Here is a 56,858-nt window from a genome sequence, read left to right as displayed (position 1 = left end):
CGGCTTGGGGTGCAGGTAGCCCGAGACGTAGCGCGCCGGGATGCCCACCGAGCGCAGCGCCCCGAGGACGATGTGCGTGATGTCCTGGCAGACGCCCTCGCGCGCGGTCCACGACTCCGTCGCGGTGGAGTGCACGCCGGTGACGCCCTGCCGGTAGGTCATCGCCCGGCCGATCGTCTCGGCGATCGTGAGCGCGGCCTCGCACGGTCCGGCCGCCTCGTCCGCGAGCGAGCGCGCCATCGCCGAGAGGTCCTCCGGCGGCGCGGTGCGGTGGGTCTGCTTCGACTGCTCCACGTACTCGGTGCGCGTCTCGACCTGCTCGGACAGCTGATCCCACCCGGTCGGGTGGTCGGGGTGCTGCTTCGGCCGGATCTCGACGAGCGAGGTCGCCGTCAGCGAGAGCTCGCGGTGGGCGTCGAGCACGTCGAACGACGAGACGCGGGTGCCCCAGTAGTCGGTGTAGGCGTGCACCGAGGTCACCGGCCGGATGTCGAGGTTCGAGAACAGCACCAGCTGCCCGTCCGAGGAGGCGGGGAGCATCCGCGCCTCGTTGTAGGACGCGACCACGTCCCCCGCGTAGGTGAAGCCCGTGGTGTGCCTGATGCGCAGCCTGCTCACAGCGCCTCCCCGATCCAGCTCGGCATGACGTTGGTGGGGAAGTACCGCTGGCGGATCGCCTCGGAAGCGGCCGAGGTCGCCTCCTGCACGCTGTCCATGTGCCGCGGCAGGTCCTCGAGGATGTCGGTGATCGGCCGGAACTCCAGCTCGCTGCGGATCCGCCCGAGGACGCGCTGCGCGTCGCCGGAGTGGCCGATGCGGCCGGTGCGCGGCTCGATGTCGCGCATGCACGCCTCCGCCCGCGAGACCGAGAAGAGGATCGAGCGCGGGAACAGCCGGTCCAGGAGGAGGAACTCGGCCGCGTTCCGCGCGCTCGGCACGCCCCGGTAGGTGCGCAGGTACGCCTCGTAGGCGCCGCAGGAGCGGAGGATCGTGGTCCAGGAGGGGCCGCTCGCCTCGGTCAGCGAGCGGGTGGCGAGCAGGCGGGCGGTCATGTCGGCGCGCTCGATCGAGCGGCCGAGCGTGAAGAACTGCCAGGCCTCGTCGCGCGAGGTCGCCGACTCGATGATGCCGACGGCGAGGGCGGAGCGCTCCCTCACCCAGCTGAAGAACTCCGACACCCGCTCGCCCGAGACGCGGCGCGGCATCCGGGTGCGCGTGGTGTTGAGGCACTCCCAGAGCTCGGTCGAGACGATCTCGCGCGCCCGGCGGGCGTTCTCGCGGGCCGCGCCGAGCGAGTAGGCGATCGAGGCGGGGTTCGTGCGGTCGATCGCGAGGATCGCCAGCACGTCGGCGCGGGTGATCTCGCGCATGTCGTCGGGCGGGGTCGAGCCCATCACCGACAGGAGCGAGCGGCAGGCCGTGTCCTCGTCGATCCACGGGTCCTCGAGCAGGAGCTGGAGGTGGACGTCGAGGATGCGGGCGGTGCCGTCGGACCGCTCGATGTAGCGGCCGATCCAGAACAGCGACTCGGCGATCCGGGAGAGCATCAGTCGTCCTCCCCCGCCGCGAGCGTCTGCTGCTGCTGCTGGTCCTGGTCGGTGTTCGGTGCGTCCTGCGGTGAGTGGTCGGGCGTGTGGTTGAGCGGGTAGACGATCGGGATGGAGCTGGTGACAGCGGCCTGCTCGGCGACGAGCGCCTGGATGTCGCGCGCCTCGGGCTCGGCGCTGCGCGCCTCCTCGAGGCCGACCACCCAGGTGTCCTTCGATCCGCCGCCCTGCGACGAGTTGACGACGAGCTGCCCCTCCGGGAGCGCGACGCGGGTCAGGCCGCCGGGCAGCACCCAGACGTCGGTGCCGTCGTTCACGGCGAAGGGCCGCAGGTCGGCGTGCCGGGGACGCATCCCGTCGTCGACGAGGGTGGGGATGGTGGAGAGCTGCACGACCGGCTGCGCGATCCAGCCGCGCGGGTCGGCCTGGAGGCGGGAGCGCAGCTCCGCGAGCTCCTTCGCCGAGGCGGCCGGCCCGACGACCAGGCCCTTGCCGCCGGAGCCGTCGACCGGCTTCACGACGAGCTCGTCGAGGCGGTCGAGCACCTCCTCGAGCGCTCCCGGGTCCTCGAGCCGCCACGTGTCGACGTTCTTGATCACCGGCTCCTCCGAGAGGTAGTAGCGGATGAGGTCGGGCAGGTAGGTGTAGACGAGCTTGTCGTCGGCGACGCCGTTGCCGACCGCGTTGGCGATCGTGACGTTCCCGAGCCGGGCCGCGAGCATCAGCCCGGGCGAGCCGAGCATCGAGTCGGCGCGGAACTGCAGCGGATCGAGGAACTCGTCGTCCACGCGGCGGTAGATCACGTCGACGCGGGTCGGGCCGGAGGTGGTGCGCATGAACACCTTGCCGCCCGTGCAGAACAGGTCGCGGCCCTCGACCAGCTCCACGCCCATGAGGCGGGCGAGGAGGGTGTGCTCGAAGTAGGCGGAGTTGTAGACGCCCGGGGTGAGCACGACCACGGTCGGGTCGTCGACGCCCTCGGGGGCGGAGGCGCGGAGGGCCTGCAGCAGCTTGTTCGGGTAGTCGCCGACCGGGCGCACCCGCATCGAGACGAACAGCTCGGGCAGCGTCTGCGCCATCACCCGGCGGTTCGAGATGACGTAGGAGACGCCGGAGGGCACGCGGACGTTGTCCTCGAGGACCCGCCAGCCGCCCTTCTCATCGCGGATCAGGTCGATCCCGGACACCTGGATCCGCACGCCGTTCGCGGGGACGATGCCCGCGGCCTGCCGGTGGAAGTGGCTGGAGCTCGAGATGAGCCCGGCGGGGATGACGCCGTCGGCCACGGCGTTCTGCGGGCCGTAGACGTCGGCGAGGAACGCCTCGAGAGCACGGACCCGCTGCTTGATGCCGGTCTGCACCTCGTTCCACTCGGCGCGCTCGATCACCCGGGGGACGGCGTCGAGCGGGAACGGCCGCTCCTCCCCCGCGAAGTCGAAGGTGACGCCCTGCGCGAGGTAGGAGGAGGCGAGCGCGTCGGTGCGGCCGCGCAGCTCCTCCTGGGTCATCCGCGCGAGCGAGGAGTAGATGTCGCGATAGGCGCCGCGGACCCCGTCGGGGCCTCCGGTCGACGCCACGTCGGCGAACATCTCGTCCCAGGGGGTGGCGCCCGTGTCGGGCCGCTCGACCTTCTGGGACCCGTATCCGTCGAAGAGGTCACCCATGGCACGACTCTAGTGCGGGGCGTATTGCGGGGATGTTTCGGGCGGCCGCGGGGCGAGCGGGGCGGGTCGGCGACGTCCGGGCACGGCACCGGCGCCGTCCTCCGACAGGCCGGCGGAGGCCCGGGGATCCACGGGAATAGATCCGGCCGCACGTGGTTGAATGAGGATGTACATGCAAACGCATGGACCAGGCCCCACCGGGCCGGAGGACAGAAGGAGCGCCTGATGCAGTTCGGCATCTTCACGGTCAGCGACATCACGACCGACCCCACGACCGGACGGACCCCGTCCGAGTCCGAGAAGATCCAGGCGACCCTCGCGATCGCGCTGAAGGCGGAGGAGATCGGCCTCGACGTCTTCGCCCTGGGCGAGCACCACAATCCGCCGTTCTGGTCCTCCTCCCCCACCACCACGCTCGGCTACCTCGCGGCGAAGACCGAGAGGATCACGCTCTCCACCGCGATGGCCCTCATCACCACGAACGACCCCGTGAAGCTCGCCGAGGACTACGCGATGCTCCAGCACCTCGCCGGCGGCCGCGTCGACCTCATGCTCGGCCGCGGCAACACCGGCCCCGTCTACCCGTGGTTCGGCAAGGACATCCGCCGCGGCATCGAGCTGACGATCGAGAACTACGACCTGCTGCACCGCCTGTGGACCGAGGACTTCGTCGACTGGGAGGGCCAGTTCCGCACTCCCCTCCAGGGCTTCCAGTCGACCCCGCGCCCCCTCGACGGTGTCGCGCCGTTCGTGTGGCACGGATCGATCCGCTCCCCGCAGATCGCCGAGCAGGCCGCCTACTACGGCGACGGCTTCTTCGCGAACCACATCTTCTGGCCCGCCTCGCACACCCAGAAGATGGTGCAGCTCTACCGCCAGCGCTTCGAGCACTACGGCCACGGGACCGCCGATCAGGCGATCGTCGGGCTCGGCGGGCAGATCTTCCTGGCGAAGAACTCGCAGGACGCGGTCTCGCAGTTCCGCCCCTACTTCGACAACGCCCCCGTCTACGGCCACGGCCCCTCGCTCGAGGACTTCACGGAGCAGACCCCGCTCACCGTCGGCTCCCCGCAGCAGATCATCGACCGCACTCTCGGCTTCCGCGAGTACGTCGGCGACTACCAGCGCCAGCTCTTCCTGATGGACCACGCGGGACTCCCGCTGAAGACCGTCCTGGAGCAGATGGACATGCTCGGCGAGATCCTCCCCGCTCTCCGCGCCGGCTTCGCCGAGGGCCGCCCCGCGCACGTGCCCGACGCCCCCACCCATGCCTCCCTCGTGGCCGCGCGCGACGCGCAGCCCGCGGCCGAGCCCGTCACCGTCTAGTCAGGAGCTCTCCATGGACACCCGCAGGATCACCGTCCTCTCGGCCGGCCTCAGCCAGCCGTCCTCGACCCGGCTGCTCGCCGACCGCCTGGCCGACGCCGCCGAGTCCTCCCTCACCGAGCAGGGCTTCGCCGTCGAGCGGAGCGTCGTGGAGCTGCGCGACCTCGCGCACGACGTCACGAACAACCTCCTCACCGGCTTCGCGAGCCCCGCTCTGCAGACCGCGCTCGACGCGGTCGCCGGCGCCGACGGCCTGATCGCCGTGACGCCGATCTTCACCACCAGCTACAGCGGGCTCTTCAAGTCGTTCGTCGACGTGCTCGACACGGAGGCGCTGCGCGGCCTGCCCGTGCTGCTGGCGGCCACGGGCGGGTCCCCCCGCCACTCCCTGGCCGTCGACTACGCGATGCGCCCGCTCTTCACCTACCTGCACGCGGCGCCCCTCGCGACCACCGTGTTCGCGGCGACGGACGACTGGGGCGGCGCGACCGAGGACGGACGGGCGCTGCCCTCGCGCATCGAGCGCGCCGGACGCGAGCTGGCCGATCAAGCCGCCCGCTCCTCCCGCTCGGGCTCCACGCCCGACCCGTGGGCGCTCGACGGCTCGTTCGAGGGGATGCTCGGCCGCCGCGGCTGAACGCCCGCCGCGCGGATCGGCCGCTCCTCTCATGGATCGGCCGATCCGTCCAGCCGCGATTCCCGCGGCCCTGCCGGAATAGCCTGCCCCCGGGAGCCTGCCGCTGGCCCCCGGAAGGAGGCCGTCATGGGCCTGACCAGCAAGGGGCTCCCCGCGGGGGCTCTCGACCTCTCGCAGCTCGGACGCGCGGTCCTCGACCGCCGCCGCTTCCTCGGAGCGCTCGGCGTCGCCGCCTCCGTCCCGGTCCTCTCCGGCTGCGGCTTCGCCCCCGCGGGCCCCGCGGCGAGCGCCGGCAGCGACACCCTCACCTTCACCACCTGGGGCACCGACGCCGAGCTGGCCGGCTTCCAGCGCGCGATCGACGCGTTCCAGACGGCGAACGCCGGCGCCACCGTGACCCTCAACGCGGTCCCGTACGAGCAGATGTTCACCAACATCGACGCGCAGCTGCAGGCGGGCAACCCGCCGGACGTCTTCCGGGTCCCGTACTACACGTTCGGCAGCTACGCCGGCCGCGACCAGCTCCTGGACCTGTCGGGCATCCTCGACTCCGACGTCGCCGAGCGGTTCACCGATCCGGCCTGGGCCGCGGTGCAGAGCGGCGGGAGCCCCTTCGGCGTCCCCCACCACACCGACACCTCGCTGATCCTCTACAACACCCAGGTGCTGGCCGACGCGGGCGTCACCTCCTTCCCCTCCTCGCCCGAGGAGGCGTGGACCTGGGAGGAGTTCACCGAGGTCGGGCGGAAGCTGCGCGCCTCGCTCCCCGCCGAGCGCTACCCCTTCGCCTACAACTGGCAGGGCAACGGCGTCACGCGCTGGCTGAGCCTGCTGTTCCAGGCCGACGGCCGCTTCCTCACCGAGGACCTGTCCGGGCCCGCGATCGACTCCGCCGCCGGCCGCGCCGCGATCGACTTCAGCCGCAGCTTCTTCACCGACGGCCTCGTGCCGCCGAGCAGCTCCGTGCAGGCGACCACCTACGCCAGCGACCTCTGGTACTCGCAGACCACCGCGATGACCTTCGCCGGCGCGTTCCTCATCCCCGACGCCGACTCCACCCTCGACTTCGAGTGGGGCGCCACCTACTCCCCGCGCAACGTGCGCGGAGGCGGCGACTTCGGCGGCAACGCCCTCGTCGCGACCAAGGCCGCGAAGAACCCGGAGCTGGCCGCCTCCTTCCTCGCGTTCGTGACGGAGGAGGAGGCGATGCGCGACTTCTGCGCCGGCGCCTCGCTCCTCCCCACTCGCCGCGACCTCACGGAGTCGGGCATCGAGTTCGCCGTGCGCCCCGAGCTCGCCGAGGTGTTCCTCGGCCAGGCGGGCACCGTCCAGGCGTCCGACTCGGCGCAGGTCGCCTCGCCCGACATGGCCGCGATCATCACGGTGCTCAAGGAGCAGCTGGAGCAGGCCTTCGTCGGCGGGCGCAGCACCGAGGACACCATCGCCGGCCTCACCTCCGGCATCGCGGCCGCGACGCAGTGAGCCGGTCGGTCCTCGCGCCGGAGGCGGGCGGTCACCGCCCCCGGCGCACCTCCCGCGCCCCCGCCCGCGAGACGGCGGCCGCCTACGCGTTCCTCGCGCCGAACCTGCTGATGCTCGGCCTGTTCGTGTTCGTCCCCCTGGGCGGCGCGTTCCTGATCGGCTTCCAGCGCACGAACGGCTTCGGCGACGGCGTCTTCGTCGGGCTCGACAACTACGCGCGGCTGCTCGGCGACGGCCTCTTCTGGCGCTCGACGCTGAACACGGCGCTGTTCACCCTGATCGTGACCCCGCTCTCGATGGCGCTGGGCCTCGGCGCGGCGGTGCTGATGAACTCGGTGCTGCCCGCGCGTCCGGTGTTCCGCAGCATCCTCATCCTGCCGATGGCGGTCTCCGGCGTGGCGACGGCGCTGATGGGCGTGCTGATCTTCGACGAGAACAGCGGCGTGCTCGACGGCATGCTCCAGACGATCGGCCTCCCCCGCATCGCCTGGCAGTCCGGCGGAGCGGCCGCCTTCGCCTCCGTGGTGCTCGTCACCCTGTGGTGGCGCACCGGCTTCAACATGCTGATCTACCTGGCGGGGCTGCAGGGGGTGAACCCGGCGCTCTACGAGGCGGCCCGGCTCGACGGAGCGAACGCGTGGCAGCAGTTCCGCCACGTGACGCTGCCGCTGGTCGGCCCGTCGTCGTTCTTCCTGCTCATCCTCAACGTCATCTACTCGTTCCAGGTGTTCGACATCGTCTTCGTGCTCACCGGCGGCGGACCCCAGAACGCGACCTCGGTGCTCGTGACCTACGCCTACGACACCGGGTTCGTCACCCGCGACCAGGGCTACGCCGCGGCCATCGGCATCGTGCTGCTGATACTGACCATGATCTTCACCGCGGTGCAGTGGCGCACCAACCGCTCGAGGGACCTCGTCGAATGATCCGCACGTCGCGCACCTCGCGCCTGCTCCGCCTCGCCCTCGCCCTCGCCGTCTCGGTGGTCATCGTCTTCCCGCTGTACTGGATGGTCGTCGTCGCGTTCTCCTCGCGGTCCGAGCTGCTCGGAGGCACCCTCCGCCTCTGGCCCCGCGAGCTGACGCTGGTGAACTTCGAGCGCGTGTTCTCGTCGTTCCCCGTGGCGACCTGGTTCGGCAACTCCCTCGCAATCAGCCTGGTCACCGCCCTGATCACCGTGACGATCAACCTGCTCGGCGGCTACGCCTTCGCGCAGCTGCGGTTCCGCGGATCCGGAGTGCTCTTCCTCCTGGCCCTGTCGACGCTCACCCTGCCCGTGCAGGTGATCATGGTGGCGCTGTTCCGGCTCGTCACCGACCTCGGCCTCTACGGAAGCTACTGGGCGGTGATCCTGCCGACGGCGGCGTCGGCGTTCGGGCTGTTCCTGGCGCGGCAGTTCATCCTCGCGATCCCGCGGGACCTGATCGAGGCGGCCCGGATCGACGGCGCCGGGCACTTCCGCGTGTTCACGGCCATCGTCCTCCCCCTCTCGAAGCCGCTCATCGCCGTGCTCTTCTTCATGTCGCTGCTCGGCTCCTGGAACGACTTCGCCTGGCCGCTCATCGCCCTGAAGGAGAACGCGCTGTTCACGCTCCCGATCGGGCTGCTCTTCCTCCAGGGGCAGTTCGGCAGCGACTACGGAGCGACCATGGCGTTCGCCCTGGTGAACGTCGTGCCGATGGTGGTGCTGTTCCTGGTGTTCCAGCGCTACTTCGTGCAGGGCTTCGCGCGCAGCGGCCTCCGCTGACCCCGCGGCGGGGGGGGTGCGGATCGATGCGCTGAGCGGCCATTCGTCCCCCCGTCCGGGGCCGGGAGTGTCAATCCCCCCGTTCCGCCGACCCGGCCGGCGCCGCCCCGGGGTACCGTCGTCGCAGGCGCTCACCTCGTGCGCTCCGGAGCGCACCGTTCGAGCGGAAGGCGGGATCGCCATGAGTACCGTCGCCGCGAACGCCGCCCAGCAGAAGGTGGCCGGCCGCTACTACCTGATCGAGCGCATCGGCTCCGGCGGGATGGGTTCGGTCTACCGGGCCCGCGACGAGACCGTGCAGCGCGAGGTCGCCGTGAAGGTGTTCCGCGCGGAGGCCTCGAACCCCGAGGACGTCGCCCGCCAGGAGCGCGAGGTGCGGATGCTGAGCTCCTTCGCCCACCCCGGCATCGTCAACCTCTTCGACGCGGGCCTGCACAATTTCGGCGGCGAGGTCCGCCGCTACGTCGTGATGGAGCTCGTCGCCGACCCCACGATGGAGGCGCGGCTCGAGTCCGGCCCCCTCCCGGCGGCGGAGGTCGCGGCGATCGGCACACAGCTCGCGGAGGCCCTGGCCTACCTGCACGAGCGCGGCGTCGTGCACCGCGACGTGAAGCCCGCGAACATCCTGGTCAGCGAGGTCGCCTCCAGCGGCTACGCCCGCACCGCCAAGCTCACCGACTTCGGCGTGGCGCACTTCATGGACGGCTCCCGCCTCACCAGCGACGGCGTCGTGATCGGCACCGCGAGCTTCGTCAGCCCGGAGCAGGTCGCGGGCGAGCCGATCAGCGGAGCGAGCGACGTCTTCTCCCTCGGCCTGGTCCTCCTCGAGGCGATCACCGGTCACCGGGAGTACTCGGGCACCGTCCTCGAGGCGGCGATCGCCCGCCTCCACCGCAGCCCCTCCGTGCCCGACACCCTGCCGGCGGAGTGGCGGGCGCTGCTGACCTCGATGACGCAGCGGGACCCGGAGAAGCGGCCGACCGCCGACGAGGTCGCGCACCGGCTCCGCGGCGGGATGACGACGGGCTCGGCTTCGGGCGCGCCGACCGCCTCGGACTCGCGCGCGGCACGGATCCGGCGCTCCGTGATCATCGGCTCGAGCGCGGTCGGCGTCGGCGCGATCGCGGCGCTGTCGTGGATGCTCGGAGCGCTCGCCGGTCGCTGACCGACCGGGCGCGGAGCCCTAGGCCTCGCCCGGGAACGCGGGACGGAGCACGATCCGCGTCCAGGCGCCCACGTAGATCCGATCGCCCTCCTCGACCTCGCGGCGCTGACCGGCGGCGATCGGCGACTGCGGGAGCGGCGCCCCGGCCGGGGCGAGGTACGTGCCGTTCGCCGACTGCAGATCCTCGACCCACCAGCGGTAGCCGTCGGTGCTCAGCTGGCAGTGGCGCCGCGAGACACCGGAGTCGGAGCCGCAGTCCACCTGCGGCGAGATGCCGCGGGAGACGGACGGGCGGCCGACGAGCAGGGTGCGCTCGCGGAGGACGACGGTCGCGGGCGGGCCGGGCGAGGGCATCGGGTCGTCGGCGCGCTGCTCGGCGTACCACTCCGGGTCGACCCAGAGCTCGGCGATCCACGGGCGGTCCGGGTCCGCGGAGGCGGCGGCGGGGCGGGCGGAGCCGGTGGCCGGCGCGGACGCGGACTCCTCCTCCGACGCTGAGGCCTCGGGTGCCGCGTCGGGGACGGCGGCCTCGGGTGCAGGGGCCTCCGGGATCACCTCGGTCGGCGGAGCGGCGGGCGGCGCGGTCGCGACGGGGGTGTCGAAGCCGGCCTCCTGCTCCGGGACCAGCTCGGTGGGAGCCGCGGGATCGGCCTGCGGCGCGGGCGCCTCGCCCAGGTGCTGGGCCGGGTCCCCCGACGGCGTCGCGGAGCCGCCGACCTCGCCCGGAGCGCGGACGGCACCGGAGGAGGTGAACGGATCGGCCTCGGGGAGGGAGCCGGTCGTGAAGTCGTAGCCGCAGTTCTCGCAGAACAGGGCGCCGGGCTCGTTCGGGAACGAGCAGTGCGGGCAGACCGAGGGGCCGGTCGGGATCGCGGTGGTCGGCGCGGCGGGAGCGGGCGACGGGGCCGCAGCGGCACCGATGGGCGCCCCGCAGACGTCGCAGTAGTCGCCGGACTGGGAGGTGTGCCCCTCGGGACAGCGGAAGCTCACTTGCGCACCCGCGTGGTCTTGGTCGACGCGGTGTCCAGCGCCATCTCGTCGAGGCGGTCCACGCCGCGCTTGAGCCGCACGGTGCCCTCGTTCGGGTCGTCGATCTCGACGACCTTCCGCAGCTTCGCGGTCGCCTCGTCGTTCCCGGTGACGGAGGCGAGCTGCACCGCCCGCCCGAGCTTGACCGTGGCGGTCGCCTCGTCGCCCCGCGCCTTGGCCGCGAGCCCGTCCTGGATCGCGGAGGCGAGCTCGGTCTGGCCGGTGTAGTGGGCGACGGCGGGGTCGATGCGGGCGGTCAGGGCGGAGTCGTCCGTCCAGCGCGCCTTCACCAGGGCGGAGGCGACCACCTCGTCGCGCACGCTGAGCTGCACCCGCGCGGCGAGCTGCTCCGAGCCGACCGGCTTCGACGCGACCCGGACCGCCACGTGGTACTCCCGCGACTCGTCGCCCCAGGCGCCGGTCGGGTAGGCGCCGGTGAGCGGGTTCACGGCGTTCCGCCGGGAGCTGAGGTCCTCGAGGTTCGGCGCGACCTGGCGGACGAAGAGCAGCTGCGCGCCCTGCGGAGTCCAGACGCGGAGCTCGCCGTTGGCGACTCCCCGGCCCATCGACGCCCGCATCAGCGACTCGAAGTCGGCGGCCATGTCGGCCGGGTTCGCGATCAGGCCCACGGTGCCCAGCAGGGCGCTCGCGATGGTGCGCGCCTCCTCGACGATCCAGCGGGAGCCGACGCCGCGCACGTCGCACTGGAAGTCCCCCGACGCCGCGCGGATCGCCGCGTCCAGCTGCATCCGCGACTCGTGCTCGTTCTTGCCGTCGGTGAGGAGGATCGCGTGCCTCTGCGTCGCCTCCGGCACGGTCGCGAACAGCTGGCGGGCGAGGGTCAGCCAGGTGCCCATCGCGGTGCCGCCGTCGGCCTGGAGGTAGCCGATCGCCTCCTTCGCCGCGGCTCGCGCCCCCGGCTCCATCCGCACCATCGAGACGGTGGCGTTGGGGTACGGGAAGGCGCGGTCGGCGCGCTCGGACCCGGCCACGACGGCGAAGAAGGTGCCGTCCAGGATCTGGTCGACGGCCACGGCGGCGGCGCGCTTGGCGGCCGTCATGTTCTCGCCGGTCATCGATCCGGAGCAGTCCACGATGATGATCTCGGCCGCGGCCCCGTCGGACCCGGCGACCCCCGTGCCGGACGCGGTCACCGTGACGATGGCGTGCACGTCGGTGGCGCCGTCCGAGAGGAACTCGTTCTGGAAAACACTCGCGCTGAACTCCGCCATTCCGGCAGTTTACGGGGACGCCCGGCCCGAGCGGCCCTCCATCGCCGAGGATCGGCCGGGCATCGCGGCCCGACGCCTGCACGACAGCTGTCGGGGCGGGCGGAGGCGGGTCGAGCGCCGCCGGAGCGCCCCCGTCAAGCCCGCCGCGGCCGGACACCGCCGGTGCCAGGGTGGAGCCGTGCCTCCCTGGACCCTCGCCCTCGCCAGCGGCGCCATCGGCGGCGCCACCCTCCTGATCGGCGCCGCGCTCGCCTGGTTCGTGCGCGTGCCCCCGAAGCTCACCGCCGCGATCTCCGCGTTCGGAGCAGGGGTGCTGATCTCGGCGCTCGCCTACGAGCTCGTGCAGGAGGCGGCGGACGACGGAGGACTGCTCCCGACGATCCTCGGCACGCTCGCGGGAGCCGTCGTCTTCGTCGGCGCGGACGCGCTGCTCACCCGCGCCGGCGCGGGGAACCGCAAGAGCGCGAAGGGGTCGGGCGGAGGAGGAGGCGCGGCCATCGCGGCCGGCGCCCTGATCGACGGGGTCCCAGAATCGATCGTGCTCGGCCTCTCGGTCGCCCAGGGCGGAGCGGGAGCGGCGATCAGCGTGCCCATCGTCGCCGCGGTCGCGATCTCGAACCTCCCCGAGGGCCTGTCCTCGACGGTCGGAATGAAGGCCGACGGCCGCTCCGCCCGCTACGTCTTCACCGTCTGGGGCGGGATCGCCGCGATCTCGGCCGCCGCAGCGCTGGTCGGCTTCCTGGTCTTCGCCACCGCGCCCGGCGCGGTCGTGGCCTTCGTGACGACCGTCGCCGCCGGCGCGATCCTCGCCATGATCTCGAACACGATGATCCCCGAGGCGTTCGACCGCGACGACGTGCTCACCGGGCTGTACGCGGTGCTCGGGTTCGTGACGGCGTTCGCCTTGCACAGTGCTGCTTAGGACGCCGCTCCCCGCGCGGCGTCCCGCAGTCGGCTCGAGCGCGTGGCCGGGTCCCGAGGAGCGGGATGCGCACGGCGACGCGGATCCGCTGGAACGCGGATCCCCGGATACGCCTCGCGAGGACGCCGCTGGTTAGGACGCCGCTCCCCGCGCGGCGTCCCGCAGTCGGCTCCAGCGCGTGGCCGGGTCCCGAGGAGCGGGATGCGCACGGCGACGGGGATCCGCTGGAACGCGGATCCCCGGATACGCCTCGCGAGGGCGCCGCTCCCCGCGCGGCGTCCCGCAGTCGGCTCCAGCGCGGGGCCGAGTCCCGAGGAGCGGGATGCGCATGGCGACGCGGATCCGCTGGAACGCGGATCCCCGGATACGCCTCGCGACGGCGCCGCTGGTTAGGACGCCGCTCCCCGCGCGGCGTCCCGCAGTCGGCTCCAGCGCGGGGCCGGGTCCCGAGGAGCGGGACGCGCACGGCGACGCGGATCCGCTGGAACGCGGATCCCCGGACACGCCTCGCGAAGACGCCGCTCCCCGCGGAACGGAGTGCGGTCAGCCGCTGAAGGCGGTGAGGGCGTCGTCGAGGATGCCGAGGCCGCGGGCGACCTCGGCGGAAGTGATGACGGCCGGCGGGACCACGTGGATCCGGTTGTCTGCGGTGAAGGGCAGGAGACCGCGCGACAGCAGGTCGGTCTTGAGGCGGGCGACGGAGGCCGCCGGCAGCGGGGTGCGCGCGGCCCGGTCGGTGACCAGCTCCAGCGCCCAGAACACTCCGGAGCCCCGGACCTCGCCGATCAGGTCGTGCTTCGCCTCGAGCGCCGCCAGGCCGGGGGCCAGGTGCTCCGAGCCGATGGTGCGCGCGTTGTCGACGATCCCCTCCTCCTCCATGGCCTCGAGCGTCGCGACGACGCTGGCCGCGGCGAGCGGGTGGCCCGAGTAGGTGAGACCGCCGGGGAAGACGCGCTCATCGAAGTGGTGGGCGATCGGATCCGAGATGACGACGCCGCCGATCGGGACGTAGCCGGAGTTGACGCCCTTCGCGAAGGTGATCAGGTCGGGGCGCACGTCGAAGGCGTCGAAGGCGAACCACTCCCCCGTGCGGCCGAAGCCCGCCATGACCTCGTCGAGGATCAGCTGGATGCCGTACCGGTCGGCGATCTCGCGCACACCCGCGAGGTAGCCGGGCGGCGGCGTGAGCACGCCGGCGGTGCCGGGGATGGTCTCGAGGAGGAACGCGGCGATCGACTCCGGCCCCTCCGCCTGCACGACGCGCTCGAGGTGGTGGAGGGCGCGCTCGCACTCCTGCTCGAAGGTCTCGGCCCAGAACTCGCTGCGGTACAGGTAGGGCCCGAAGGCGTGCACGTGCCCGCGGGAGTACTCGTTCGGAATGCGGCGCCAGTCGCCGGTCGAGACGATCGCCGCTCCCGTGTTGCCGTGGTACGAGCGGTACAGCGAGACGACCTTGTCGCGGCCGGTGAACAGCCGCGCCATGCGGATCGCGTTCTCGTTCGCGTCCGCGCCGCCGTTGGTGAAGAAGACCTTCTCCATGCCCTCGGGCGCCCGCTCGGTGATCAGGCGGGCCGCCTCGGCGCGGGTCTCGTTCGCGTAGGCCGGGCCGACGGTGGTGAGGACGCCCGCCTGCTCCTGGATCGCGGCGACGACCTTCGGGTGCTGGTAGCCGATGGTGACGTTCACGAGCTGGCTCGAGAAGTCGAGGTAGCGGGTGCCGTCGACGTCCCAGACCTCGGCGCCGAGACCGCCCGCGATCGGCAGCGGATTCAGCGCGCCCTGCGCCGACCAGGAGTGGAACACGCGGGACCGGTCGGCGGCGGTGACCGAGGCGTTGTCGCGGACGGTGGGGGCGGTCGAGGACGTCATGGTCTCCATCGTGCCGCGCGCGCCTCGGAAGCGGGCGTGCGGATCCGTCGATGCGCGGACCCTACGATGGACGGAACGTCGAAGGGAGCCGCGCATGCCCGCGACCGTCCGCGATCTTCTGGCCGAACCGGCCTTCCGCCTCCGCGTGCTCGCCGGCGTCCACGACGAGGCCGACCTCGACGCCCCTCTGGTGTGGGCGCACTCCTCGGACCTCGTCGATCCGACGCCCTGGCTCGAGTCGGGCCAGCTGCTGCTGACCGACGGCGTCCACTTCACCGGGCACGACAGCGCCGAGTTCTCGGAGGAGTACGTCGCCCGGCTGCGCGGCCGCGGCATCCGCGCGCTCGGCTTCGCCACCCGCATCGTGCACGACGAGGTGCCCGCCGCTCTCGTCACGGCGTGCGAGCGCCAGGGCCTGCCGCTGCTGGAGGTGGCGGACCTGACTCCGTTCATGGGGATCATCCGCTTCGTCGCCGACGTGATCTCGCGGGAGCAGCGCGAGCGGCTGGAGTGGTCGCTCGAGGCGCAGCGGCGGGTCGCCCGCGCGGCGCTGCGGCCGGACGGGCTCGCGGCGATCCTCACCGAGCTGGAGCGGCAGCTGGACTGCTGGGTCGCCCTCTACGACGCGGCCGGGCAGAGGGTGCACCTGCCCACCCGGCTCGACGTGCCGGCGGAGGAGGCGGTCGCCGCGGCCGCGAGGCACGCCCTGACCCGCGGCAGCCGAGCGGGACTCCGACTCGACGACGGCGGCGGAGTGACGCTGCAGACGATCGGGCGCCGCGACCACCTGCGCGGGGTGCTCGCCGTGGGCACGGGCACGCCCCTGGACCCGGCGGGCAGCGACCTCGTCGCGAGCGTCATCGCCCTGGCGAGCATCGCGCTGGAGCAGCGGCGCGCGTTGGACTCCTCCCGCCGGCAGCTGCGCTCCGGACTGCTCGAGCTGCTGGCCGCGGGAGCCTTCGACGTCGCCGAGAGCACCGCACGGCGCCTGGGGAGCCCGCTGCCCGCCGAGCCCGTGCGGGTGGTCGTGCTGAGCGCGCCCGTGCACGGCGACTCGCTCCTCGACGAGCTGGAGGTCGTGGCGGAGGAGGACGGCGCGCGCCTGTTCTTCGCCGAGAGGGACGGCTCGCTCGTCGCCGTCGCCGCCGCCGACGGACTCGGGCCGCTGACCGCCGTGCTGGAGCGGCACGGCGCGAGCGCCGGCGCCTCCGCCCCGATCGGCTGGTCGGACCTGGACCGGGGCCTCGAGGAGGCGCGGCGCGCCGCCGAGCGGACGGGAGACGGGACGGTGGTCCGGTTCGAGGACGTCGCCGCCCAGGGGATGATCGGGCTCCTCGCCGCCGCCGGAGCCGCACCGCTCGCCCGCCGGATGCTCGCACCGCTGCTGACCCCCGAGGGAGCCGTGCTGCTCGAGAGCGCCCGCGTCTGGCTCCGCCGCAACGGCGCCTGGGAGCCCGCCGCCCGCGACCTCGGCGTGCACCGTCACACCCTCCGCAACCGCATCACCGCCGTCGAGCGCGCCCTCGGCCTCGACCTCGACGACGTCTCCGCCCGCACCGAGCTCTGGACGGCGCTGCGGCTGCACTCATAGCCGATCTCCTCCTGGCGTCGTCGATCGGCCGCGGTCGGTCTCAGGAGGTGGGGACGCTGGGAAGAGCGGGTCGCGTACCGCGCACGACGATCCGCTCCCACGCGGATCGCCGGTTGCGCGGTGCTGGAAAGCCTCTCTCCTCCTGCGTCGTCGATCGGCCGCGGTCGGCCGGGGAGGGTGGTCCCGCTGGGAAGAGCGGGTCGCGTACCGCGCACGACGATCCGCTCACACGCGGATCGACGGTTGCGCGGTGCTGGAAAGCCTCTCTCCTCCTGCGTCGTCGATCGGCCGCGGTCGGCCGGGGAGGGTGGTCGCGTTCCGCAGAGCGGGTTGCATACCGCGCACGACGATCCGCTCCCACGCGGATCGCCGGTTGCGCGGTGCTCAAGAGCCTCTCTCCTCCTTCGTCGTCGATCGGCCGCGGTCGGCCTCAGAACGCGGGAACGATGGGAAGAGCGGGTCGCGTACCGCGCACGACGATCCGCTCCCACGCGGATCGCCGGTTGCGCGGTGCTCAAGAGCCTCTCTCCTCCTGCGTCGTCGATCGGCCGCGGTCGGCTGGGGAGGGTGGTCGCGCGGGGAAGAGCGGGTCGCGTACCGCGACTGCGGGCGATCGACGACGCCAGGAGGAGAGAGCCTCACGAGCACCGCGGAGCGCAACCGGTGATCCGCGTCTCAGCGGATCGACGTGCGCGGAACGCAGGACGCTCTGCGAGACGCGACCACCCTCCCAGGCCGACTGCGGGCGATCGACGACGAAGGAGGAGAGAGCCTAGGAATGCTGCGGGAACCCGAGGTTGATGCCGCCGTGGGAGGGGTCGAGCCAGCGGCTGGTGATGGCCTTCTGCTGGGTGAAGAAGCGGACGCCTTCGGCTCCGTGGGCCTTGGTGTCGCCGAAGAGGGACGCTTTCCAGCCGCCGAAGGAGAACGTGGCGACGGGGACGGGGATGGGGACGTTGATGCCGATCATGCCGACCTCGACCTCGTTCTGGAAGCGGCGGGCCGCTCCTCCGTCGTTGGTGAAGATGGCCGTGCCGTTGCCGAAGGCGCCGTTGTTGATGAGTGCGACGCCCTCCTCGTAGGAGGCGACGCGGACGATGGACAGCACCGGTCCGAAGATCTCCTCCGTGTAGGCGCGGGAGGTCGTGGGGACCTTGTCGAGCAGGGTCGGGCCGAGCCAGAAGCCGTTCGCGTCGCCGTCCACCTCGATCCCGCGCCCGTCGATCACGACCTCCGCGCCGTCCTCCTCCGCGATCGCGATGTAGGAGGCGACCTTGTCGCGGTGCGCCTCGGTGACGAGCGGGCCCATGTCGCAGCCACGGCGGCCGTCGCCGATGCGCAGCTTCGACGCCCTGTCCTGGATCCTGGTGATGAGCTCGTCGGCGACGGGCTCGACCGCGACGACGACCGAGATCGCCATGCACCGCTCGCCCGCCGAGCCGAAGCCGGCGTTGATGGCGGAGTCGGCGACGAGGTCGAGGTCCGCGTCGGGGAGCACCAGCATGTGGTTCTTCGCCCCACCGAGGGCCTGGACGCGCTTGCCGTGGCGGGTGCCCGTCTCGTAGACGTACTGCGCGATCGGGGTCGAGCCGACGAACGAGATCGAGCGCACGTCGGGGTGCTCGAGCAGCCCGTCGACGGCCTGCTTGTCGCCGTTGAGCACCGTGTAGACGCCGTCGGGGAGGCCGGCCTCCTTCCAGAGGGCGCCGAGCCAGATCGCCGGGGACGGGTCCTTCTCGGAGGGCTTCACCACGACGGTGTTGCCGGCGGCGATGGCGATGGGGAAGAACCACATCGGCACCATCGCAGGGAAGTTGAAGGGGGAGATGATCCCGACCACGCCCAGCGGCTGCTTGGTCGAGTAGACGTCGACGCCGGTGGAGACCTGCTCCGAGTACTCGCCCTTGAGGTGGTGCGCGAGACCGGTCGCGAACTCCACGACCTCCTGGCCTCGGGTGATCTCGCCGAGCGCGTCCGAGACGACCTTGCCGTGCTCCGACGTGATCAGCTCGGCGAGCTCCTGCTTCTTCGCCTCGAGGAGCTCGCGGAAGCGGAAGACGATCTGCTGCCGCTTCGCGAGCGACGTGTCGCGCCAGGCGGGGAAGGCGGCCTTCGCGGAGGCGACGGCGGCGTCCACCTCGGCGGAGTCGGCGAGCGCGACCTCCTTGGTCGCGACTCCCAGCGCCGGGTCGTAGACGGGAGCGGTGCGGCCGGACGAGGAGGCCGAGGGAGCCCCGTCGATCCAGTGGCCGACGACGGACAGGGCGGTGGCGGGCTCGGCGATGCTCATGGCGACGACTGTAGGGGCGTGACCACGGCCGCGGGGGTGCCGATCCGTCCAGCAGTGGAGGGGTGGTCTGGACGGATCGGCGCGCTCAGTCGGTGGGACGGGAGGCGTCGGCGTCGGGCGAAGGGGTGGCCGCGTCGGGGCTCGAGGCGGCGGGGTCGGCCGCGCTCGGGCCCGCAGCGCCGGGATCCGCAGCATCGGGGTCGGCCGCGCTCGGGCCCGCAGCGCCGAGGTCGGCGGCGCCGGCGCCGGCAGCGTCCGGCTCCGCGGCGTCCGGCTCCGCACCATCGGGATCGGCACCGGAGTCGGCAGCATCCTGCTCGGCTGTACCGGTCTCCTCACCGTTCACCTCGGCAGCGGACGCTTCAGCCGCAGTCTCCGCCGCACCCGCCGGGTCGAACCGCGCCAGCGCCGCCGTGATGTTGTCGTGCCCGCCGCGCTCGTTCGCCCAGGCGACCAGCGCCTCCGCGAGCGTGACCGGATCCGCGCCCACCCGCTCCTGCGCCTCGCGCAGCACGCGCGCGAGGTCCTCAGCGGCGGACGCGTAGTTCCACAGCCCGTCGGAGCAGACCAGAACCCAGCCCGGCTCGGTCAGCTCCTCGGAGGCGACCTGCGGCTCCTCGTCGTGCGCGTCGGCGCCGAGCCAGCGGGTGATGGCGTGAGCGTCGGGCGCCGTCTCGGCCTGCTCCCGCGGCACTCCCGAGGCGATCTGCTCCTGCGCCCACGAATCGTCGACCGTGAGCTGCCGCGGCTCGCCCGCGTCCGGCATCCAGTAGCTGCGGCTGTCGCCCACGTTGCCCGTGACGAGCAGCGCGCCGTCCAGCACCGCCGCGGTGAAGGTGCACGAGGGCGGATTCGACCGCTTCTCGGGCACGGCCGCGTCGATCGCTCCGGAGGCGCGCGCGGTGGCCATCTGCAGCAGCGCGCGCCAGCGGTCCGCTCCCGCGCTCTCCCCGCCGACCTCGGCCTGCAGTGCGCTGAGTGCCGCACGGGCCGCGGCGAGCGACGCCTTGTCGGAGTCGGGGGTCGAGGAGACCCCGTCGCAGACCACGAGCAGCGCCGTCCTCAGAGAGCCGTCGGCGCCGGTGGTCGCCCCGAGCGCCATCGCGTCCTCGTTGGCCGGGTGCCGGAGCCCGCGGTCGCAGACGCCGCCGACCAGCGGGTGCGGCGCTTCGGCCCAGTGCTCGCGCTCGGTCGGAGCGGGGCGTCCGCACTGCTCGCAGTAGCCGTCCTCGGCGACCGCTCCCCCGCAGTAGACGCAGGCGGCGGATCCGCCGACGGCGACGGGCGGAGCGGAGGGGGTGGCCGCGACGATCAGCGGCGTCCCGCAGGCCTCGCAGAACGCGTCGCCCGTCGTGACCGGCTCGCCGCAGTTCGGGCAGGGAGTCGACAGCGCGCCGCTCATGTCAGCGTCCAGCGTCGGACCTCGTTGGCCCGGTCGACGAGGCGCAGGCGCTCGTCGCGCTCGCGAGTGGAGGCGGCGAGCGCGCGGTAGGAGGCCTCGAGGCCGTCGCGGATGGCGGCCTCGTTCGCCTCGACCCCGCCGAGGGTCGCTCCCTCGGCCGGGCCGTCGCGCCGCACCAGCTCGAGGGCGGAGGCGAGGACCTGAGTCGTGAGCTCGAGGCGGGTCCGCTGATCGATCGACACGGAGTCGACGCTCGCGAGGGCGGCCGAGAGCGCGGGCAGCCCGCGGCCCGACTCCGCCAGCAGCTCCGCCCGGCGGCGGCGCGCGTCGGAGTAGGAGGAGCGCGTGGGCGCGACGATGTCGAGCGCGTCGAGCGCCCCGTCGAGGTCGGAGCGCAGCTGCCGCACCCGCGCGAGACCGAAGGCGGCGGGTGCCGTGTAGTTCGCGTCGGCGCGGGCGCAGATCACGTAGAGGGACTCGGCGACCTCGGGCTCACCGCTCGCCTCGCACGCCGCGGCGAGCGCGAGCTTCGGGGCGAGCTCGCCGGGGACCTGCCCGTAGACGGTGTTGAAGGAGGCGCGGGCCCCGATGTCGTCGCCGCGCGCGAGCTGCGCGAGACCGCTCATCCAGACCGCCCGCCACTCCCACGGGTCCTCCGTGAGGATCTCGCCCGTCGCGCGGGCCGCCTCCTCCCAGCGCTGCGCCTCGATCGCCGCCCGGGCGCGGGCGAGCCGCACCTCGACCGTCACGGTGGGCGCGAGCGCGAGAGCGCGCAGGCGCACGATCGGGTCGGCGACGTTCACGCCCGCGAGCCACGACCGGGCGGGATCGGACTCGTCGCGGCGGAGCGCCGGCAGCGCGTCCCACGGCGGGACGCGGTCGACCACGTCGGCCACGGGCGCCTCGAACAGGGCCGACTCCGTCGAGTGCAGCGCGGGGTGTCCGGGACCGCGGTCGGTCGCGACGACCTCGCGCAGCACCCCGAGCAGCTGGCCGCGCATCTCGTCCACCGTGGCGAAGCGGTCCTGCGGGTCGGGAGCGCACGCCTTCGCGATCAGGCGGTAGAAGGAGTCGTAGCGCTGGAACAGCGGTGTCTCGGACACCGGCGGCAGCGAGGCGACGAAGGTCGTCTGGTTGCCGCGGAAGTCGAGCACCAGCGAGGCCAGCGTGCGGCCGATCGTGTAGACGTCGGAGGCGACCGAGGGACCGAGGTCGGCGACCTCCGGAGCCTGGTAGCCGACGGTGCCGTAGATGGCGGAGTCCTCGTCGTCGATCCGGCGCACTCCGCCGAGGTCGATCAGCTTGACCTGGTCGCCCACCTGGATCATGTTGTCCGGCTTGAAGTCGCAGTAGAGCAGGCCGTGGTCGTGCAGGTAGGCGAAGGCGGGCATGACCTCGAGCACGAAGGCGAGCGCCTGGTCCACCGGAAGCGGATCCGCGGCGCCGCCGTTGGCGTCCAGCCGCTCCTTCAGGATCTGCTTGAGGCTCGGCCCGCCGACGTACTCCATCACGATGTAGCCGGCGCCGTCGTGCAGGACGAAGTTGTAGATCTCGACGATCAGCGGGTGCTCGACCTCGGCCAGGAACCGGCGCTCGGTGACGGCCGCCGCGTACGCATCGGGGTCGCCGGAGTTGAGCAGGCCCTTGAGCACCACCCAGCGCCCCGAGACGTTCCGGTCGCGCGCGAGGTAGATCCAGCCGAGGCCGCCGTAGGCCAGGCAGCCGACGACCTCGTACTGGCCGCCGACGACATCGCCCTTCACCAGCTGCGGGGTGAACGAGAACGGCGTGCGGCAGTTGGGGCAGAACCCCTCGGTGCGGCCGGGCCGACCGTCGCGCCCGCGGCCGACGGCGGTGCCGCAGTGCGAGCAGAAGCGCTTGCGCTCGGGGAGGACCGCCTCGGTCATCAGGGCGGCCATCGGGTCGGCGGCCGGGCGGGACGGGACGGTGGTGAGCCCGGCGCCGAGCCTCGGGCCGCGCAATCGGGTCGAGGTGGTGCCGACGCGGCGGGTGACCTTCGAGCCGGTCTGCGCCGTGCGGGCGGAGCCGAGGGCGGCGGTGGCGAGGCGGGCGGAGGAGGTGCGCGTGCTGCGCGCGGTGGCCGACTCCTCCGCGGGGCCGGGTGCCGTGGCGCCGGGGGTGCCCTCGACGAAGCCGGTGCCGAAGGCGGCGGAGGCGGTGGCCGGCGGGGAGGCCGGGGCGGCGCGGCGCGCGGTCGGCGCGGAGGCGGCGGCGCCCTCCTCGGGCGGCAGGCCGCAGACGTTGCAGTAGCCGTCCTCGATCGTCCCGGTGCAGCCGGGAGTCGCGGTGCAGGGGGCGCCGTTCATGGGGTGGCCTTCCGGTGGTGCGCGGGGTCGGGGTGCGGGAGGTCGCGGGTGACGACGTCGTACTGCTCGACCAGGTGGCGGGCGAGCGGAACGGAGCAGGGCACCGCGTCGAGGGCGGCGCGCACCTCCTCCTCGGCCGCGACGCCGACGGCGGTGGCAGCGCGGCCGTTGCCCTCGGCCCGCTCCCGCAGCGCCCGGAGGCGGAAGCCCAGGGCGGCCCGTTCGCGCAGCGGCGAGGTGTAGGCGGCCTCGACCGCGTCGAACGCGCGGCCGACGGCGGTCAGGCGGGCGAGGTGCGCGTCGAGCGCCTCGCGGTCGGACGGAGGATCGCCCAGCCGGGAGACGTCGGGCACGGCCAGCCGCGGCGGGTCGGCGATCTCGCGGCGGCAGCGGGCCACGAGCTCGCGCAGCGGCGCCTCGCGGCGCTCGGCCGCCTCCGCCAGCTCGTGCGCCCGACGGCGGTCGCGCTCGAGTCCGCGCCGCTCGGACGCGGCGATGATCAGGTCGCGCTCGAGCCGGGCGGAGTCGCTCTCGAGCTGGCCGAGCGGCCCCGACACGTCGGCTCCCCGACCCGCCCGCTCGGCGAGCGCGTCGAGGCGGGAGCGCAGCACGGCGACCCGCTCCGCCCGCTCGCGGTCGACCGTGCCGCCGCCGTCACGGGTGAGGTCGCGGCAGCGCTCGATCTCGGCGCGCACCCCCACGATCCGCCCGGCGACGTCGGTGCCGCTGGGGTCGAGCTCGAGCCGGGAGCGCAGCTGGCCGACGACCGCGTCGCAGAGGCGCACCGCCTCCACCAGCGAGACCGCGCCGCTCCCGGAGGCGTCGAGACGGCCCCAGATCAGCTGCGACATCCGCTCGCGCGCCACGACGTCGACGCGGCCGGAGTCCCAGACCGCCTCGAGCTCGGCGAGGCGCCGGGTGACGGACTCGCGGAGCGACTGGGCGAGCACCACGTCGGCCGTGTAGTTCTCGGCCTGCGGCGACGCCAGCGCGGCGGCGTCCAGCCGCGAGAGCTCGCGCGTGGTCCGCTGGAGCCAGCGGGTGAGAGCGGCGAGGTACTCGAAGAGCTCGCGCTGCGGCGCGGCCTCCCCGAGCCGGCCCGGAGCGACGGGGGTCCCCTCCGCGAGACCGGTGCTCATCGGCCGTACACCGGGGCCGGCGGCGAGGCCTCGCCGAGGACCCCGAGCCAGCGCTCGTAGATGCTCTGCCACCGGCCGTCGCTGCGGATGCTCTCGAGCGAGGCGTTGACGAAGCGCACGAAGTCGGGGTCGTCGGCGGGCAGGCCGAGGCCGTAGGGCTCCGAGCTCAGGGCGTCGCCGACGACCTTCGCGTACGGATCCTGCGCCACGAAGCCCGCGAGGATCGTGTCGTCGCCCGCGATGGCGTCGACCTCGCCGGCCTGGAAGAGGGCGAGGCACTGCGAGTGCGTGGCGGCCTCGACGGCCTCGACCTCCGGGTAGTCGTTCTGCAGGCGGCTGAGCGTCGTGGTGCCGCTGGGCGCGCAGACCCTCTCGCCGCCGAGGTCGCCGATGCCCGTGATCGGGACGCCGTCGGGGTCGTCGGAGACGAGCACCTTGAGGCCGGCGTCGTAGTACTCGGACGAGAAGGCGATCGAGCTCCAGCGATCGCAGGTCATCGTGAGGGTGCGGGCCACCATGTCGACCTGCGGGGCGCCGTCGCCGCCGGTGAGCGCGGGGAGGCGCTGAGCGGAGGTGATCACGACGTAGTCGATGGAGTCGCTGCCGAGGATCGCCCGGGCGACCTCGCGGGCGATGTCGACGTCGAAGCCCTCGATCGCCCCCGTGATCGGGTTGCGGGCGCTCATCAGGAGGGTGTCGGCCGAGACGCCGACGCGCAGGGTCCCGCGCCCGCGGATCTCCGCGAGCCTGGTGCTGTCGGTCACGCCGGTCGGCGCGTAGGAGGTGACCGCTGAGGGCGAGCAGTCCGCCGCGGCAGGAGCGGCGGGAGCGGACGCGCTCGCCGTCGGAGTCGGGGTCGCCGCGGCGAGGGGCGTGCCGAGGTCGTCCGCCCCCGTCGTGCAGCCGGTGAGGGCGAGAGCCGCGGCGGTGGCCAGGGCGAGGGCGGCGGCGCGCAGGCGGTTCATCGGTACTCCTCCAGTCGCTGGGCGATGCCGCGCCAGGCGAAGACGGCTCCGGCGAGACCGGCCGCCAGCAGGATCCACGAGACGAGGGTCGCGAACTCCGCGCCTCGATCGAGCGTGGTGGCGGCGGCCAGTGCCTTCTCCTGCACCACGTCGCGGGCGTCGTCGGAGAAGGTGGTGAAGAGGTCGTTCGGCGTGCCGTTCCCGGTGATCGTGGCGACGCGGACGGCCTGGTCCCAGTTCCCGGCGTCGTCCGCCTCCCGGATCTCCTCGTGGAACGACTGCCACTGCCCGAACTCGTCGACGAGCCGCGTCCTCGCGAGCTCGTCCTGCAGGTCGCCCGACAGCTTCTCCCGGGCGGAGTCGACTGCCTGGGTGTAGCGCTCCTCGAGGGCGGCGCCGGAGCCGCGCTTGATCAGCGTGAAGCTCTCGAGCGACTTGGCGTCGCTCGCGGCGATGAGCGCGTTCGACACGGTGAGCGCCTCGCGGTAGGACTCGACCCGCGCCGTCCCCGCGTCCGCCGCGACCGATCCGTAGGCGAGCGCCCCGCCGACGCCGACGACCAGCAGGAGGGCGGTCCCCGTGGCGAGAGGGCGGTTGAGGTAGCGGTGCGTGCGGCGGGCGAGCCAGAGCTGCGCCGCCAGGAGGAGGACCAGCATCACGAGCGAGCCGATCATGAGCAGGACGCTCCAGCGGACGGCGTCGTAGGCGGCCGCGACCCGGTCGGCACCGGAGTCGACGAGCCCGTCGAGGTCCTCGAGGATGCCGCCGTCTCCCGAGAGGGCCGTCGACGCCTGGTCGAGATACGCCGAGGCGACGGGGAAGCCCTGCCGGTTGTTGGCCCGCGCCTGCTCGATCAGCCCGCTGTAGGTCGTGATGCTGCTGGCGACCCGGGCGAGGGCCCGGGTGTCCGCCGAGTCGGCGGCCGAGAGTCCGGCGATCGCGGAGGCGGCGCCGGTGAGGCTCGAGACGTACGACGCCCGCAGCTCGGTCGGCTCCAGTCCGCCGACGAGGAAGGTGTTGGCCGCGATCGCGTTGGCGTCCACCAGCAGCGTGCGGACGTTCTGCACGCCGAGCAGCTGCGCCGACTGCTCCCGGGCCGTGGTCGCGGCGCGCGCCTGCATCGCTCCTGCCTGCTGCGCGAACACGCCGAACAGCACGGCCGCCAGCGCCGTCAGGGCGAGCAGGAGGCGCAGGGTGGCCGGAGTGGTCGCGGTCGCGCGGGCGAGCAGCGACGGCTTCCGCTGCGCCGGCCGGTTGGCGACCTGGACGAGGGGCGGCTCGGGGATCCTCTGCGCGGGCGGCGCGGCGGGTGCGGTGCTCAACGGCTCTCCTCCTCGGGGTCGTCGGTGACGGGGGCGGCCGTGCCGCTCGGGGCGGCGTCCGCCTGCCCGAGGGCCTCCTCCGAGCCCTCGACCGAGCCCTCGTCGTCGTCGCCGGCTCCGTCCGGGCTGCTCGAGGCTTCGGGGCTCTCCACCACGTCCTCGGGGAGCAGGATGCGCAGCTCGTCGAGCGTCGGCTCCTCCACGTCGCGGAGGCGCCAGGCGTGCCGGGCGATCGCCGCGTCGAGGACGTTGCGGACCCAGCGCCCGTTGCCGAACGCCTCCGTGCGCTGCTGCGCCGAGGCGAGGCCCGCGAACGCGGCGAGCGCCTCCTCCGTCGGCTCGAAGTCCGCGGAGGCGGCGAGGCGGCCGAAGATCGCCGAGAGCTCGTCGTCGGAGTAGTCGGCGAAGTCGATCGTGGTCGAGAAGCGGCTGGCGAGTCCCGGGTTCGTGTCGAGGAAGCCCTGCATCGGCCCGGAGTAGCCGGCGACGATCACGACGAGGTCGCCGCGGTGGTCCTCCATGTCCTTCACGAGGGTGGTGACCGCCTCCGCACCGTACTGGTCGAGCGCGAGCGCGTAGGCCTCGTCGATGAAGAGGACGCCGCCGCGCGCGGAGGCGATCACCTCCGCGGTCTTCGTCGCGGTCTGCCCGAGGTAGCCGGCCACCAGCTCCGATCGGTCGACCTCGACGAGCACGCCCTTCGAGAGGATGCCGAGCGAGCGGTAGATCCGCGAGACCAGCCGCGCCACCGTCGTCTTGCCCGTGCCGGGGTTCCCCGTGAAGACGAGGTGGCGGGTGAGCGTGGGCGTGCTGAGTCCGGCGGCCTGGCGCAGGGTGTCGATCCGGAGCAGCTGCGTCTGCCGCTTGATCTCGCTCTTCACCCGGTCGAGGCCGATCAGCGCGTCGAGCTCGGCGAGCAGGTCGTCGATGGACTCCGGCGGGTCGAGCGGCTCCGGCTCGGAGGCGGGCTCCGCGGCGGGAGCGGCGGCGGGCGCCGGCTCGTCCTGCGGACCGTCGTGCTCGGTCCGGCGGAGGCGCTCGAGGATCTCGTCGACCCCGGGCACGCCGGCCGGCAGACCGGTCGGCAGGTCGGCGCTCGCGGCACCGTCCGGCGTCCGGCCGGTCGTGTGCGGTACTCCTCCGCTCGTCGTCGGAGCGGCGCCCCGAGCGCCCGGGACGGCGGAGAGCTGGGCCGCGGCGGTCGCGGAGGCGGAGGCGATGCCGCCGATGCCCGGGTCGCCGAGAGCGCTGGCCGCCGAGACGACCTCGGTCAGGGCGCGGGCGTAGGCGGAGGAGTGGTGAGAGCCCGCGCCGACCAGGGCGGCCAGCTGATCGGTCGGCCCCGACCGCCAGCGCCGGCCGCTCGAGGCGGCGGTGAAGAACGCCTCCAGACCGCCCGTCGCGCCGGTCGCGGCGAGCCAGTCCTGTCCGGCGCCGCGGATCGACTCGGCGACGGCGGCGGCCAGCCGCGCACCCTCGTCGCGGACGGCCGCGGCGTCGAGGCCGGCGGCCGTCCCCGCGAGCACGAGGGCGTCCAGCGCCGGGGCGAGCGCGGTCACGAGGCGCTCGGCGGGGTCAGCGAGCCGGATCCGGACGGCGCTCCCGGCTGCGGAGGCGCGTCGAGACCGCTCGGGGAGAGCGAGGACTCCGTGAACTTCTCGGCCAGGAACTGCCCGTGCGCGATCAGCGCCGAGGCGTCCTGCCGCGAGACGGCGTCCGAGATGCGGTCGAGCGTGCCTCCGAGGAGGTCGAGCTGATCGCAGAGGATCATCAGCGAGGTCTTCCCCCTGTGCACGGCGCGGCGGTCGGCGAAGTCCCTCGGCAGGCGGAGGTAGCCCTCCACCGCCTCGGGGAGGTAGCTGGTCGCGGTCGCGACGACGGTGTGGCCCTGCCGGCTCATCCCGCCGAGGCGGTCGAGACGGGGCACCATCTCGCGGACCGTCTCGTCGATCCGCTGGATGCGCGCCGCGACGATGCCGGGAACCCGGCCCTCCGTCCGCGCGCCGACCCTGTCGAGCGCCGCGAGGATGTCGTCGCTCGTCGGGACGCTCGGCAGAGCGGGCGCGGTCTCCTCCGGCGCCGCGGGGGCACCCGTGAACAGTCGGGAGAACCAGCCCATCGGCTAGCGGCCGAGATCGAGCGAGGACGTCGCGTCGATGTCCGAGTTGCTGCGGCGGGCCCGCTCGACGTACTCGCCGGCCTTCGCCGTCTCGGTCTGCAGGACTCCGACGGTCTGGGCCATGCTGTCGAGCGCCTTGATCTTGAAGTCCGAGATCGAGTCCATCGTCTGGTAGATGTTCGCGAACGCGGCCTGCAGCTGCGGCAGCCCGACCGTGGCCGAGGCGGCCTGCGACTGGATCGAGGCCGACTGGTCGGCGAGCATGCGCGAGGTGGCCTCGATCATGTTGGACGTCGTGGTGTTCAGCGCCGTGATCTGATCGAGCACGAGGCGCTGGTTGGCGAGCGCCTGCGCCACGATGACCGCCGTGCGCAGCGCCGAGACGGTCGTGGTCGTCGCGCGGTCGACGCCCTTGATCAGCTCGACGTTGTTCTTGATGACGACGTCGATCGCTAGGTAGCCCTGGATCGACACGGCCAGCTGGGTCAGCAGGTCCTGGTGCTTCTGGCGCGCGTAGAAGAGGACGTCCTCGCGCAGCGCCTTCGCCCGCTCCGGATCGGTCGCGTCGAGCTCGGCGATCTTCGCCGAGAGCTTCACGTCGAGCCGCTCGGCGACGTAGATGTACTCGTTGAGACGGGTCATCGTCTCCCAGAGGTTCTGCTTCTCGAGGTTCAGGGCCGCGTTGTCCTTCCGCAGCTCGTCCTGCCCGTCGTACAGGGCCTGGATGATCGCGTTCAGGTGCGACTGGGCGCTCTCGTAGCGGCGGAAGTAGTCGGTGATCTTGTTGCCGAACGGGATGAAGCCCAGGATCTTCTTCTGCAGGTTGTCCTCGGACGGGTCCAGATCCTCCACCGTGCGGCGCAGCTCGAGCAGCGTCTTGCCGATGGTCGACCCCTCGGAGAGCCCGCCCTCCTGGAGGGCGCGCACCGGCGTGCTCAGCAGCCGGTTCGACGAGTCGGCGGCCGAGCGGATGTCGGCGTCGCCCATCGTGCGGATGTCGTTGGCCCGCGTCGCGAACTCGGGGCTGCGGGACTCCGTCGCCAGGAGCGTGTCGAGGTAGCCGTCGACCTTCGCCTCGAGGCCGGGCAGGGCGGCTTCCGGCACCTTCGGCGCGATCGACGGCGCCGAGGTGGTCGGCACCGCTGCCACCGGCTCCGGAGGCGTGAGCGAGAGGGCGTTCTGGACGGGCGGCTGCAGGGCCTCGGTCATCGGGATCCTCACCGTTCCTGGCGCTCGGCGCCGACTGGGATGAACGTCCGCCCAGCATATCCCGGGCCCTCCCGCGGGATCCCCGCGAGCCGCCTCGTCCGAGGACTCGACGCGATCGGGCGGCTGTGGAGGAGCATCCGCCGCCGGTCAGACCGCCTTCGGGCGCCTCCGCAGCGTCGCCACCGCGACTCCGGCCAGGGCGAGCGCGCCTCCGAGCAGCGCGGCGAGCGGCGGGGTCTCGCCCAGGACGAGCCAGGACAGCAGCACGACCACCGCGGGCACCGCGTAGGTGGACGCCGCGGTACGACCCGCGCTGGAGCGCGCGAGGACGTACCCCCACGTCGTGAAGGCGACGGCCGTCGGGAAGATCCCGAGGTAGACCACGGCCAGGATCGAGGAGAGCGGAGCGGCGGCGAGCGCCTCGACGAGCTCCGGTGCGAAGGGCAGGCACGCGACCGTGCCGGCGAGGCAGCCGAGCCAGGTCATCGTCGGCGCGTCGATCCGGCCCAGCAGGCGCTTCTGCAGGGTCGCCGCGCTGCCGTAGACGACGGCGGCCACCAGGCCGAGGGCGACGCCGATCACGTCGAACTGCCCGGTGGAGGTGGAGAACGCGATCACCGCGACGCCGGTCAGCGCCACGAGCATCCCGGCGAGGAGACGGCGGGGGAACCCCTCCCCCAGCAGCAGCCCGGCGAGCACGGCGGTGATCATCGGCGCGATGTTCACCAGCAGCGCCGCCGTCCCCGCGTCGACGTGCCGCTCCGCAGCGTTCAACGCCAGGTTGTAGACCCCGAACCAGGCGACTCCCCAGCCCAGCACGAGCAGGAGGAGGCGCCCGCGCGGGACCGCTGTGCGCGGATCCGGAGCCGCCTCCGAGCGGCGCCTCCGGGCGATGAGGACGACGCGCACCACCGTGAGCGCGAGCGACCCCACCACGATGCGGCCGAGGGTCAGCGCGCCCGGGCCGAAGTCCTCCGTCGTGGCGCGGATGCCGACGAAGGCCGACGCCCAGAGCAGGACGGTGACCGCGATCGCGCCCCACAGCAGGAGGGCGTCCCTCGTGGAGGGCGGGGCGGAGGAGGAGACGTCGGTCATGAGGCCATCGTGGCGCCGCCGGGGATTCAGCACCAGTTCCGTTCACTGTCGGATCGTTCAGCCGAACTGTACGGTCGTCTCATGCTCGACGTGCACCGGCTCCGCATCCTCCGCTCCGTCGTCGCCTCCGGCTCGATCGCGGGAGCCGCCTCCGGCCTCGGCTACACGCCGTCCGCCGTCAGCCAGCACCTCTCCGCTCTGCAGCGCGAGACCGGACTGACCCTGCTGGAGCGGGTGGGCCGCGGCGTCCGCCCGACCCCGGCCGGACGCGCCCTCGCCGCCCAGGCGGACCGCGTCCTCGAGCGCCTCGCCGAAGCGGAGGCCGTGGTGGAGGAGCTGCGCGAGGGCCGCTCCGGCCGCCTCTCGGTGACGTACTTCGCCTCCGTCGGCAGCGCCTGGATGCCGGAGGTCGCCCGCCGGCTGAGCGCCGCGTTCCCGGGCCTCGCCCTCGACCTGCGCCTGGGAGAGGAGCTCGACGACGACCTCGGAGCGCGCCCCGACGTGCAGCTCCTCGTCGCCTCCTCCGAGCCGACCGCCCCCGGATTCACGGCGCACCACCTCCTCGACGACCCCTACCTCGTCGTCCTGCCCGACGGTCACCCGCTCGCCTCACGGAGCGAGATCGACCTCGCCGAGCTCGCGAACGAGCGCTGGGTCGACAACGACCTGCCCACCGGCTGGTGCCGCCGGAACGTCGTGGAGGCCTGCGCCGCCGCCGGGTTCGCGCCGCCCTTCCACGTCCAGGCGAACGACCACATCACCGCCGCCGCGTTCGTCGCCGCGGGCATGGGAGTGACGGTCCTGCCGGAGCTCGCGGCCCACCGCCTGCCGGACGGCATCCGCGCCGTGCCCGTCGTCCGTCCCCGGCCCGTCCGCTCCCTCGAGGCCGTCGTGCGCAACTCCGCCGCCTCCTCCGCACCGGTGGCCCTGGTGCTGGAGACACTGAAGGCACTCGCCGCACGCCGTTGAGCGCGCCTGCACGGGCGAGCTCGCAGCACACCGGAGCACGATGGGCGCGTGAGCTCCGTCGAACCCGTCACCCGTTCCGCGCCCGCGCTCGGCGGACCGCGCATCCTGAAGCAGCGCTGGACCGAGGCGACGTTCCTGCACTGGCGGGTCGACCCCGCCCTGGTGGCGCCCCACCTCCCGGCCGGGACGAGGCCCGACGAGCACGACGGCTCCTCCTGGGTGGGCCTGATCCCGTTCCGGCTCTCGCGGACAGCCTTCCTCGGCGGCCCGCGGGTGCCCTGGCTCGGCACCTTCCCCGAGGTGAACGTCCGGCTCTACTCCGTCGACGAGCAGGGACGACGCGGAGTCGTGTTCGTCTCGCTCGACGCCTCCCACCTCCTTCCCGTGCTCACCGCGCAGGCGGTGTTCGGGCTCCCCTACCGCTGGGCCCGGATGAGCATCGAGCACCGCCACGGCGCGGTGATCTACGACACGATCCGGCACTCGGACTCGGCCGCCCGCTCCCGGATCGTCGTCCGCCCGGGCGACCCGGTCGGCGAGGACCCGCTCGCCTCGTTCCTCACTGCACGCTGGGCCTACCACGAGCGCCACCTGGGCTCCACCTGGTACGGCCGCAACCTGCACCGGCCGTGGCCGCTGCGCCGCGCGGAGCTGCTGGCGCTCGACGACGGGCTGCTCGACGCCGCGGGCTTCCCCGGGCTGGCGACGCGCGCGCCGGACTCGGTGCTGTACTCGGCCGGAGTGGAGACGGTGTTCACGGTGCCGCGGAAGGTGTGAGGGGGGCGACGCTCCTCCACAGACGGTTCTTCGCGATGCTGTCCGATGAAACGGCGCTCCCGAGACCCACGGCGAGACTTCGTCCGGTGAGATCAGGGCATGAAGGAATCGGCGACAGTAGACGACGCGCTCACGGAGGCGCTCGCGCTCGCCGGCTCACGGCACGCCGAGCGCTCTGCCGTCGAGGCATCCCGGTACTGGGCGATCGAGGAGGCACGCCGCCTCGCGATGGCGGCACCGGCGGCTCTCGTCGGCGAGCACGTCCAGGTGCAGGTGGATCGGGCGGAGGCGGCGCACCGGGCGCTGATCGCGGAGCTCGCGACGGGACTCCGGGTCTCGGAGGCGCACGCCTCTGCACTGGTCGACGAGGCACGCCTGCTGGTGAACGACCTCCCGGCGACGTTGCGCGCACTCGCGGACGGAGCGCTCTCCCCCGAGCACGCGCGACTCGTGGTGCGAGGAGCGCTCGACGTCCCCGCCGAGGTCCGTGGGCGCTTCGACGAGGAGGCCGCGACGATCGCGGTAGCCTGCACGCCGCCCCAGCTGCGACGCGCCCTCCGGTCGCTCCGGGAACAGCTGCACCCGCAGACGCTCAGCGAACGTCATCGGGACTGCGCCCGTCGTCGCGCGCTCTGGGTGGAGGGCCTCGACGACGGGATGGCGATCCTGCACCTCTACACCGCAGCTCCCGATGTGCTCGGTGCGATGGACAGGATCGACCGGGCCGCCCGCTCCCTCGCGGATCTGCCGGACGAGGAGAGGACGCTGGGCCAGCTCCGCGCAGACATCGCCGCTGCGCTGCTGGTCGACGGGGAGACATCGGCCGAGGGAGACGGCACGTCGATGCCTGCGGGAGTGCGCGCCGAAGTCGCGGTGACCGTGCCTGCACTGACCCTCCTCGGGCGCTCCGACCAGCCCGCCGTCCTCGATGGATACGGACCCGTCGATCCGGAGACCGCGCGGCGTCTCGCAGCAGGTGCTCCCTCGTTCACGCGGCTGCTCACCCATCCGGAGAGCGGAGCGGTCCTCTCCGTCGGACGCGACTCCTACCGAGTGCCGGCGGACCTGCGTCGCCACCTCCAGCACCGCGACGGGACCTGCCGGTTCCCGGGATGCACCCGCAGCACCCGCCACGCGGACGTCGACCACACGAACGACTGGCAGCACGGAGGCACCACGTCGGCCGACAACCTCGCGCACCTCTGCCGACACCACCACCGGCTCCGCCACACCACGGGGTGGACGCACCGGCAGGAGCCGGACGGCACGCTGCACTGGACGAGCCCGACGGGACGGCAGCATGTCACCCGGCCCGGGGAGCCAGGGAACGGGACGGAGCGCGGACACGATCCGACCGGGACCGGCGGGCCGTGACAAGGGGCAGGTCGGGTGGCGTGGACGGGCAGGTCAAGGGGCGGGCCCGCTTCGGCGCGCCCGCGTAGCGTGGACGGCACGGGCCGATAGGCGCGGAAGCGACAAGAGGGGCAGCGACATGGCAGGAACGAAGGACAGGAAAGACGCGACGACGGGGACCTCCGCGGTGCTCTTCGACATCGACGGGACCCTCGCCGACACGAACTTCCTCCACGTCGAGGCGTGGTCGCGCGCCTTCTGGCAGGCCGACCTCGTCGTGCCCGCCTGGCGCATCCAACGAGCGATCGGCGCAGACTCGTCGGAGCTGCTCGACATGCTCCTCGAGGACGACGTGAAGGAGGAGCAGCGCGCACTGGTGAAGTCGCTGCACACCAAGAACTACGCCGAGACGACAGCACGCATCGTTCCACTCCCGGGAGCTCGCGAGCTCGTCGCGACGCTCGTCGGTCGAGGCGTCCACGTCGTCCTCGCCACCTCGGCACCGCAGAACGAGCTGGACGTGCTTCTCAACGTCCTCGACTTCGGCGGCTCCGTCCACGCTGTCACCAGCGGCGCAGACGTCTCGACCGCCAAGCCAGCACCCGACCTGATCTCGATCGCGCTCGACCGCGCGGGCGTCTCCGTCGACCGCGCCATCATGGTCGGCGACGCGACCTGGGACGTCCTGGCCGCCGAGCGCGCGGGCCTGGCAACGGTCGGAGTCCTCTCCGGCGGTACCTCGGAGCACGAACTCCGCGAGGCCGGGGCCGTCGCCGTCTACGAGGACGCGGCGGCCGTCCTGACCGGTCTCGGCGAAGGGCCCCTCGCGAGCCTCCTGAACTGACCGACCGCCACCCCAGGAGGCTCACGAGCCTCAGTCGCGGGGTCGCCGTCGCAGCACGAGGAGCGTCACTCCGATGGCGGCGGCGACCGCGGCGAGAGCGCCGCCGATCCACAGGACGTCCCCGAGGAGTGCCGGGTCCGATCCGGACGTCGCCTGCGCTTCGTCGGCGGACTCGGCCTGTCCTCCTGAGACCGCGACGGTGCCGTTGCAGTCCGGGACCGAGTCCGACCCGTCGGCGAGCGCGGTCCCGTCGGCCGGCGTCCAGTCGAACGCGTACTGGCCCGACACGGGGTGCCCGTCGGTCGACACGACCTGCCACGTCACCTCGTACTCCCCCGCCGCGCCGAGCTCGAGCGGCATCGACGCTTCCGGCCCGACGACGCTGACGCAGCCGTCGCCGTAGTAGAGCCCGTCCGGCCCGACGACGCGCAGAGCCGCCGCCGTTCCGTCCGTCCCGAGGACGAGCAGGTCGTCGTTCGTCGTCAGCACCAGCGTTCCCGGCTGCTCCGTCACGGTCGAGTCCGCAGCGGGAGTCGTCGAGACGAGGTAGTTGTGCGCGCTGGCGGGCGCCGCCACGGCGATCGAGCCGAGCAGCCCGATCGCGGTCGCGGCGACGAGGGCCTTCCGACGGGTCACGCCGACGCCCGGGGTCCGCGGCGGCGGGAGGCGAGCCCGACGGCCACGCCGACCGCGCCGACGACGAGCCCGCCGACTCCGAGGATGCGGGCGAGCACGTCGTCGCCGCTCGTGGCCGTCGTCGCCGAGGCGGTGGTCGCGACCGCGTCGTCGCCGTCGCCGTCGTCGTCGTGTCCGGCCTCGTGGCCGGACCGCGCTTCCGCCGCGGTCACCGCGACGGTGGGAGCGGGCAGCTCGGGCTCGTCCTGGCCGTCGACGGTCGGCTGGTCCCAGGCGGTGCTGCCGGTCTCGCATGTCTGCAGCACGGGGAACTCCAGCGTGGAGCCGGTTGCGTCCTCGGGGAGCTGCAGCTGGAGGGCGACGGTGTCGCGGTAGCCGTCGGCGAGGGGCGTCTTCGCCGTGTAGACCACGTCCGAGACCCGCTTGGTCGCGGTGTTCCCGTGGGAGTCGGTGACCGGGTCGGCGATCGCGACCTCGTTCTTCACGACGTCCCAGTTCGGGTTGATCGTCGGGCTGACCGAGTTGATGCCGTCGGGCATCGTGATCGTGAGTCCCGTCGTCGGCGAGCCCTCGCAGCCGTGGGCCAGCGAGAACGTCACCACCGTGTACGAGCCGGCGGCGGTGCTGCTCGCCGCCGCGGTCACGTGGGCGCTGGCCGCAGTGGGCGCGGCGACAGCGAGCGCGATCGATCCGGCGGCGACGAGTGCGCCGCTGCCGACGAGGCGGAGCCGCGAGAAGGAAGAAGAAGAAGAAGAAGAAGAAGAACGGGTCATAACGGTCGTGTCCTTGGGGGAGATCCGGCGCGGGGCCGGGAGTTCTGGACGCAGCGCGGGTCCGCGGTGCGTGCGGAGGCGCCGACCGGAGCCGCTCCCGCACGGGAGGGGCGTCAGGCGGCGCGGAGGACCCGCAGCGGCGGCCCGCGGTGCCGGAGGATCGAGAGGACCGCGTCGAGGGATCGAGTCGCCCGCGGCTCGTGGGTGCCCGTCATCGAGACGCCGGGGGCCGACGGGAGCGCGACCGCGGACGCGCGGGCGACGATCCGTACGACGACGCGCTGGAGGCCTGCTCCCAGCGTCCAGAAGAGGCGCTCGCCGTACCGGAACGCCGCGATCGTGAAGGCAGCCGCAGCGAGGTGGGCGACGAGCATCAGCGGAGCGTGGGCCGCGTGTCCGCCTCCGCCGGCGATCAGCTCGATGGTCGACCCGTCGTGGAAGTGCGCGCCGGTGCCCGTCGTCCCGACCACGCTCACCTCCCCACCGCTGCCCGTGATGAGGAAGAGGCCGTGGTACGCGATCTGGCTGAGGAGCACGGAGAGCGTCAGCCGGGGAAGGGACAGACGGCGCCCCGAGAGGAGGACGCAGACGACGACGGCGAACGCCGCGGCGAGGGCGAGCACGGCAGGAGCGGGGGTCTCGGCGCCCGCGAGCGTGTGGGAGGCGGCGGCCGTGGCGGTCGCTGCGAGAGCGGCGGCGACGCCGCGAGCCACTCGTGCACCTCGGGTCTGCACTCGCCCGTCCTCTCGTCGTCGCGTCGACGCGTGCGCGCGACGTCTCCAGGGTAATCGACGCGGCGGAGCAGCTCCCCGCCGTCCCGGTTCCCTGCCGTTACGAAGCCGTTACCTAGATCACCGAAAGAAATCCAAACCCCCGCAGGGAGGGCTCCGAACACATGTCAACGGCCGCGACACGGTCCACACAGAACAGGTCCTCCGCATCACGTGGGGGCCGTCTCACGAAGGAGTAATCCCATGCGATCCACCAAGCGTTCCGCCCTCGCCGCATTCGCCCTGCTGGGCACCGCCGCCCTCGGCCTCACCGCCTGCTCGAGCGGAAGCGGCTCGACCACCGCCGCCAGCGACGCGGCGACCGAGATGTCGACCCCGATGGCCACCTCGTCGGCCTCCGCCTCCTCGACCCCCATGGCGACCATGGACCCGGCCGCGAACCTCGTCGGCCCCGGCTGTGCCGCCTACGCCGAGCAGGTCCCGGACGGCGCCGGCTCGGTCGAGGGCATGTCGCTCGACCCCGTTGCGACCGCCGCGTCGAACAACCCGCTGCTCACCACCCTGACCGCTGCGGTCTCCGGTGGCCTCAACCCCGACGTCAACCTCGTCGACACGCTGAACAGCGGCGAGTTCACCGTCTTCGCCCCGGTCGACGACGCGTTCGCCAAGCTCGACGCCGCGACCGTCGACTCCCTCAAGACCCCCGAGGGCGCCGCCACGCTGTCCTCGATCCTGACCTACCACGTCGTCCCCGGCCAGATCGCCCCTGACGCGATCGCCGGCGACCACGCCACCGTCCAGGGTGGCAACCTCACCGTCACCGGTTCCGGCGACGACCTGAAGGTCAACGACGCGTCCGTCATCTGCGGTGGCGTCCAGACCGCCAACGCGACCGTCTACCTCATCGACACCGTGCTGACCCCCCCGGCCAGCTGATTCCCCTCACCGGCTCCGGCCGGTGAACACGCCGAAGGGCGGGCACCGCGAGGTGTCCGCCCTTCGGCGTTCGTGCGTGCAGAAGCCCTCCGCGAAGCCGGACACTGCAGAGTCGTCCGGCACAGAGTCGTCCAGCACAGAGCCGTCCAGCACAGAGTCGCGCAACGCAGCGCCGCCCCACGGGAAGCCGCACAGCGCGGAGCCCTGCGCAGCGCGGAGTCGGAGGGTCACCACGACCCGGCACTCGCCGTCACGCCGCACCACAGCACCCACCACGAAAGACGACGAGGCGCGGACCCCGATGCAGGGGTCCGCGCCTCGTCGTCGTGCGGTCGGCGGCTACTCGGCCGGGGCGCTGATCTCGCGCAGGACGCGGTCGCCGGGGCGGGCCTCGATCATCTCGGCCTCGATCTCGGCACGGTCGAGCAGCTCCTCCATGCGGCGGCGGCGGTTGCGCGTGATGAGCGTCACGACCGTGCCCGTCTTGCCCGCGCGGCCGGTGCGGCCGGAGCGGTGGAGGTACGTCTTGTACTCGTCGGGAGCGTCCGCCTGGATCACCAGGTCGATGTCGTCGACGTGGATGCCGCGCGCGGCCACATCGGTCGCGACCAGCACGTCCACGCGTCCGCTGGTGAGCAGTGCGAGGTTGCGGGTGCGGCGCGACTGGTTGAGGTCGCCGTGGAGGCTCGTCGCGGGGATGTCCGCGTGGTCGAGCTGCTCCGCGAGCTGCTCCGCGAACGCGCGGGTCCGGGCGAAGATCAGCGTCTTGCCCTGGCGGGCGGCGAGCTGCTCGATGATCTCGGCCTTGTCGCGGTGCTCGATCAGGAGCACGCGGTGGTCGATGGTCGAGGACGCCTGGTCCTCGCCGGCGACCTCGTGGACGCTCGGCTCGACCAGGAACTCGTCGACGAGCGTCGCGACGCCCTTGTCGAGCGTGGCCGAGAACAGCAGCCGCTGGCCGCCGTCGGCGGTCTGGCGGAGGATGCGCTGCACCGGCTCGAGGAAGCCGAGGTCGCACATGTGGTCGGCCTCGTCGAGCACCGTGATGGTGATGTTCGAGAGGTCGAGGCGGCCCTGCTCGACGAGGTCCTCGAGGCGGCCCGGCGTCGCGATGACGATGTCGACTCCGCGCTGGAGGGCTCCGACCTGCTTGTACTGGGGGACGCCGCCGTAGATGGTCGTCGTGAACAGGCCGACGGAGCGGGCGATCGGCTGGATCGTCCGGTCGATCTGCATGGCGAGCTCGCGGGTCGGCGCGAGGATGAGCGCGCGCGGAGCGCGGCCCGGCTTGCGGCCCTTCGCTCCGTTGTTCTCCATCAGGCGCTCGACGACGGGGGCGCCGAAGGCGATGGTCTTGCCGGAGCCGGTCTTGCCGCGTCCGAGGACGTCCTTGCCGGCGAGCACCTCGGGGATGGTCGCGGCCTGGATCGGGAACGGCGCGGCCGCTCCGAGCTCGGTCAGCATCCGGACGATGTTCCCGCCCAGGCCGAGGTCGCCGAAGGTGACGCCCTCGACGTCGACGGCGAGAGTGGCCGTCGCCTCGAGGCGCTCGAGCACGACGTCGTCGGCCTGGTGCGGCGCACGGGCGTCGCGGCTGGGGTAGAAGTCCGAGCCGGAGTCGCGGCGCGAGGGCCGGGAGTCGCGGTCGAACGAGCGGGTCGGGCGGTCGCCGCGGTCGTGGCCGCGCGAGGGACGCGCATCCCGGTCGAAGGAGCGGGCCGGGCGGTCGCTGCGGTCGAACGAGCGGGCGGGACGCTCTGTGCGGTCGTAGCCGCGCGAGGGGCGCTCGTCGCGGTCGCCGGTGCGGACCGGTCGGTCGTCGCGTCCGTAGGAGCGGGCCGGACGGTCGTCGCGGTCGTTCGAGCGCGCCGGACGCGCGTCACGGTCGAAGGAACGGGCCGGGCGATCGCTCCGGTCGAAGGAACGCGCCGGACGCTCATCGCGCCCGTAGGAACGGGCCGGACGGTCGTCTCGATCGTTCGAGCGCGCCGGACGCGCGTCACGGTCGAAGGAACGGGCCGGGCGATCGCTCCGGTCGAAGGAACGCGCAGGACGGTCGTCGCGCCCGTAGGAACGGGCCGGACGATCGTCGCGATCGTTCGAGCGGGCCGGACGCGCGTCACGGTCGAAGGAACGGGCCGGGCGGTCGCTCCGGTCGAAGGAACGCGCAGGACGCTCATCGCGCCCGTAGGAACGCGCCGGACGCTCATCGCGCCCGTAGGAACGCGCCGGACGCTCGTCACGGTCGTTCGAGCGCGCCGGACGCGCGTCGCGGTCGTAGCCGCGCGAGGGCCGCTCGTCGCGGTCGTTCCCGCGGGCGGGCCGATCGGCGCGCTCGGTGGCCCGCTCGGCGCGCTCGTCGGCGTTCCAGCGCGCCTTCTTGGGGGCGTTCTCGTCGACGGCGCGGAAGCCGCGGTGGCCCTCGCTGCGCGAGCCCGGCTTGGCGCCGGGGAAGCGCGAGCGGCCGCCGAGCTGGGACTTGCCGCTCGAGGCGCCGAAGCGGTTGGGCTCGAAGTTCTTGGCCGGACGTCCACCGGCGGGCTTCTTGTTCTTGGGCATGGCAGTTCTTCCTGGGTTCAGGTCGTGCGCGAGGAGGCGACGCCGGAGGAGCCCCGTCGTGAGGGGCGTCCGTGCGCTGGACTGCTGCTGGGCAGCAGGGGGAGAACCCGGGCGAGTCATTGACCGGGGCCGATTCACACATGTGATTCGTCTCACGACGACTGTCGGAGACTCGGCCCACTTGACTAACAAACCCATCCGCACGAGAACGCACGGTGTCAAGAGCCGACCGAGCGAGTCTACACGCGGCCCCGGAGCCTGGCTAGGGCGGGGAGACGTGCGGCCAGGAGCCGCTCAGTTCGGTAGCCGCTCAGGCCAGGAGCCGCTCAGGTCGGGAGCCGCGAAGCCCGGGAGTCGTGCACCTCCGCAACCGGTCCCCCGCGGAGTCGCCCCGCATACAGCCCCCCGGCCCCGAGCCGCAGCACGATCGACGCGCGCCCGCGCGCAACTACCGCCCGTCCCGTCCGCTACTGCGACGCCCGCCGAGCCCGGTACGCGGCCACGTTCGCGCGATTGCCGCAGTTGCCCGTGTCGCAGTAGCGCTTCGAGCGGTTGCGGGAGAAGTCCACGAGCACCGCCTCGCAGTCCTCCGCCGCGCAGACGCGGATCCGCTCGCGCTCGTCGCCGCGGATCACGTCGACGAACGCCATGGCGGCCTCGACCAGGATGCGCGTGGCGAGCGGGCTCTCGTCGCGCGTCGCGTGGAGGTGCCAGCCGTAGGGTCCGTGCCGGACCAGCTGCGGGAGCGCGCGGCCGGAGTCGAGCATCCCGTTGACGACGGGGACGAGATCCTCCTCGGCCCGCGTGAGCCAGAGGGTGCGGAGGGAGGAGCGGATCGCCCGCACGGCCTCCAGCTCCTCGGCCGATCCGTCGCGGCTGCCCGTGTAGCGGTTCTCGAGGAGGAAGTCGTCCAGCTGCTCGATCGTCGCCATCTCGTCCTCGCCGGACGGCGACAGCTCGGGAAGCGTGTTGACGAGGGTGGCGGTGGAGGTGAGCGACGCCTCGACGTCATAGGCGAACACCATGTTGACTCCTGACAGTGCGGCTCAGTAGTGTGCGATCAGCTCGCTGTCACGAGTGTAATCCTTTTGACTCCTGAAGGAGCCGGCCATGACCGCCGAGAGCACTGCTGCCGTCACCCTCCCCGCCGCGAGCGCGCCCGCGCCGGCACGGCGCCTCGGCTCCGGCCTCGTCACGGCGCTGGCCGCGTCGGCGGCGTTCGGTCTGGGCGGGCCGTTCGTGAAGCCGCTCCTCGAGGCGGGCTGGACGCCGGCGTCCGCGGTCCTCTGGCGGGCGGGCGGCGCGGCCCTGATCCTCGCGATCCCGGCGATCCTGTCCCTCCGCGGCCGCTGGCCCGTGCTCCGCCGCAACCTCGGCACGATCGCCCTCTACGGAGTCTTCGCCGTGATCGCCGCGCAGCTCTGCTTCTACAGCGCGATCGAGCACATGTCGGTCGGCGTCGCCCTGCTGATCGAGTACCTCGCGCCGGTGTTCCTCGTCCTCCTCGCCTGGGCGCGCACGCGCCGGCACCCCGGCCGCTTCACCCTCGCCGGCTCCGCGCTCGCGCTCGGCGGCCTGGTGCTCGTGCTCGACCTGTCCGGCGAGTCGACCCCCGAGCTGGTCGGTATCGCCTGGGCGCTGACCGCCTCGCTCGGCCTGTGCGTCTACTACGTCATCGCCGGCCGGGTGGATCCGGAGCTGCCGCCGATCGCGCTCACGGCGGGGGCGATGACGGTCGGCGCCGCGATCCTGCTGGCACTCGGGGCGCTCGGCGTCACACCGCTGCGCGCGACCTTCGGAGAGGTGGTGTTCGTCGGAGCGGAGGTCAGCTGGCTCCTTCCCGCGGGCGTGATCCTCGGCATGTCGACGGTGCTGGCGTATCTGCTCGGGATCGAGGGCGGACGCCGTCTCGGCACGCGGATCGCCTCCTTCGTCGGGCTGACGGAGGTGCTGTTCTCGATCGCGGCCGCGTGGCTGATCCTCGGCGAGCTGCCCGCGCCGATCCAGTTCGGCGGCGGCGCGCTGATCCTCGCGGGGGTCGTCCTGGTCCGGCTGCAGCGCGAGCCCGGCACCCCCTGATCGCGGGGGTGCCGCATCCGGGGCGCCGGGCACCCCGTACGCTGATCGCACTCATGCGCGAGCCCACCCGATCCCCGCGACGCGTCGCCGCGGTCCTGGCCGCCCTCGCACTCCTCCTCTCGGGCTGCGCGAGCACCACTCCCGTCTCGGAGCCGGTGGCGCAGGCGCTCGGAGCGGCACCCGCACCCGACTGGTCCGGCGTGAGCGTGACGGCCGACGTCGTCTACGACGCGAGCACTGGGCAGAGCGCCGACGTCTGCTCCTCCCCTGCCCCGTCGGCGGAGCCGCGGCCCGCCGTCCTCGTCGTGCACGGCGGCAGCTGGGCCCGTGGAGGCAAGGCCGACGCGAACTGGCGTCCGATCTGCCAGTGGCTCGGATCGGAGGGGTTCGTCGCCGTCTCGGTCGACTACCGCCTCGCGCCCGCCGCCGTGTTCCCCGCGCAGCTCGACGATGTGACGGCCGCCCTCGACTGGCTGCTCGAGCCGGAGCAGACCGCGCGCTTCGGCATCGATCCGGAGCGGGTGGCGGCCTTCGGCGGCTCGGCCGGCGGCAACCTCGCCTCTCTGCTCGGCACGCTGCCGTCGACCTCGTCGCGCCTGGCCGCCGTGGTCGACCTGAGCGGTCCCTCCGATCTCAGCGCCGCCGGCCTCGCCGACGACGACCCGGTGGTCGGAGTCGCGGCCGCCGTGCGCAGCTACCTCGACTGCGCGGACCTCGCCTCCTGCCCCGCTGCGACCGCCGCCTCGCCCCTCGCGCAGGTGGACGGCTCCGAGCCGCCGTTCCTCATCGCGCACGCGGCGCACGAGCGGGTCACGCTCAGCCAGTCGACCCGCTTCGCCGAGGCGCTGCGCGGAGCGGGCTCGAGGGTCGACCTCCTCGTCCTCCCCGGCTCGCTGCACTCGATCGCGCTGCTCGACGACGCTCTGCGTGCTCGGGTCGTCGAGTTCCTCCGCACCCACCTGGGCTCGTGAGCGGAGTCGTCGTCCGCCTCGAGGACGCAGCCGGAGCGGAGGGCGTCCTCGCCGCGGTCCCGCCCCCGCACGCCCGCGTCCTGATCGCCCGGATCGACGGGGCGGCGGCGGGCGCCCTGGTGCTCGCTCCCGGCCCGGACGACTTCGCCGAGGTGCTGGAGCTCGTGGTCGCCTCCGTCCACCGGCGCACGGGAGTCGCCCGACGGCTCGTCGCGGCGGCGGAGTCGTGGGCGCGGGTGCAGCGGATCCGCACGCTGCGCCTGGCCGCCGCGCCGGAGCTCGCCGCAGCGGCCGAGGCGCTCGGCTTCACGGCGATCGACGGCTTCGGAGCCCACGTCGGCGACGACGCGGTGCTCTGCTTCGCGCGTCCGGTCTGAGCAGCGCCCGCTCCGAGGCGTGTGCCGCTCCCGAGAGGCGGCCCCGCCTCGTCCGGCGCGCACCCCCGCCGTCAGTCGATCGAGCAGCCCGGCTCGTCCGACAGTGCCCGCTGGATCCGGGCGCGGTGCTCGTCCGACATCGGCGGCAGCGCGTCGGGCGCGAACCAGCCGACCTCGGTCGACTCGTCGTCCGCGACGTGGGCCTCCCCCGAGATCCAGCGGCAGCGCACCACGTGGTCGAGGTACTGCGAGCGGTCCCCGTTGGGGTACTGCATCGGCGGCAGGGTGTGCACCTGCACGAGGCGCTCGACCTCGATCTCGACGCCCGCCTCCTCCTGCGCCTCGCGGCGGGCGGTGCCGGCGACGGTCTCGCCCGGGTCGATGATCCCGGTGACGGCCGTCCAGGCTCCGGTGTCGGCGCGCCGGACGAGCAGGACCTCGAGCGCCGGCTCCTCGCGGAGGATCACCGCGGTCACGCCGGTGAGCCAGAGCAGCTCGGTCCCGATCCGCTCGCGCAGCCGCAGCACGAACTCGGGAGTCGCCATCAGTGCGCTTCGGGTCGGAAGTCGAACGCGACGATGCCGGCCGTGTCGACGAACGGCCCGACGAACTCCTTGAACGCGTCGTGCGCCGGATCCCAGTGCGCGGGGTCCTCGACGGCCGGCCGGCCCAGGTAGTAGTGCAGGTCGCCCTCGGAGGAGAAGGTCAGCAGGAACGCGCGGTCGAACCCCTCGCCCGCGCCCTCGATGCTCAGCTGCGGCCCGGTCTCGATCGACTCGATGTAGGGCCGTCCGTCGCGGACGCACTCGTCGGCGAGGGCGAGGAAGCGGCGGGTGACCTCGTCCGCCTCGGCGACCAGCGCCGTCGGGCGGAAGCGGATCAGCACGAGGTGCCGGAGCGTGCCCGGGCGGAAGTCGCGGGCGACGAAGCGCTCCGGACCGATCTCGTCGAGGACCGCGGTGGCGCGCTCCGGGCCGCTGCGCCAGCGCGAGCCGACCGTCTCGGCCGCATCCCTGATGTCCGTCATGCCGACGCCTTCCCGGCGCGGGCGGCACGCCGCCGCTCACGATACCCCTCGACCAGGTTGTAGACGACGGGCAGGACCACGAGGGTCAGCACCGTCGAGGACACCAGGCCGCCGATCACGACGATCGCCAGCGGCTGCGAGATGAAGCCGCCGTGGCCCGTGATCCCCAGCGCCATCGGCAGGAGGGCGAAGATCGTCGCGAGGGCGGTCATCAGGATGGGCCGGAGCCGCCGCTCGGTGCCGTGCAGCAACGCCTCCCGCACCGGCATCCCGCGGTCGCGGTACTGGTTCACCAGGTCCACGAGCACGATCGCGTTCGTGACGACGATGCCGATCAGCATCAGCACTCCGATCAGGGACGGCACGCCCAGCGGCACGCCGGTGATCACCTGCAGGAGGATCGCGCCGGTCGCCGCGAACGGCACCGACACGAGCAGGAGCAGCGGCTGCAGGAGCGAGCGGAACGTCGCCACCATCACGACGTAGACGATCAGGATCGCGACCAGCAGCGCGATGCCCAGCTGCGAGAACGCGTCGGCCTGGTCGGCGGTCACTCCGCCGAGGGAGGCGTCGACACCGGCCGGAAGCGCCGTCGCGTCGATCGCGTTCTGCACGGCGACGTTGGCCGAGGCGAGGTCGTCGCCCTCGGGGGTGACGGTGATGGTCGCGGTGCGCTGCCCGCGCTCGGTGGTGATGCTCGCCGGACCGTCCGTCTGCTCGACCGCCGCGAGGGTGGAGAGCGCGACGGTGCCGGTGAGGGTCGGCACCTCGAGGTTCCGCAGCTCGTCCACGGTGGCCGGCGGCTGCCCGTCGGCCAGGTAGATCGAGAGGGTGCGATCGTCGATCACGACGCTGCCGACCTGGTTGGGCTGGAGCGCCTGGCTGACGATCGTGCCCACGGCGACCTCGCTGAGACCCGCCCGGGCCGCGGCGTCGCGGTCGACCCGCACCGCGATGTAGGGCAGCGAGGAGGAGAGGTTGCTCTCGGCCTGGCTGATCCCGTCGGTCCCGCGCAGGGCCTCGAGGAGCTGGTCGCTCGCGCTCTGGAGGTCGCTCTGCGAGGCGGTCGAGAGGTCGACCTCGATGTCCGAGGAGGCGCCGAAGCCGGAGGAGGCGGCGACGCTGATGTCCTCGGCCGAGGCGACGCCCGACAGCGCGTCGCGGACGTCCGCCTGCACGGCCTCCTGGTCGGCCGACTCGTCGGTGGTGACGGAGTAGCGGATCGAGGTGCCGCCGCCTCCCCCGCCGAACGCGCTCTGCAGGCCGCCGGAGGAGCCGACGGTGAGCTGGACGGTCTCGACGCCGTCGACGCCGAGGATCGCCGTGCTCGCCTGCTGCGCCGTCGCGTCCTGCGCGTCGAGGCTCTGGCCGACGGGGACCGTCTGGGTGACGGTGAAGGTGTCCTGCCCGCTGGAGCCGAGGAAGTTCGTCTTCATCAGCGGGTACAGCGCACCGGTCCCGACGAGCACGAGCAGCGCGAGGAGGACGGTGACGACCGAGTGCTTCAGCGTCCAGTGGATGATCGGGCCGTACACCGACTGCAGCCCGCGCGCCCGCCGGGGAGCGGCGTGGGCGCCGTGGTGCGGGGCCTCCTCGACCGGCGCGGCGGTGTCGGCCGGGACCCCCGAGGCGGGTGCCCCTCCGGCCGCCGCGCGCTCCTCCGCGAGCGCCGCCTGCGCGGCCTGGCGCACCGCCGGCCGCTTCGAGGGGCGGAGGAACCAGTAGGCGAGCACCGGCACGATCGTCAGCGCCACCACGAGGGAGGCGAGCAGGGCGATCGACACGGTCAGCGCGAAGGGCCGGAACAGCTCGCCCGTGGTGCCGCCGACGAACGAGATCGGCAGGAACACCGCGACCGTGGTGATCGTGGAGGCGGTGATCGCGCCGGCGACCTCGCGGACGGCGACCGCGATGGTCCGGGCCCGGTCCTCACCCGCGTCGAGGTGCCGCTTGATGTTCTCGATCACGACGATGGAGTCGTCGACCACACGGCCGATCGCGATGGTGAGCGCGCCGAGGGTCAGGATGTTGAGGGTGTAGCCGGCCGTCTGCAGGCCGATGAAGGTGATCAGCACCGAGGTCGGGATCGAGATGGCCGTGACCAGGGTCGAGCGCACCGACAGCAGGAACAGCAGGATCACCAGCACGGCGAAGACGAGGCCGAGCGCCCCCTCCTGCGCGAGCGACGCGATCGACTCCTGGATGTAGGGCGCCTGGTCGAAGACCGGGGTGAAGGCGGCGTTGTCGCCGATCGACTCCTCGAGGTCCGGGAGCAGCGCGGCCACGCCGGTCGACACATCGACGGTGTTCGCGGCCGGGAGCTTCGTGATCGAGAGGGTCAGGGCGGGCTGGCCGTTGACGCGCGAGATCGAGGTGACGGGGGCGTCGGTGACGGCGACCGTCGCGACGGAGCCGAGGGTGGTGACCGTCGGCTCTGCGGTCACGGCCGCGCCTCCCGCCGCCGCTCCGGCGTCGGAGCCGCCGGCGGAAGCCCCGGCACCCGCGGAGGCACCCGCGCCCGCTGACGCACCGGCGCCGCCCGCACCCGCGGAGGCACCTGCGGACGGCAGCAGCGGCAGCGCCGCGATCGCGTCGGTCGAGTCGAGCTTGACGCCCGACTGCACCGAGAAGGTCGACCCGTCCTGGGTGATCTGTCCGCCCGCGACGAGCACGCCGTTCTGCTGCAGGGCCGAGCGGATGTCGCCGGTCGAGAGGCCGGCCGCGGCGAGCGCCGCGTCGTCCGGAGTGATCGTGACGCGCTGGGCGGTCTCGCCGACGAGCGCCGCCTCGCGCACGCCCTCGACCTTCTCCAGGTCCGGGATGACCGTGGTGCGCAGGCGCTCGGCCAGCGCGTCCGCGTCGCCGTCGCTCGACACGGCGAGCTGCAGCACCGGCAGGTCGTCGAGGGAGCCGGTGACCACCTGCGGGTCGACGCCGTCCGGGAGCGTGCTCTTGATCCGGTTGATCGCCTGCAGGATCTTCTGCTCGGCGGTGGCGAGGTCGGTGCCGTAGGTGAAGGACGCCGAGATGAGGGAGGAGTCCGTGGAGGACGTCGCGCTGGTCGTCTCGAGCCCCGGCACCCCCTGGATGGCGGTCTCGATCGGCGTCGAGACGTCGTCGTTGACCACCTCCGGAGCGGCGCCCGGGTAGGACGTGACGACGGCGAGCTGCGGGAAGGAGATCGACGGCGCGAGCTCCTGCTTGAGCCCGGTCAGGGCGACTCCGCCGAAGACGGCGATGACGACGGTGACGAGCGCGATGAGCGCCCGGTTCTTCATGCTGAGGACCGCGAGGAGATGCACCCTCCGAGTCTTCCATCAGCCGACTGAGTGTTGGGAGGGACGCGGCGTTCCGGGGCGCGCGACGGGGCGACCCGCGCCACCGGCCGGCCCGGACGCCCTCAGCCCAGGCGGACCTCCGCCGTCGACGACCCGACAGGGAGGCTCACTGCAGCGCCCGCCCCCGCGCTCGAGAGCGCGAAGTCCCCGGCGAAGGCCCGGACTCCGACGCGCCCCTCGGCGTCCGTCCGGAGCACCGTCGGCTCGAGCCACCAGTCCCCGCGGATCCGCGAGCGCAGCGCCTCGTAGGCCGGCTTCGGGCTCCCGTCGCGGCGGAGGAACCCGCCCGGCGCTCCGAGCCAGGCTCCGGCGTCGTCGAAGCCCCAGTAGGTGATCGCCTCGACCGCCGGATGCGCGACCAGCGTCTCGTAGTGCCGCACCATCTCGTCCGCCTGCCGTGCCTCCCCCTCCGGAGTGGTCGGCCAGTCCTCGACCACGTGGTCGTTGAGGTCCTCGATCTCGGCGGGCATCAGCTCGCCCGAGACGAGGGTGGTCTCGGTCCAGTGCAGCGGCAGACCGAAGCGCGCGAACCTGTCGCAGATCGCCGCGATCTGCTCCTCCCCGCGGAACCCCTGGTGCATGTGCGACTGCAGGCCGATCGCATCGGGCCGGATCCCGGCCTCGAGCACGTCCTCGATCAGCCGCTCGTACTCGGGCCCGAGGTCGAAGTCGTTCAGCACGAGCACCGGTCCGGTGCCGAGGCTGCGCGCCTCCGAGAAGGCCAGCTCGACCATGCCGACGCGTCCCTTCTCGCGGGCGAGGCGGGTGACGGCGTTCGTCACGCCGTCCGGCTCGTTCGCGAAGCGCGGCATGATGACGACCTCGTTGATCGCGTCCCAGGTGTCGATCAGCCCGGCGAAGGCGCCCACCTCCCGGCGGATGCGCGCGCGGAGGAGCTGCTCGGCCTCGTCCAGCGGCAGCGCGTCGAGCCACTCCGGCTTCACGTAGTGCCAGACGAGCGGGTGCCCCTTCAGGCGGACGCCGTCCGCGGCGAGCACGCGCGCCTCGGCGAGCACCTCCTCCGTCGCGGTGCGGCCGCGCTCCGGCTCGAAGCGTCCCCAGTAGACGGGGAGCGTCGCCGTGTCGAACAGGTCGAGCCAGAGCCGGCGCTCCTCGGCGCGCGCGAGGTCGGTGCTCGGAGGGGTGCAGCCGAAGGCGAAGGCGTGGCGGCGCTGCTCGACCGTCACGTCGGCGTGGGCGAGCGGAGCGCCGTCGGCACCGAGGACGGCGACGAGGGCGTCGGCGAGACGGGGGCTGAAGTCGGTCATGCGGGGCCTCTCAGGCGGGGTGGCGCTCGTCGAGCGCCGTGTACTCGGATCGGGTGAGCGGGAGGACCGCTCCGTGCTTGGTGTCCTCGGGCAGGTCGAACTCCTCCGCGAGCTCCCAGCGGCCCGAGGCCGGGTCGGTGCTCGTGTAGGCGCGGTAGCCGTAGGGGCGGAGGGCGTACTGGTCGACCCAGAGCGACCAGCGCTCCTCGCGGTGGTGCCGGAAGACCAGCGGCCCCTCGATGCTCGGGCCGAGCTCCTGCCCGATCCCCCGCGCGACGGTGGTGAAGTCGTCCGCGAGGAGGGAGGAGCCGACCTGCTGGAACACCTGCATCGTGTCGGGGGCGTCGTCGTGCTGCTTGGCGAAGCGGTGGACGGCCGTGCCCTCGATCAGCAGCGTCATGTCGATCACTCCGCCGGGCAGCCGCAGGTAGGTCTCGGGCTCGGCGAACGTGCGGAAGTCGCGCGTGCGGGACATCATGATGCGGCTGTCGCCCGTCTCGCCGGTGGCGGGGTCGCCGTCCTCGGCCAGGCCGGAGGACCAGTGCACGAGGAAGTCGCCCGAGACCGGGTCGTAGACCGACTCCGGCGCCCAGGCCATGCCCGCGCCCTCGGGAGCGACGGCGACCGCGCGCGGCTCGGACCACTCGAGGAGGTCCGGGGAGTCCCAGACCACGAGGTCGCGGCTCCCCCGGTGCCGGTAGTGGTCCCAGTCCGGGCCCTCGGGCCGCCAGACGCGGAGATCGGTGGCGACGAGGTGGAAGCCCCGCGGCCCGCGGACGATGTGGGGGTCGCGGACGCCGCCCGTGCCGCCGGTCCACTCCAGCACCGGCCCGAGCGCCCGCCAGCGCAGCGGATCGTCGCCCCGGCTGAGCGAGAGGAAGATCTTCTCGCTGTGGCCGGTCCGGTCCTCCACGAAGTGGATCAGCAGGTAGCCGTACCCGTCGCTCATGAGAGAACGATCTCACACGCCCGGCGGGCACTCCACCTCAGACCACGTCGGCGAGGTACCCCGGGTCGGCCGCCGGGTGCCGGGCGACCTGCGCCCACGCCGTCGCGAGCGCCTCCACGGCCCGGTCGGTCGCCTCGGGCGAGTAGCCGATCGGGATGCGGAGGAAGCGCTCGAAGGCGCCGTCGATCCCGAAGCGCGGGCCCGCGGTGATCAGCAGGCCCGCCGTCCGGGCGGCGAGCGCGAGCTGCGAGCTCGCCGGCCGGCCCAGGCCCACCCAGGTGGAGAGGCCGCCCGAGACCCGCGGCACGCTCCACTCCGGGATCGCGCGCGCCAGGGCCGCTTCGAGGTGGTCGCGGCCCGCGCGCAGCTGCGAGCGCCGCAGCTCCAGCACGCCGTCCATCCGGCCGAGCATGTCCGCGACCAGGAGCTGCTCCAGGATCGGCGTGCCGAGGTCGCTCGCCGAGCGCGCCAGCGCCAGCTTGCGGATCACCGCTCGCTCGGCGCGGATCCAGCCGATCCGGATGCCGCCCCACAGCGTCTTGCCGACGGAGCCGATCGAGAGCACCGTCCCCTCGGGCCCGTAGGCGGCGAACGGCAGCGGCGTCATCCGCCGGTCGATGTCGAGCTCGGCCGTCGTCTCGTCGGCGATGATCAGCGTGCCCTGCCGGGCCGCGGCGGCGATCGCCCGCTCCCGCAGCTCGGGGGCCATGGAGCGGCCGGTCGGGTTGTGGAAGTCGGGCATCAGGTAGGCCAGGCTCGGGCTCGTGCCGCGCAGCGCGGCGATCAGGCCCTCTCCGTCCCAGCCGTCCGCCCCGTCGACGTTCACCGGCACGAGCCGCGCGCCGGCCAGCCGGAGGGCCTCGTAGGCGTGCGGGTAGGTCGGGGCCTCGATCAGCGCCCGGTCGCCCCGCGCGAGCAGGGTGCGGGCGACGAGCGCGATCGCGTGCTGCGCGCCGATGGTCACCATGATCTGGCCGGGCTCGGTGCGCAGACCCCGCGCGGTGTAGCGCTCGGCGATCGCGCGGCGCAGCACCGGCAGGCCGACCGTGTCGTAGGAGCCGGAGTCGAAGTGCTCGGGGGCCGCCTGCGCCGCGCGGGTGTACGCCTCGGCCAGCTCGGGGACGGCGGGCAGTGCCGCCTTGGTGAAGTCGAGGAAGTCCGGCGCGAGCGAGGGCACCGCGTGCACGGCCGATCCCGGCAGGCGGGTGACGCTGCCGGAGCCGCGCACGCTGACGAGGTAGCCGCTGTCGCGCAGCTCGCGGTACGCGGCGGCCACGGTCGTGCGGCTGACGCCGAGGCGGGCCGAGAGCTCGCGCTCGGCGGGCAGGCGGCTGCCCGCGGGGATGCGGCCGTCGATCCCGAGGAGGCGGATCCGGTCGGCCAGCGCGAGGTAGGCGGGCCGGGTGCCGCGCTGCTCGCGCCAGTCGCCGAGGAGGGTCTGCAGGGCGCGCGCGCCGAAGTGGACATCAGCCATGCGTCCAAGGTAGCCGGATTGGACCGCGCGAAGAAGGCCAATGTCGCGCTGTGATGAGTCCATGACCCTCACCGCTCCCGTTGCCGCCGCCGCTCCCCCAGCGGGCCAGTGGCGCCTCCGACCCGTGCCGCGCCTGCTGGTGGGCCTGATCCTCTACGGATTCGCCGACGCGATGATGATCCGCGCGGCGATCGGCGTGGACCCGTGGACCGTCTTCGCCCAGGGGGTCGCGCACCAGACCGGGCTCGGGATCGGACTGCTCACGAACGTGATCGGCCTGCTCGTCCTGCTGCTGTGGATCCCCCTCCGACAGCGGCCCGGTCTCGGCACCGTGCTGAACGTGCTCGTGGTCGGCACGATGATCGACGTCGGACTGCGTGTGCTGGCGACGCCGGAGGAGTGGTGGGCCCGCGGCCTGCTCTTCGCCGGAGGCCTCGTGCTTCTGGCGGTCGCGAGCGGGATCTACATCGGCGCCCACCTCGGTCCGGGGCCCCGCGACGGACTGATGCTGGGCCTGCACACCCGCACGGGCCTGCCGATCTGGGTGGCGCGCTCGGGCGTCGAGCTCACGGTGCTGCTCATCGGCTGGGCCCTCGGCGGCGACGCCGGCCTCGGCACCCTCCTCTTCGCGGTGCTGATCGGGCCGCTCTGCTCGGTGACCCTGCCTCTGCTCGGGGTGCGGAGGCACTGACCCGCGTACGACGGAGGCCCCGCCTCCCGGACCGGTTCCGGGAGGCGGGGCCGTCGCGATCGGATCGGCTAGCGCTTGGCCGCGATCTCCGCGCGCATCCGCGACGCCTCGTCGGAGTCCTGGATCGAGGCGATCCCCTCGGTGATCGAGGTGCCCGACGCGGGGGCCTCGTGCTCGTCCGCTCCGAGCGTGGTCTCGTCGAAGGGCGAGCGCCCGCCGAGGACCTCGCGGACCTGCACCATGTCGATCTGCTTGGTCCAGGTGCCCACGAGAAGGGTGGCGACCGCGTTGCCGGTGAAGTTGGTGACCGCGCGGGCCTCGGACATGAAGCGGTCGATGCCGACGATCACGCCGACGCCGTTGACCAGGTCGGGACGGAAGGACTGGAGGCCGCCGGCCAGCGTGGCCAGGCCCGCTCCGGTGACGCCCGCGGCGCCCTTCGAGGCGATCATCATGAAGAGGAGGAGGCCGATCTGCTCCGGGATCGACATCGGCGCTCCGGTGGCCGAGGCGATGAACAGCGACGCCATCGTGAGGTAGATCGCCGTGCCGTCGAGGTTGAAGGAGTAGCCGGTGGGCACGGTGATGCCGACGACGGGCTTGGAGACGCCGAGGTGCTCCATCTTCGCGATCAGGCGGGGCAGCGCCGCCTCCGAGGAGGAGGTGCCGACGATCAGCAGGTACTCGCGGGCCAGGTACTTCATCAGCGAGAAGATGCTGACGCCGGTCACCAGGCGCAGCAGCAGGCCGAGGACGACGACCACGAAGATCGCGCAGGTGATGTAGAAGCCGATCATCAGGGTGGCGAGAGCGACGACCGCTCCCCAGCCGGTCTTGCCGACGACCGCGGCGATGGCGCCGAACGCGCCGATCGGGGCGACCCAGAGCACCATCGAGAGGATGCGGAAGACCAGGACCTGGAGCTGCTTGATCGCTCCGAGGATCGGCTGGCCCTTGGCGCCCATCTTCTGCAGCGCGAAGCCGACGAGCAGCGCGACGAAGAGGGTCTGCAGGATGCTGCCGTCCACGAGCGAGGAGAACAGCGAGACGGGGATGATCCCGAGGACGAAGTCGCTGGTGCTCTCGGCCTTGAGGTCGCTGGTGTCGTAGGTGGCGCTCGAGATGTCGAGGCCCTCGCCCGGGTGCAGGATGTTGCCGACGACGAGGCCGATCGCCAGGGCGAAGGTCGACATCACGATGAAGTAGCCCAGCGCGAGTCCGCCGACCTTGCCGACCGTGGCGGCCTTCGCGATGGAGCCGATGCCGATGACGATGGTGCAGAAGATGATCGGCGCGATCATCATCTTGATCAGTCCGACGAAGGCCTTGCCGACGGGCTCGAGCGTCGCCGCGAAGGCGGGAGCGACGAGTCCGACCACGACGCCGGCGACCACGGCGATGATGACGGCGATGTAGAGCCAGTGGTTCCGGTCGATGCGCCGCCGGGTCTTCGGAGGGGTGACCGCGGGGATCAGCCGGTCGGACGGCGTCTGAGGCGTCTTCGCCATGGGGGTGTCCTTCTCTTCGTCGAGGTGAGGGGGTAGGACGATGGTGGCCCCGCCTCCGGAGCCCGGCACGGTTGCGTTCATACTGTTCACGGCGGGGCGCCCCGAGCGCTCGCTCACGAGGGAGTGGCATGGTCAGGACGCCGAGCGCACGCGGACCGCGCGGCAGCATCGCCGCGCGCCTGTTCGCCGTGCAGCTGCTGAGCATCCTGCTGATCGCCGCAGCGGCCGTCGCGGTGCTGGCCCTCGACGCGCGGAGCCGGGCGGGCGACGAGGCCGCCCAACGGAGCCTCGTCGTGGCGCGGACGGTGGCCGACAATCCGTTCGTCCTCGAGTCGACGGCCGGTGCGGATCCCTCCGCGAGCCTGCAGCCGTACGCCGAGGAGGTCATGCGGGACACCGGCGTCGACTTCCTCACGATCATGGCCCCCGACCGCACCCGGTACACCCACCGCGACCGCGACCGGATCGGCCTGCCGTTCCAGGGCACGATCGAGCCCGCGCTGGAGGGGCGGACCTTCACCGAGACGTACACCGGCACGCTCGGGCCCTCCGTCCGCGCCGTCGCGCCGATCGAGGACGCCGACGGCGCGGTCGTCGCGCTCGTGTCGGCGGGCGTCACGCTCTCGGCCGTGGACGCCTCCTTCGCCGCCCGCGTGCAGGTCGTCGCGTGGGGCGCGCTCGGGGCGGTCGCGCTCGGCGCGCTCGGCTCGTGGCTCCTCGCCCGCTACCTGAGGCGGGTCACGGGCGGGCGGGGCCCGGAGCAGATGAGCCAGGTCTTCGCCTACTACGAGTCCGTCCTGCACTCGGTGCGGGAGGGGCTGCTGCTGGTCGACGACCGCGGCCGACTGGTGCTCGCCAACGACCACGCGCTGGAGCTGCTCGGGCTCGAGGGCGTGCGGACGCCGGTGCCGGTCGCCGAGCTCGACCTCCCCGTCGCCCTGCGCGAGCTGCTGCAGGACGACGAGCCCGTCTCGGACCGCCTGGTCGTGGCCCGCGAGCGGATCCTCGTAGTGAACGAGCGGCCCGCCGCCTCCCCCGGCGCCCGCCCCCTGGGCACGGTCGTCACGCTCCGGGACCGCACCGAGCTGCAGCGGGTGAGCGGCGAGCTGGAGTCGCTGCGCACCCTCTCGGACGCGCTGCGCTCGCAGACCCACGAGTTCTCGAACCGCCTGCACACCATCGCGTCGCTGATCGAGCTCGGCCGGCCCGACGAGGCGCTCGCGTTCGCCGCCGGCGAGCTGAACCTCAGCCAGCGCCTGGCCGACCGGGTCCTCGGCTCCGTGCAGGAGCCGGTGATCGCCGCCCTGCTGCTGGGCAAGGCCGCGCAGGCCCGCGAGCGCGGCGTCGAGCTGCACTTCGAGACGCACCTCGAGCCCGGCACGCAGGGGCTGGAGCCCGGGGACCTCGTGACGGTGCTGGGCAATCTGATCGACAACGCCCTCGACGCGGCCGCCTCCTCCGCTCCGGACCGCGAGCCGTGGGTGGAGGTCTACCTCGGCCTGGCCGAGGGCGAGCTGGTGGTGCAGGTGTCGGACAGCGGCCCCGGAGTCGCCGGCACCGCCGACGTCTTCGCGCGCGGCTACTCGACGAAGGAGTCGGACGGCTTCGGCCGCGGCATCGGCCTGGCGCTGGTGCAGCAGGTGGTGGAGCGGCTCGGCGGCTCGATCGAGGTCTCGCGCCACGTCGGCGCGGTGTTCACGGTGCAGCTGCCGCTGCCCGCGCGGGTGGCGTCGTGATCCGGGTGCTCGTCGTCGAGGACGAGCCGCTGACCGCGAGCGCCCACGCCGACTACGTCCGGCGGGTCGAGGGCTTCGAGGTGGCCGCGGTCGCCGGCAGCGGGGCGGAGGCGATCCGGGCGCTGCGCGCGGACCCGGGCATCGCGCTGATCCTGCTCGACATGAACCTGCCGGACATGGGCGGCCTCGACCTCTGCCGGGCCGTCAGGGCGGCGGGCCTGGACGTCGACGTCATCGCGATCACCGCCGTCCGCGACGCCGCGAACGTGCGCGCCTCCGTCGCCGCCGGCATCGTGCAGTACCTGATCAAGCCGTTCGTCTTCAGCGCGTTCGCCGCCAAGCTCGCCAGCTACCGGTCGTACCGCGAGCGGATGCACGGCGCCGACGTCGCCAGCCAGCACGAGGTGGACGGGGCCTTCGCGGCGCTCCGCACCTCCAACGCCCCGGGTCTGGCCAAGGGGCTCTCGGCCCAGACCCTCGAGGCCGTCACCGCACTGCTGGGCCCCGTCGGCCTCTCGGCGGCCGAGCTCGCCACCCGCCTCGACATCTCGCGGGTGACGGCCCGCCGCTACCTCGAGCACCTCGCCGACTCCGGAGTGGCGGACCGCGCGCCCCGCTACGGCTCCCCCGGCCGCCCGGAGCTGGAGTACCGCCGCCGCTGAGCGCGCGTCAGGCGGCCCGCAGTGCGGCGGCGATCTCCTCCTCGATCAGGTCGTGGTTGATCGCCGCGCCCACGCGCAGCCCGTCGGCGGACGAGGCGACGACCTGCGCCATGGGCTCGACCAGCGAGCCCGCGGCGAAGACCCCGGCGACGCCGGTCCGGCCCATCGGATCGACGGCGAGGTGCCGCGCGACTCCCGACGGGTGGTCGGCGAGCTCGAGGCCGAGCCCCTCGGGGAGCCGCCCCTCGACCCGCGGGCCGACGACGAGCGCGTCGAGCTCGTGCCGCCGACCGTCGATCACCACGCCGACCAGGCGGTCGTCCTCGACGAGGACCTTCTCGACGCGGCCGGGCACCAGAGCGATCCCGCGGGCGGCCAGCGCCGCCGCATCGTCGCCGGCGGGCGCGGGTGCGCCGTGGAGCAGGATCGACGTCCGGTCGCTGAGCTGACGGAACATCTGCGCCTGGTGCCCGGCGAACGAGCTGCCGAGCACGCCGATCCGCCGGCCGCGCACCTCGAAGCCGTGGCAGTAGGGGCAGTGCAGGACGTCCCGTCCCCAGCGGGCGCCGAGCCCGGGGATCTCCGGCAGCAGGTCGCGGACGCCGGTCGCGAGCAGGAGGCGGCGCGCGCGGAGGACCGTGCCGTCGGCGAGGGTCGCGGTCACGCCCTCGGCACCCGCGGAGGCGCGGACCGCCTCGCCCTCGACCACCCGGGCTCCGTAGCCCTCGGCCTCGGCGCGCGCCAGGCGCACCAGCTCCGTGGGCGGCACGCCGTCGCGGGTCAGCACGTTGTGAGCACCGGGCGAGGGTGCGTTGCGCGGAGGTCCGCCGTCGACGACGAGGACGTCGCGGAGACTGCGGCCGAGGGCGGTGGCGGCGGCGAGGCCGGCGAAGGAGGCGCCGAGGATCAGGACGTCGGCGGGGGCGGGGACGGACGGGCCGGTGGGGGCGTCGGTGGAGGTCATGGGTCGATGCTCCGCCGCCCCGGGCTGGGCCGCGAGGATCCGTGCCGTTCCGGCGCAGCGGCCGGCCGTCCACGCCGGGAACCTCCGGCGCGGCCCCGGCGACCCCGTCCAGCCGCGCCGCGCCGGCGGAGCCCCCCGCGCACAGCCAGCCGCCCGT

At 73.3% G+C, this 56,858-nt stretch carries 48 protein-coding genes (1 of these 48 running past the window's edge); 19 read left to right on the top strand and 29 right to left on the bottom strand.

Going from position 1 to position 56,858, the window contains the following annotated elements; genetic code table 11:
- The 3 genes in view from C5B95_RS11740 to C5B95_RS11730 are tightly spaced (each overlapping or abutting the next) and all read right to left on the bottom strand, a layout consistent with a single transcriptional unit that may run on beyond the window.
- Positions 1-618: the 5' portion of a transglutaminase family protein gene (locus C5B95_RS11740; RefSeq protein ID WP_104292250.1), read on the bottom strand. The gene continues 231 nt to the left of window position 1, outside the view; 618 of the gene's 849 nt are visible here — the first part of the coding sequence; the start codon lies at positions 616-618; its stop codon lies beyond the left edge, outside the window.
- Positions 615-1,547 (bottom strand): alpha-E domain-containing protein, encoded by a 933-nt coding sequence (locus C5B95_RS11735; protein WP_104223851.1) that lies wholly within the window; start codon positions 1,545-1,547, stop codon positions 615-617. Before C5B95_RS11735 ends, C5B95_RS11740 begins: the two co-directional genes overlap by 4 nt.
- Entirely contained in the window at positions 1,547-3,211 is a 1,665-nt protein-coding gene (locus C5B95_RS11730) for a circularly permuted type 2 ATP-grasp protein (protein WP_104226201.1), read from the bottom strand. The genes C5B95_RS11735 and C5B95_RS11730 overlap by 1 nt, the downstream gene beginning before the upstream one ends.
- A 225-nt stretch (positions 3,212-3,436) precedes the next feature.
- Here C5B95_RS11730 and C5B95_RS11725 point away from each other — a divergent pair, with 225 nt between their 5' ends.
- The 6 genes from C5B95_RS11725 (at position 3,437) to C5B95_RS11700 (ending at position 9,568) form a co-directional block, all read left to right on the top strand.
- Entirely contained in the window at positions 3,437-4,537 is a 1,101-nt protein-coding gene (locus tag C5B95_RS11725; protein ID WP_104226200.1) for an LLM class flavin-dependent oxidoreductase, read from the top strand.
- Positions 4,538-4,550: 13 nt separating this feature from the next.
- Positions 4,551-5,174: an FMN reductase gene (locus C5B95_RS11720; RefSeq protein ID WP_104249848.1), complete on the top strand. Its 624-nt coding sequence runs from the start codon at positions 4,551-4,553 to the stop codon at positions 5,172-5,174.
- A gap of 126 nt (positions 5,175-5,300) precedes the next feature.
- Complete coding sequence (locus C5B95_RS11715; RefSeq protein ID WP_104349242.1) at positions 5,301-6,656, top strand: sugar ABC transporter substrate-binding protein; 1,356 nt, start codon at positions 5,301-5,303, stop codon at positions 6,654-6,656.
- Positions 6,653-7,582 (top strand): carbohydrate ABC transporter permease, encoded by a 930-nt coding sequence (locus C5B95_RS11710; RefSeq protein ID WP_258059971.1) that lies wholly within the window; start codon positions 6,653-6,655, stop codon positions 7,580-7,582. The genes C5B95_RS11715 and C5B95_RS11710 overlap by 4 nt, the downstream gene beginning before the upstream one ends.
- Positions 7,579-8,403, top strand: coding sequence for a carbohydrate ABC transporter permease (locus tag C5B95_RS11705; protein WP_104233145.1), 825 nt, complete (start codon positions 7,579-7,581; stop codon positions 8,401-8,403). The genes C5B95_RS11710 and C5B95_RS11705 overlap by 4 nt, the downstream gene beginning before the upstream one ends.
- A gap of 181 nt (positions 8,404-8,584) precedes the next feature.
- Entirely contained in the window at positions 8,585-9,568 is a 984-nt protein-coding gene (locus C5B95_RS11700; RefSeq protein ID WP_104349241.1) for a serine/threonine-protein kinase, read from the top strand.
- Positions 9,569-9,586: 18 nt separating this feature from the next.
- Here C5B95_RS11700 and C5B95_RS11695 read toward each other — a convergent pair whose 3' ends face one another.
- Positions 9,587-10,558 (bottom strand): FHA domain-containing protein, encoded by a 972-nt coding sequence (locus tag C5B95_RS11695; RefSeq protein ID WP_104327334.1) that lies wholly within the window; start codon positions 10,556-10,558, stop codon positions 9,587-9,589.
- Positions 10,555-11,829 carry a VWA domain-containing protein gene (locus tag C5B95_RS11690; RefSeq protein WP_104223843.1) on the bottom strand — a complete coding sequence of 425 codons (1,275 nt, stop codon included), beginning with the start codon at positions 11,827-11,829 and terminating at the stop codon, positions 10,555-10,557. Before C5B95_RS11690 ends, C5B95_RS11695 begins: the two co-directional genes overlap by 4 nt.
- Before the next feature lie 178 nt (positions 11,830-12,007).
- Here C5B95_RS11690 and C5B95_RS11685 point away from each other — a divergent pair, with 178 nt between their 5' ends.
- Positions 12,008-12,751, top strand: coding sequence for a ZIP family metal transporter (locus C5B95_RS11685; protein ID WP_104349240.1), 744 nt, complete (start codon positions 12,008-12,010; stop codon positions 12,749-12,751).
- Between the two features lie 543 nt (positions 12,752-13,294).
- On the opposite strand, the gene C5B95_RS11680 is transcribed toward C5B95_RS11685, so the two are convergent.
- On the bottom strand, positions 13,295-14,620 hold the full coding sequence (locus tag C5B95_RS11680) for an aspartate aminotransferase family protein (RefSeq protein ID WP_104347772.1): 1,326 nt from the start codon (positions 14,618-14,620) through the stop codon (positions 13,295-13,297).
- Between the two features lie 94 nt (positions 14,621-14,714).
- On the opposite strand from C5B95_RS11680, the gene C5B95_RS11675 reads away from it, so the two are divergent.
- The gene (locus tag C5B95_RS11675; RefSeq protein ID WP_181068062.1) at positions 14,715-16,211 is read left to right on the top strand and encodes a PucR family transcriptional regulator; all 1,497 of its coding nucleotides are present in this window, start codon (positions 14,715-14,717) and stop codon (positions 16,209-16,211) included.
- Positions 16,212-16,983: 772 nt separating this feature from the next.
- On the opposite strand, the gene C5B95_RS11670 is transcribed toward C5B95_RS11675, so the two are convergent.
- The 10 genes from C5B95_RS11670 to C5B95_RS11625 form a co-directional block, all read right to left on the bottom strand.
- Positions 16,984-18,501, bottom strand: a complete 1,518-nt coding sequence (locus tag C5B95_RS11670; RefSeq protein ID WP_104349238.1) for a CoA-acylating methylmalonate-semialdehyde dehydrogenase — start codon at positions 18,499-18,501, stop codon at positions 16,984-16,986.
- Positions 18,502-18,586: 85 nt separating this feature from the next.
- On the bottom strand, positions 18,587-19,903 hold the full coding sequence (locus tag C5B95_RS11665; protein ID WP_181068061.1) for a PP2C family serine/threonine-protein phosphatase: 1,317 nt from the start codon (positions 19,901-19,903) through the stop codon (positions 18,587-18,589).
- A complete protein-coding gene (locus tag C5B95_RS11660) occupies positions 19,900-22,230 on the bottom strand; it encodes a serine/threonine-protein kinase (protein ID WP_104349237.1) in 2,331 nt (776 codons plus the stop codon). The genes C5B95_RS11665 and C5B95_RS11660 overlap by 4 nt, the downstream gene beginning before the upstream one ends.
- A complete protein-coding gene (locus C5B95_RS11655; RefSeq protein WP_104349236.1) occupies positions 22,227-23,369 on the bottom strand; it encodes a hypothetical protein in 1,143 nt (380 codons plus the stop codon). The genes C5B95_RS11660 and C5B95_RS11655 overlap by 4 nt, the downstream gene beginning before the upstream one ends.
- Entirely contained in the window at positions 23,366-24,334 is a 969-nt protein-coding gene (locus tag C5B95_RS11650; RefSeq protein ID WP_104249858.1) for a glutamate ABC transporter substrate-binding protein, read from the bottom strand. Before C5B95_RS11650 ends, C5B95_RS11655 begins: the two co-directional genes overlap by 4 nt.
- The gene (locus C5B95_RS11645) at positions 24,331-25,656 is read right to left on the bottom strand and encodes a hypothetical protein (protein ID WP_104226187.1); all 1,326 of its coding nucleotides are present in this window, start codon (positions 25,654-25,656) and stop codon (positions 24,331-24,333) included. Before C5B95_RS11645 ends, C5B95_RS11650 begins: the two co-directional genes overlap by 4 nt.
- The gene (locus C5B95_RS11640) at positions 25,653-27,215 is read right to left on the bottom strand and encodes an AAA family ATPase (protein WP_258059969.1); all 1,563 of its coding nucleotides are present in this window, start codon (positions 27,213-27,215) and stop codon (positions 25,653-25,655) included. The genes C5B95_RS11645 and C5B95_RS11640 overlap by 4 nt, the downstream gene beginning before the upstream one ends.
- Positions 27,212-27,775, bottom strand: coding sequence for a hypothetical protein (locus C5B95_RS11635; protein WP_104226185.1), 564 nt, complete (start codon positions 27,773-27,775; stop codon positions 27,212-27,214). The genes C5B95_RS11640 and C5B95_RS11635 overlap by 4 nt, the downstream gene beginning before the upstream one ends.
- A 3-nt stretch (positions 27,776-27,778) precedes the next feature.
- Entirely contained in the window at positions 27,779-28,984 is a 1,206-nt protein-coding gene (locus C5B95_RS11630) for a toxic anion resistance protein (protein WP_104223833.1), read from the bottom strand.
- 147 nt (positions 28,985-29,131) lie between these two features.
- Positions 29,132-30,079 (bottom strand): DMT family transporter, encoded by a 948-nt coding sequence (locus C5B95_RS11625; RefSeq protein ID WP_104349235.1) that lies wholly within the window; start codon positions 30,077-30,079, stop codon positions 29,132-29,134.
- A gap of 81 nt (positions 30,080-30,160) precedes the next feature.
- Between C5B95_RS11625 and C5B95_RS11620 the strand changes: the two genes are divergently transcribed.
- The 4 genes from C5B95_RS11620 to C5B95_RS11605 all read left to right on the top strand — a co-directional run bounded on the left by C5B95_RS11620 (position 30,161) and on the right by C5B95_RS11605 (position 34,022).
- On the top strand, positions 30,161-31,048 hold the full coding sequence (locus C5B95_RS11620; RefSeq protein ID WP_104349234.1) for a LysR family transcriptional regulator: 888 nt from the start codon (positions 30,161-30,163) through the stop codon (positions 31,046-31,048).
- A gap of 48 nt (positions 31,049-31,096) precedes the next feature.
- Complete coding sequence (locus C5B95_RS11615) at positions 31,097-31,825, top strand: YqjF family protein (RefSeq protein WP_104237664.1); 729 nt, start codon at positions 31,097-31,099, stop codon at positions 31,823-31,825.
- 99 nt (positions 31,826-31,924) lie between these two features.
- Positions 31,925-33,199: an HNH endonuclease signature motif containing protein gene (locus C5B95_RS11610; RefSeq protein ID WP_104349233.1), complete on the top strand. Its 1,275-nt coding sequence runs from the start codon at positions 31,925-31,927 to the stop codon at positions 33,197-33,199.
- Positions 33,200-33,317: 118 nt separating this feature from the next.
- Positions 33,318-34,022 (top strand): HAD family hydrolase, encoded by a 705-nt coding sequence (locus C5B95_RS11605; RefSeq protein WP_104349232.1) that lies wholly within the window; start codon positions 33,318-33,320, stop codon positions 34,020-34,022.
- A 30-nt stretch (positions 34,023-34,052) separates the two neighbouring features.
- On the opposite strand, the gene C5B95_RS11600 is transcribed toward C5B95_RS11605, so the two are convergent.
- From C5B95_RS11600 to C5B95_RS11590, 3 genes are all read right to left on the bottom strand, one after another.
- Complete coding sequence (locus tag C5B95_RS11600; protein ID WP_104273642.1) at positions 34,053-34,658, bottom strand: copper resistance CopC family protein; 606 nt, start codon at positions 34,656-34,658, stop codon at positions 34,053-34,055.
- A complete protein-coding gene (locus C5B95_RS11595) occupies positions 34,655-35,431 on the bottom strand; it encodes a YcnI family protein (RefSeq protein WP_104349231.1) in 777 nt (258 codons plus the stop codon). Before C5B95_RS11595 ends, C5B95_RS11600 begins: the two co-directional genes overlap by 4 nt.
- 113 nt (positions 35,432-35,544) lie before the next feature.
- Positions 35,545-36,165: a hypothetical protein gene (locus tag C5B95_RS11590; protein ID WP_146076575.1), complete on the bottom strand. Its 621-nt coding sequence runs from the start codon at positions 36,163-36,165 to the stop codon at positions 35,545-35,547.
- Between the two features lie 240 nt (positions 36,166-36,405).
- Between C5B95_RS11590 and C5B95_RS11585 the strand changes: the two genes are divergently transcribed.
- On the top strand, positions 36,406-37,098 hold the full coding sequence (locus tag C5B95_RS11585; protein WP_104223824.1) for a fasciclin domain-containing protein: 693 nt from the start codon (positions 36,406-36,408) through the stop codon (positions 37,096-37,098).
- Between the two features lie 339 nt (positions 37,099-37,437).
- Here C5B95_RS11585 and C5B95_RS11575 read toward each other — a convergent pair whose 3' ends face one another.
- Entirely contained in the window at positions 37,438-39,657 is a 2,220-nt protein-coding gene (locus C5B95_RS11575; protein WP_104349228.1) for a DEAD/DEAH box helicase, read from the bottom strand.
- A 467-nt stretch (positions 39,658-40,124) separates the two neighbouring features.
- Positions 40,125-40,682, bottom strand: a complete 558-nt coding sequence (locus C5B95_RS11570) for a CGNR zinc finger domain-containing protein (RefSeq protein WP_104226176.1) — start codon at positions 40,680-40,682, stop codon at positions 40,125-40,127.
- An 85-nt stretch (positions 40,683-40,767) separates the two neighbouring features.
- Between C5B95_RS11570 and C5B95_RS11565 the strand changes: the two genes are divergently transcribed.
- From C5B95_RS11565 to C5B95_RS11555, 3 genes are read left to right on the top strand one after another with little or no spacing between them, the layout of a single operon-like run.
- The gene (locus C5B95_RS11565; RefSeq protein WP_104349227.1) at positions 40,768-41,736 is read left to right on the top strand and encodes a DMT family transporter; all 969 of its coding nucleotides are present in this window, start codon (positions 40,768-40,770) and stop codon (positions 41,734-41,736) included.
- A gap of 53 nt (positions 41,737-41,789) precedes the next feature.
- Positions 41,790-42,707: an alpha/beta hydrolase gene (locus C5B95_RS11560; RefSeq protein ID WP_104349226.1), complete on the top strand. Its 918-nt coding sequence runs from the start codon at positions 41,790-41,792 to the stop codon at positions 42,705-42,707.
- Positions 42,704-43,084 (top strand): GNAT family N-acetyltransferase, encoded by a 381-nt coding sequence (locus C5B95_RS11555; protein ID WP_104349225.1) that lies wholly within the window; start codon positions 42,704-42,706, stop codon positions 43,082-43,084. The genes C5B95_RS11560 and C5B95_RS11555 overlap by 4 nt, the downstream gene beginning before the upstream one ends.
- A gap of 71 nt (positions 43,085-43,155) precedes the next feature.
- Here the strand turns inward: C5B95_RS11555 and C5B95_RS11550 are convergent, their stop codons facing one another.
- The 6 genes from C5B95_RS11550 to C5B95_RS11525 all read right to left on the bottom strand — a co-directional run bounded on the left by C5B95_RS11550 (position 43,156) and on the right by C5B95_RS11525 (position 51,140).
- Positions 43,156-43,629 carry an NUDIX domain-containing protein gene (locus C5B95_RS11550; RefSeq protein WP_104349224.1) on the bottom strand — a complete coding sequence of 158 codons (474 nt, stop codon included), beginning with the start codon at positions 43,627-43,629 and terminating at the stop codon, positions 43,156-43,158.
- The gene (locus C5B95_RS11545) at positions 43,629-44,111 is read right to left on the bottom strand and encodes a Dabb family protein (RefSeq protein ID WP_104223816.1); all 483 of its coding nucleotides are present in this window, start codon (positions 44,109-44,111) and stop codon (positions 43,629-43,631) included. The genes C5B95_RS11550 and C5B95_RS11545 overlap by 1 nt, the downstream gene beginning before the upstream one ends.
- The gene (locus tag C5B95_RS11540) at positions 44,108-47,413 is read right to left on the bottom strand and encodes an efflux RND transporter permease subunit (protein WP_104349223.1); all 3,306 of its coding nucleotides are present in this window, start codon (positions 47,411-47,413) and stop codon (positions 44,108-44,110) included. Before C5B95_RS11540 ends, C5B95_RS11545 begins: the two co-directional genes overlap by 4 nt.
- Positions 47,414-47,511: 98 nt before the next feature.
- Entirely contained in the window at positions 47,512-48,717 is a 1,206-nt protein-coding gene (locus C5B95_RS11535; RefSeq protein WP_104349222.1) for an endo-1,4-beta-xylanase, read from the bottom strand.
- Positions 48,718-48,727: 10 nt separating this feature from the next.
- Entirely contained in the window at positions 48,728-49,666 is a 939-nt protein-coding gene (locus tag C5B95_RS11530; RefSeq protein WP_104292228.1) for a glycoside hydrolase family 43 protein, read from the bottom strand.
- A 37-nt stretch (positions 49,667-49,703) separates the two neighbouring features.
- A complete protein-coding gene (locus C5B95_RS11525) occupies positions 49,704-51,140 on the bottom strand; it encodes a PLP-dependent aminotransferase family protein (protein ID WP_104223812.1) in 1,437 nt (478 codons plus the stop codon).
- 61 nt (positions 51,141-51,201) lie between these two features.
- Here C5B95_RS11525 and C5B95_RS11520 point away from each other — a divergent pair, with 61 nt between their 5' ends.
- Positions 51,202-51,831, top strand: coding sequence for a YitT family protein (locus C5B95_RS11520; protein ID WP_374953113.1), 630 nt, complete (start codon positions 51,202-51,204; stop codon positions 51,829-51,831).
- 68 nt (positions 51,832-51,899) lie between these two features.
- Here the strand turns inward: C5B95_RS11520 and C5B95_RS11515 are convergent, their stop codons facing one another.
- A complete protein-coding gene (locus tag C5B95_RS11515; RefSeq protein ID WP_104223811.1) occupies positions 51,900-53,339 on the bottom strand; it encodes a cation:dicarboxylate symporter family transporter in 1,440 nt (479 codons plus the stop codon).
- A 128-nt stretch (positions 53,340-53,467) separates the two neighbouring features.
- Here C5B95_RS11515 and C5B95_RS11510 point away from each other — a divergent pair, with 128 nt between their 5' ends.
- Positions 53,468-55,075 (top strand): sensor histidine kinase, encoded by a 1,608-nt coding sequence (locus tag C5B95_RS11510; protein ID WP_104233114.1) that lies wholly within the window; start codon positions 53,468-53,470, stop codon positions 55,073-55,075.
- Positions 55,072-55,737, top strand: a complete 666-nt coding sequence (locus C5B95_RS11505; protein ID WP_104226166.1) for a response regulator — start codon at positions 55,072-55,074, stop codon at positions 55,735-55,737. The genes C5B95_RS11510 and C5B95_RS11505 overlap by 4 nt, the downstream gene beginning before the upstream one ends.
- A gap of 7 nt (positions 55,738-55,744) precedes the next feature.
- Here C5B95_RS11505 and C5B95_RS11500 read toward each other — a convergent pair whose 3' ends face one another.
- The gene (locus C5B95_RS11500) at positions 55,745-56,701 is read right to left on the bottom strand and encodes an NAD(P)/FAD-dependent oxidoreductase (protein WP_104349221.1); all 957 of its coding nucleotides are present in this window, start codon (positions 56,699-56,701) and stop codon (positions 55,745-55,747) included.
- Positions 56,702-56,858: the final 157 nt, after the last annotated feature.

Source organism: Rathayibacter sp. AY1A7 (assembly GCF_002930845.1).
Lineage (GTDB): Bacteria > Actinomycetota > Actinomycetes > Actinomycetales > Microbacteriaceae > Rathayibacter.
This window is presented reverse-complemented; position numbering and strand designations above follow the sequence as displayed.

Coding starts and splice junctions, on each gene's coding strand:
- C5B95_RS11630 (WP_104223833.1), bottom strand. CDS start 28,984: ATGACCGAGGCCCTGCAGCCGCCCGTCCAGAACGCCCTCTCGCTCACG.
- C5B95_RS11735 (WP_104223851.1), bottom strand. CDS start 1,547: ATGCTCTCCCGGATCGCCGAGTCGCTGTTCTGGATCGGCCGCTACATC.
- C5B95_RS11530 (WP_104292228.1), bottom strand. CDS start 49,666: ATGAGCGACGGGTACGGCTACCTGCTGATCCACTTCGTGGAGGACCGG.
- C5B95_RS11655 (WP_104349236.1), bottom strand. CDS start 23,369: ATGAGCACCGGTCTCGCGGAGGGGACCCCCGTCGCTCCGGGCCGGCTC.
- C5B95_RS11525 (WP_104223812.1), bottom strand. CDS start 51,140: ATGGCTGATGTCCACTTCGGCGCGCGCGCCCTGCAGACCCTCCTCGGC.
- C5B95_RS11545 (WP_104223816.1), bottom strand. CDS start 44,111: ATGACGGACATCAGGGATGCGGCCGAGACGGTCGGCTCGCGCTGGCGC.
- C5B95_RS11620 (WP_104349234.1), top strand. CDS start 30,161: ATGCTCGACGTGCACCGGCTCCGCATCCTCCGCTCCGTCGTCGCCTCC.
- C5B95_RS11665 (WP_181068061.1), bottom strand. CDS start 19,903: ATGAGCGGCGCGCTGTCGACTCCCTGCCCGAACTGCGGCGAGCCGGTC.
- C5B95_RS11585 (WP_104223824.1), top strand. CDS start 36,406: ATGCGATCCACCAAGCGTTCCGCCCTCGCCGCATTCGCCCTGCTGGGC.
- C5B95_RS11700 (WP_104349241.1), top strand. CDS start 8,585: ATGAGTACCGTCGCCGCGAACGCCGCCCAGCAGAAGGTGGCCGGCCGC.
- C5B95_RS11720 (WP_104249848.1), top strand. CDS start 4,551: ATGGACACCCGCAGGATCACCGTCCTCTCGGCCGGCCTCAGCCAGCCG.
- C5B95_RS11550 (WP_104349224.1), bottom strand. CDS start 43,629: ATGGCGACTCCCGAGTTCGTGCTGCGGCTGCGCGAGCGGATCGGGACC.
- C5B95_RS11560 (WP_104349226.1), top strand. CDS start 41,790: ATGCGCGAGCCCACCCGATCCCCGCGACGCGTCGCCGCGGTCCTGGCC.
- C5B95_RS11725 (WP_104226200.1), top strand. CDS start 3,437: ATGCAGTTCGGCATCTTCACGGTCAGCGACATCACGACCGACCCCACG.
- C5B95_RS11690 (WP_104223843.1), bottom strand. CDS start 11,829: ATGGCGGAGTTCAGCGCGAGTGTTTTCCAGAACGAGTTCCTCTCGGAC.
- C5B95_RS11635 (WP_104226185.1), bottom strand. CDS start 27,775: ATGGGCTGGTTCTCCCGACTGTTCACGGGTGCCCCCGCGGCGCCGGAG.
- C5B95_RS11675 (WP_181068062.1), top strand. CDS start 14,715: ATGCCCGCGACCGTCCGCGATCTTCTGGCCGAACCGGCCTTCCGCCTC.
- C5B95_RS11575 (WP_104349228.1), bottom strand. CDS start 39,657: ATGCCCAAGAACAAGAAGCCCGCCGGTGGACGTCCGGCCAAGAACTTC.
- C5B95_RS11520 (WP_374953113.1), top strand. CDS start 51,202: ATGACCCTCACCGCTCCCGTTGCCGCCGCCGCTCCCCCAGCGGGCCAG.
- C5B95_RS11595 (WP_104349231.1), bottom strand. CDS start 35,431: ATGACCCGTTCTTCTTCTTCTTCTTCTTCTTCTTCCTTCTCGCGGCTC.
- C5B95_RS11660 (WP_104349237.1), bottom strand. CDS start 22,230: ATGAACGGCGCCCCCTGCACCGCGACTCCCGGCTGCACCGGGACGATC.
- C5B95_RS11515 (WP_104223811.1), bottom strand. CDS start 53,339: ATGGCGAAGACGCCTCAGACGCCGTCCGACCGGCTGATCCCCGCGGTC.
- C5B95_RS11565 (WP_104349227.1), top strand. CDS start 40,768: ATGACCGCCGAGAGCACTGCTGCCGTCACCCTCCCCGCCGCGAGCGCG.
- C5B95_RS11500 (WP_104349221.1), bottom strand. CDS start 56,701: ATGACCTCCACCGACGCCCCCACCGGCCCGTCCGTCCCCGCCCCCGCC.
- C5B95_RS11605 (WP_104349232.1), top strand. CDS start 33,318: ATGGCAGGAACGAAGGACAGGAAAGACGCGACGACGGGGACCTCCGCG.
- C5B95_RS11730 (WP_104226201.1), bottom strand. CDS start 3,211: ATGGGTGACCTCTTCGACGGATACGGGTCCCAGAAGGTCGAGCGGCCC.
- C5B95_RS11510 (WP_104233114.1), top strand. CDS start 53,468: ATGGTCAGGACGCCGAGCGCACGCGGACCGCGCGGCAGCATCGCCGCG.
- C5B95_RS11535 (WP_104349222.1), bottom strand. CDS start 48,717: ATGACCGACTTCAGCCCCCGTCTCGCCGACGCCCTCGTCGCCGTCCTC.
- C5B95_RS11680 (WP_104347772.1), bottom strand. CDS start 14,620: ATGACGTCCTCGACCGCCCCCACCGTCCGCGACAACGCCTCGGTCACC.
- C5B95_RS11705 (WP_104233145.1), top strand. CDS start 7,579: ATGATCCGCACGTCGCGCACCTCGCGCCTGCTCCGCCTCGCCCTCGCC.
- C5B95_RS11715 (WP_104349242.1), top strand. CDS start 5,301: ATGGGCCTGACCAGCAAGGGGCTCCCCGCGGGGGCTCTCGACCTCTCG.
- C5B95_RS11610 (WP_104349233.1), top strand. CDS start 31,925: ATGAAGGAATCGGCGACAGTAGACGACGCGCTCACGGAGGCGCTCGCG.
- C5B95_RS11570 (WP_104226176.1), bottom strand. CDS start 40,682: ATGGTGTTCGCCTATGACGTCGAGGCGTCGCTCACCTCCACCGCCACC.
- C5B95_RS11625 (WP_104349235.1), bottom strand. CDS start 30,079: ATGACCGACGTCTCCTCCTCCGCCCCGCCCTCCACGAGGGACGCCCTC.
- C5B95_RS11650 (WP_104249858.1), bottom strand. CDS start 24,334: ATGAACCGCCTGCGCGCCGCCGCCCTCGCCCTGGCCACCGCCGCGGCT.
- C5B95_RS11670 (WP_104349238.1), bottom strand. CDS start 18,501: ATGAGCATCGCCGAGCCCGCCACCGCCCTGTCCGTCGTCGGCCACTGG.